58 protein-coding genes are annotated in these 55028 nt (G+C 71.8%); 28 read left to right on the top strand and 30 right to left on the bottom strand.

Annotated features, from left to right (window positions below; translation table 11 throughout):
- Window positions 1–38 precede the first annotated feature (38 nt).
- Window positions 39–923 carry an arylamine N-acetyltransferase family protein gene (locus tag NE234_RS31765; RefSeq protein ID WP_252784554.1) on the top strand — a complete coding sequence of 295 codons (885 nt, stop codon included), beginning with the start codon at window positions 39–41 and terminating at the stop codon, window positions 921–923.
- Between the two features lie 232 nt (window positions 924–1155).
- On the opposite strand, the gene NE234_RS31760 is transcribed toward NE234_RS31765, so the two are convergent.
- The gene (locus NE234_RS31760) at window positions 1156–1716 is read right to left on the bottom strand and encodes a carboxymuconolactone decarboxylase family protein (RefSeq protein ID WP_252784553.1); all 561 of its coding nucleotides are present in this window, start codon (window positions 1714–1716) and stop codon (window positions 1156–1158) included.
- 68 nt (window positions 1717–1784) lie between these two features.
- Here NE234_RS31760 and NE234_RS31755 point away from each other — a divergent pair, with 68 nt between their 5' ends.
- Entirely contained in the window at window positions 1785–2147 is a 363-nt protein-coding gene (locus NE234_RS31755) for a winged helix-turn-helix transcriptional regulator (protein WP_252784552.1), read from the top strand.
- Between the two features lie 50 nt (window positions 2148–2197).
- On the opposite strand, the gene NE234_RS44640 is transcribed toward NE234_RS31755, so the two are convergent.
- Window positions 2198–2323, bottom strand: coding sequence for a hypothetical protein (locus NE234_RS44640; RefSeq protein ID WP_256529733.1), 126 nt, complete (start codon window positions 2321–2323; stop codon window positions 2198–2200).
- Between the two features lie 6 nt (window positions 2324–2329).
- Here NE234_RS44640 and NE234_RS31750 point away from each other — a divergent pair, with 6 nt between their 5' ends.
- Window positions 2330–3220, top strand: a complete 891-nt coding sequence (locus tag NE234_RS31750) for a methyltransferase domain-containing protein (RefSeq protein ID WP_252784551.1) — start codon at window positions 2330–2332, stop codon at window positions 3218–3220.
- 402 nt (window positions 3221–3622) lie between these two features.
- On the opposite strand, the gene NE234_RS31745 is transcribed toward NE234_RS31750, so the two are convergent.
- Window positions 3623–4213 (bottom strand): TetR/AcrR family transcriptional regulator, encoded by a 591-nt coding sequence (locus NE234_RS31745; protein WP_252784550.1) that lies wholly within the window; start codon window positions 4211–4213, stop codon window positions 3623–3625.
- An 89-nt stretch (window positions 4214–4302) separates the two neighbouring features.
- Between NE234_RS31745 and NE234_RS31740 the strand changes: the two genes are divergently transcribed.
- From NE234_RS31740 to NE234_RS31730, 3 genes are read left to right on the top strand one after another with little or no spacing between them, the layout of a single operon-like run.
- A complete protein-coding gene (locus tag NE234_RS31740; protein WP_252784549.1) occupies window positions 4303–4728 on the top strand; it encodes a nuclear transport factor 2 family protein in 426 nt (141 codons plus the stop codon).
- Complete coding sequence (locus tag NE234_RS31735) at window positions 4725–5573, top strand: NmrA family NAD(P)-binding protein (protein WP_252784548.1); 849 nt, start codon at window positions 4725–4727, stop codon at window positions 5571–5573. The genes NE234_RS31740 and NE234_RS31735 overlap by 4 nt, the downstream gene beginning before the upstream one ends.
- The gene (locus NE234_RS31730; protein ID WP_252784547.1) at window positions 5561–6763 is read left to right on the top strand and encodes an alpha/beta hydrolase family protein; all 1203 of its coding nucleotides are present in this window, start codon (window positions 5561–5563) and stop codon (window positions 6761–6763) included. Before NE234_RS31735 ends, NE234_RS31730 begins: the two co-directional genes overlap by 13 nt.
- A gap of 18 nt (window positions 6764–6781) precedes the next feature.
- On the opposite strand, the gene NE234_RS31725 is transcribed toward NE234_RS31730, so the two are convergent.
- The 8 genes from NE234_RS31725 to NE234_RS31690 all read right to left on the bottom strand — a co-directional run bounded on the left by NE234_RS31725 (window position 6782) and on the right by NE234_RS31690 (window position 14326).
- On the bottom strand, window positions 6782–6973 hold the full coding sequence (locus NE234_RS31725) for a MarR family winged helix-turn-helix transcriptional regulator (protein ID WP_252784694.1): 192 nt from the start codon (window positions 6971–6973) through the stop codon (window positions 6782–6784).
- A 28-nt stretch (window positions 6974–7001) separates the two neighbouring features.
- Complete coding sequence (locus NE234_RS31720) at window positions 7002–8885, bottom strand: helix-turn-helix domain-containing protein (RefSeq protein ID WP_252784546.1); 1884 nt, start codon at window positions 8883–8885, stop codon at window positions 7002–7004.
- Window positions 8886–8896: 11 nt separating this feature from the next.
- Window positions 8897–9691, bottom strand: a complete 795-nt coding sequence (locus NE234_RS31715) for a 3-hydroxybutyrate dehydrogenase (protein WP_406567096.1) — start codon at window positions 9689–9691, stop codon at window positions 8897–8899.
- Window positions 9688–10662: a branched-chain amino acid ABC transporter permease gene (locus NE234_RS31710; RefSeq protein WP_252784544.1), complete on the bottom strand. Its 975-nt coding sequence runs from the start codon at window positions 10660–10662 to the stop codon at window positions 9688–9690. Before NE234_RS31710 ends, NE234_RS31715 begins: the two co-directional genes overlap by 4 nt.
- Complete coding sequence (locus NE234_RS31705; RefSeq protein ID WP_252784543.1) at window positions 10659–11522, bottom strand: branched-chain amino acid ABC transporter permease; 864 nt, start codon at window positions 11520–11522, stop codon at window positions 10659–10661. The genes NE234_RS31710 and NE234_RS31705 overlap by 4 nt, the downstream gene beginning before the upstream one ends.
- A 63-nt stretch (window positions 11523–11585) precedes the next feature.
- Window positions 11586–12827, bottom strand: coding sequence for an ABC transporter substrate-binding protein (locus NE234_RS31700; protein WP_252784542.1), 1242 nt, complete (start codon window positions 12825–12827; stop codon window positions 11586–11588).
- Window positions 12828–12861: 34 nt separating this feature from the next.
- The gene (locus NE234_RS31695) at window positions 12862–13566 is read right to left on the bottom strand and encodes an ABC transporter ATP-binding protein (protein ID WP_252784541.1); all 705 of its coding nucleotides are present in this window, start codon (window positions 13564–13566) and stop codon (window positions 12862–12864) included.
- Window positions 13553–14326 carry an ABC transporter ATP-binding protein gene (locus NE234_RS31690; RefSeq protein ID WP_252784540.1) on the bottom strand — a complete coding sequence of 258 codons (774 nt, stop codon included), beginning with the start codon at window positions 14324–14326 and terminating at the stop codon, window positions 13553–13555. Before NE234_RS31690 ends, NE234_RS31695 begins: the two co-directional genes overlap by 14 nt.
- Window positions 14327–14632: 306 nt before the next feature.
- On the opposite strand from NE234_RS31690, the gene NE234_RS31685 reads away from it, so the two are divergent.
- Window positions 14633–16027: a tannase/feruloyl esterase family alpha/beta hydrolase gene (locus NE234_RS31685; protein ID WP_252784539.1), complete on the top strand. Its 1395-nt coding sequence runs from the start codon at window positions 14633–14635 to the stop codon at window positions 16025–16027.
- A 57-nt stretch (window positions 16028–16084) separates the two neighbouring features.
- Here NE234_RS31685 and NE234_RS31680 read toward each other — a convergent pair whose 3' ends face one another.
- From NE234_RS31680 to NE234_RS31665, 4 genes are all read right to left on the bottom strand, one after another.
- A complete protein-coding gene (locus NE234_RS31680) occupies window positions 16085–17926 on the bottom strand; it encodes an alpha/beta fold hydrolase (RefSeq protein WP_252784538.1) in 1842 nt (613 codons plus the stop codon).
- Window positions 17923–18516, bottom strand: a complete 594-nt coding sequence (locus NE234_RS31675) for a TetR/AcrR family transcriptional regulator (RefSeq protein WP_252784537.1) — start codon at window positions 18514–18516, stop codon at window positions 17923–17925. Before NE234_RS31675 ends, NE234_RS31680 begins: the two co-directional genes overlap by 4 nt.
- Window positions 18517–18676: 160 nt before the next feature.
- A complete protein-coding gene (locus NE234_RS31670) occupies window positions 18677–19024 on the bottom strand; it encodes an STAS domain-containing protein (RefSeq protein ID WP_252784536.1) in 348 nt (115 codons plus the stop codon).
- Window positions 19021–19191 carry a hypothetical protein gene (locus tag NE234_RS31665; protein WP_252784535.1) on the bottom strand — a complete coding sequence of 57 codons (171 nt, stop codon included), beginning with the start codon at window positions 19189–19191 and terminating at the stop codon, window positions 19021–19023. Before NE234_RS31665 ends, NE234_RS31670 begins: the two co-directional genes overlap by 4 nt.
- A 164-nt stretch (window positions 19192–19355) precedes the next feature.
- On the opposite strand from NE234_RS31665, the gene NE234_RS31660 reads away from it, so the two are divergent.
- On the top strand, window positions 19356–23564 hold the full coding sequence (locus tag NE234_RS31660) for a SpoIIE family protein phosphatase (protein ID WP_252784534.1): 4209 nt from the start codon (window positions 19356–19358) through the stop codon (window positions 23562–23564).
- Window positions 23564–23881, top strand: coding sequence for an STAS domain-containing protein (locus tag NE234_RS31655; RefSeq protein WP_252784533.1), 318 nt, complete (start codon window positions 23564–23566; stop codon window positions 23879–23881). Before NE234_RS31660 ends, NE234_RS31655 begins: the two co-directional genes overlap by 1 nt.
- A 60-nt stretch (window positions 23882–23941) precedes the next feature.
- Here the strand turns inward: NE234_RS31655 and NE234_RS31650 are convergent, their stop codons facing one another.
- A complete protein-coding gene (locus NE234_RS31650) occupies window positions 23942–24970 on the bottom strand; it encodes a saccharopine dehydrogenase family protein (RefSeq protein ID WP_252784532.1) in 1029 nt (342 codons plus the stop codon).
- A 110-nt stretch (window positions 24971–25080) separates the two neighbouring features.
- On the opposite strand from NE234_RS31650, the gene NE234_RS31645 reads away from it, so the two are divergent.
- The 4 genes from NE234_RS31645 to NE234_RS31630 all read left to right on the top strand — a co-directional run bounded on the left by NE234_RS31645 (window position 25081) and on the right by NE234_RS31630 (window position 28662).
- Window positions 25081–26073, top strand: a complete 993-nt coding sequence (locus NE234_RS31645; RefSeq protein ID WP_252784531.1) for a helix-turn-helix domain-containing protein — start codon at window positions 25081–25083, stop codon at window positions 26071–26073.
- A gap of 115 nt (window positions 26074–26188) precedes the next feature.
- Window positions 26189–26788, top strand: a complete 600-nt coding sequence (locus tag NE234_RS31640) for a GNAT family N-acetyltransferase (RefSeq protein ID WP_252784530.1) — start codon at window positions 26189–26191, stop codon at window positions 26786–26788.
- A gap of 108 nt (window positions 26789–26896) precedes the next feature.
- Entirely contained in the window at window positions 26897–27802 is a 906-nt protein-coding gene (locus tag NE234_RS31635) for an aminoglycoside phosphotransferase family protein (protein ID WP_252784529.1), read from the top strand.
- Between the two features lie 41 nt (window positions 27803–27843).
- Window positions 27844–28662: an ATP-grasp domain-containing protein gene (locus NE234_RS31630; RefSeq protein ID WP_252784528.1), complete on the top strand. Its 819-nt coding sequence runs from the start codon at window positions 27844–27846 to the stop codon at window positions 28660–28662.
- Window positions 28663–28762: 100 nt separating this feature from the next.
- Here the strand turns inward: NE234_RS31630 and NE234_RS31625 are convergent, their stop codons facing one another.
- Window positions 28763–29362, bottom strand: a complete 600-nt coding sequence (locus NE234_RS31625) for a TetR/AcrR family transcriptional regulator (protein ID WP_252784527.1) — start codon at window positions 29360–29362, stop codon at window positions 28763–28765.
- Window positions 29363–29461: 99 nt separating this feature from the next.
- Here NE234_RS31625 and NE234_RS31620 point away from each other — a divergent pair, with 99 nt between their 5' ends.
- The gene (locus NE234_RS31620; RefSeq protein WP_252784526.1) at window positions 29462–30625 is read left to right on the top strand and encodes an epoxide hydrolase family protein; all 1164 of its coding nucleotides are present in this window, start codon (window positions 29462–29464) and stop codon (window positions 30623–30625) included.
- 95 nt (window positions 30626–30720) lie between these two features.
- Here NE234_RS31620 and NE234_RS31615 read toward each other — a convergent pair whose 3' ends face one another.
- Both NE234_RS31615 and NE234_RS31610 read right to left on the bottom strand, forming a co-directional pair.
- Entirely contained in the window at window positions 30721–31512 is a 792-nt protein-coding gene (locus NE234_RS31615) for a class I SAM-dependent methyltransferase (RefSeq protein ID WP_252784525.1), read from the bottom strand.
- Between the two features lie 108 nt (window positions 31513–31620).
- Window positions 31621–33066 (bottom strand): MFS transporter, encoded by a 1446-nt coding sequence (locus NE234_RS31610; protein WP_252784524.1) that lies wholly within the window; start codon window positions 33064–33066, stop codon window positions 31621–31623.
- A gap of 91 nt (window positions 33067–33157) precedes the next feature.
- Here NE234_RS31610 and NE234_RS31605 point away from each other — a divergent pair, with 91 nt between their 5' ends.
- Window positions 33158–33904 (top strand): TetR/AcrR family transcriptional regulator, encoded by a 747-nt coding sequence (locus tag NE234_RS31605; protein ID WP_252784523.1) that lies wholly within the window; start codon window positions 33158–33160, stop codon window positions 33902–33904.
- A gap of 31 nt (window positions 33905–33935) precedes the next feature.
- Here NE234_RS31605 and NE234_RS31600 read toward each other — a convergent pair whose 3' ends face one another.
- From NE234_RS31600 to NE234_RS31590, 3 genes are all read right to left on the bottom strand, one after another.
- Window positions 33936–34508, bottom strand: a complete 573-nt coding sequence (locus NE234_RS31600) for a TetR/AcrR family transcriptional regulator (RefSeq protein WP_252784522.1) — start codon at window positions 34506–34508, stop codon at window positions 33936–33938.
- A gap of 79 nt (window positions 34509–34587) precedes the next feature.
- Complete coding sequence (locus NE234_RS31595; protein ID WP_252784521.1) at window positions 34588–35967, bottom strand: amidase; 1380 nt, start codon at window positions 35965–35967, stop codon at window positions 34588–34590.
- The gene (locus NE234_RS31590) at window positions 35954–36163 is read right to left on the bottom strand and encodes a hypothetical protein (protein WP_252784520.1); all 210 of its coding nucleotides are present in this window, start codon (window positions 36161–36163) and stop codon (window positions 35954–35956) included. The genes NE234_RS31595 and NE234_RS31590 overlap by 14 nt, the downstream gene beginning before the upstream one ends.
- Window positions 36164–36295: 132 nt before the next feature.
- On the opposite strand from NE234_RS31590, the gene NE234_RS31585 reads away from it, so the two are divergent.
- On the top strand, window positions 36296–37543 hold the full coding sequence (locus NE234_RS31585; RefSeq protein WP_252784519.1) for an MFS transporter: 1248 nt from the start codon (window positions 36296–36298) through the stop codon (window positions 37541–37543).
- Between the two features lie 19 nt (window positions 37544–37562).
- Complete coding sequence (locus NE234_RS31580) at window positions 37563–38510, top strand: MBL fold metallo-hydrolase (RefSeq protein WP_252784518.1); 948 nt, start codon at window positions 37563–37565, stop codon at window positions 38508–38510.
- 12 nt (window positions 38511–38522) lie between these two features.
- Here NE234_RS31580 and NE234_RS31575 read toward each other — a convergent pair whose 3' ends face one another.
- From NE234_RS31575 to NE234_RS31570, 3 genes are all read right to left on the bottom strand, one after another.
- The gene (locus NE234_RS31575) at window positions 38523–39125 is read right to left on the bottom strand and encodes an AAA family ATPase (RefSeq protein ID WP_252784517.1); all 603 of its coding nucleotides are present in this window, start codon (window positions 39123–39125) and stop codon (window positions 38523–38525) included.
- A gap of 87 nt (window positions 39126–39212) precedes the next feature.
- Window positions 39213–39326: a DUF397 domain-containing protein gene (locus NE234_RS46130; protein ID WP_406567098.1), complete on the bottom strand. Its 114-nt coding sequence runs from the start codon at window positions 39324–39326 to the stop codon at window positions 39213–39215.
- Window positions 39326–40180 carry a helix-turn-helix domain-containing protein gene (locus NE234_RS31570; protein ID WP_252784516.1) on the bottom strand — a complete coding sequence of 285 codons (855 nt, stop codon included), beginning with the start codon at window positions 40178–40180 and terminating at the stop codon, window positions 39326–39328. Before NE234_RS31570 ends, NE234_RS46130 begins: the two co-directional genes overlap by 1 nt.
- Before the next feature lie 154 nt (window positions 40181–40334).
- On the opposite strand from NE234_RS31570, the gene NE234_RS31565 reads away from it, so the two are divergent.
- The 4 genes from NE234_RS31565 to NE234_RS31550 all read left to right on the top strand — a co-directional run bounded on the left by NE234_RS31565 (window position 40335) and on the right by NE234_RS31550 (window position 43520).
- Window positions 40335–40592, top strand: a complete 258-nt coding sequence (locus NE234_RS31565; protein ID WP_252784515.1) for a hypothetical protein — start codon at window positions 40335–40337, stop codon at window positions 40590–40592.
- A complete protein-coding gene (locus tag NE234_RS31560) occupies window positions 40589–41005 on the top strand; it encodes an ATP-binding protein (RefSeq protein ID WP_252784514.1) in 417 nt (138 codons plus the stop codon). Before NE234_RS31565 ends, NE234_RS31560 begins: the two co-directional genes overlap by 4 nt.
- A 125-nt stretch (window positions 41006–41130) precedes the next feature.
- Window positions 41131–42324: a YncE family protein gene (locus NE234_RS31555; protein ID WP_252784513.1), complete on the top strand. Its 1194-nt coding sequence runs from the start codon at window positions 41131–41133 to the stop codon at window positions 42322–42324.
- 68 nt (window positions 42325–42392) lie between these two features.
- A complete protein-coding gene (locus NE234_RS31550) occupies window positions 42393–43520 on the top strand; it encodes a helix-turn-helix domain-containing protein (RefSeq protein WP_252784512.1) in 1128 nt (375 codons plus the stop codon).
- Window positions 43521–43542: 22 nt separating this feature from the next.
- On the opposite strand, the gene NE234_RS31545 is transcribed toward NE234_RS31550, so the two are convergent.
- Window positions 43543–44391 carry a helix-turn-helix transcriptional regulator gene (locus tag NE234_RS31545; protein ID WP_252784511.1) on the bottom strand — a complete coding sequence of 283 codons (849 nt, stop codon included), beginning with the start codon at window positions 44389–44391 and terminating at the stop codon, window positions 43543–43545.
- Window positions 44392–44527: 136 nt separating this feature from the next.
- On the opposite strand from NE234_RS31545, the gene NE234_RS31540 reads away from it, so the two are divergent.
- Window positions 44528–45292 (top strand): SDR family oxidoreductase, encoded by a 765-nt coding sequence (locus NE234_RS31540; protein ID WP_252784510.1) that lies wholly within the window; start codon window positions 44528–44530, stop codon window positions 45290–45292.
- A gap of 106 nt (window positions 45293–45398) precedes the next feature.
- Window positions 45399–45968: an SMI1/KNR4 family protein gene (locus NE234_RS31535; RefSeq protein ID WP_252784509.1), complete on the top strand. Its 570-nt coding sequence runs from the start codon at window positions 45399–45401 to the stop codon at window positions 45966–45968.
- A 169-nt stretch (window positions 45969–46137) separates the two neighbouring features.
- On the opposite strand, the gene NE234_RS31530 is transcribed toward NE234_RS31535, so the two are convergent.
- The gene (locus NE234_RS31530; protein ID WP_252784508.1) at window positions 46138–47013 is read right to left on the bottom strand and encodes an SDR family NAD(P)-dependent oxidoreductase; all 876 of its coding nucleotides are present in this window, start codon (window positions 47011–47013) and stop codon (window positions 46138–46140) included.
- Between the two features lie 100 nt (window positions 47014–47113).
- Here NE234_RS31530 and NE234_RS31525 point away from each other — a divergent pair, with 100 nt between their 5' ends.
- Entirely contained in the window at window positions 47114–47677 is a 564-nt protein-coding gene (locus NE234_RS31525; RefSeq protein ID WP_252784507.1) for a TetR/AcrR family transcriptional regulator, read from the top strand.
- Window positions 47678–47711: 34 nt separating this feature from the next.
- Here NE234_RS31525 and NE234_RS31520 read toward each other — a convergent pair whose 3' ends face one another.
- A complete protein-coding gene (locus tag NE234_RS31520; protein ID WP_252784506.1) occupies window positions 47712–48485 on the bottom strand; it encodes an SDR family NAD(P)-dependent oxidoreductase in 774 nt (257 codons plus the stop codon).
- 46 nt (window positions 48486–48531) lie between these two features.
- Here NE234_RS31520 and NE234_RS31515 point away from each other — a divergent pair, with 46 nt between their 5' ends.
- Window positions 48532–49857, top strand: a complete 1326-nt coding sequence (locus NE234_RS31515; protein WP_252784505.1) for an SLC13 family permease — start codon at window positions 48532–48534, stop codon at window positions 49855–49857.
- A gap of 6 nt (window positions 49858–49863) precedes the next feature.
- Complete coding sequence (locus NE234_RS31510; RefSeq protein ID WP_252784504.1) at window positions 49864–50364, top strand: adenine nucleotide alpha hydrolase family protein; 501 nt, start codon at window positions 49864–49866, stop codon at window positions 50362–50364.
- Window positions 50365–50378: 14 nt separating this feature from the next.
- Here NE234_RS31510 and NE234_RS31505 read toward each other — a convergent pair whose 3' ends face one another.
- Both NE234_RS31505 and NE234_RS31500 read right to left on the bottom strand, forming a co-directional pair.
- Window positions 50379–51098 carry a DedA family protein gene (locus NE234_RS31505; protein WP_252784503.1) on the bottom strand — a complete coding sequence of 240 codons (720 nt, stop codon included), beginning with the start codon at window positions 51096–51098 and terminating at the stop codon, window positions 50379–50381.
- A 2-nt stretch (window positions 51099–51100) separates the two neighbouring features.
- Window positions 51101–51724, bottom strand: a complete 624-nt coding sequence (locus tag NE234_RS31500; protein WP_252784502.1) for a TetR/AcrR family transcriptional regulator — start codon at window positions 51722–51724, stop codon at window positions 51101–51103.
- A gap of 126 nt (window positions 51725–51850) precedes the next feature.
- On the opposite strand from NE234_RS31500, the gene NE234_RS31495 reads away from it, so the two are divergent.
- A complete protein-coding gene (locus tag NE234_RS31495; protein WP_252784501.1) occupies window positions 51851–53302 on the top strand; it encodes an amidase in 1452 nt (483 codons plus the stop codon).
- A 134-nt stretch (window positions 53303–53436) separates the two neighbouring features.
- The gene (locus NE234_RS31490; RefSeq protein WP_252784500.1) at window positions 53437–54906 is read left to right on the top strand and encodes a DNA-3-methyladenine glycosylase 2 family protein; all 1470 of its coding nucleotides are present in this window, start codon (window positions 53437–53439) and stop codon (window positions 54904–54906) included.
- Window positions 54907–55028 lie beyond the last annotated feature (122 nt).

Below are 55028 nucleotides of genomic sequence, written 5' to 3'. Positions count from 1 at the left end.
GGGGGCCATGAAGTTACCATCCACGACGGAGGTGCGACATGAGCCGTTTCGACGTATCCGCGTATCTCCGAAGGCTCGGCCTTGCCGCCCCGGGCCCGCCGAGTGTCACCGCCCTGCGCGTCCTGCACGCCGCCCAGGTCGAGCGTGTCGCCTATGAGGCACTCGACGTGCAACTCGGCCGGCTCACCTCGATCGACCCGTACGAGTCCGCGGCGCGGATCACGGCGGGCCGCGGCGGTTACTGCTACCACCTGAACGGTGCGTTCGCCCTCCTGCTCGGGGCTCTGGGCTACGAGGTGACCTGGCACCGGGCGGGGGTACAGGGTCGGCGGGCCCCTAAGCCGCCGGGTCCGGCCCTGGCCAACCACCTGGCGCTGACCGTCCGCGGGCTGGTGGCGGAGGACTGCCCGTCGGGCGTCTGGCTCGTGGACGCCGGTCTGGGCGATGGACTGCACGAGCCGTTGCCCCTGAGCGAGGGTGAGTACGTCCAGGGGCCGTTCCGCTTCCGGCTGCGGCGTTCAGTGGTCGCACCCGGAGGGTGGCGGCTCGACCACGATCCCCGTGGTGCCTTCACCGGCGTGGATTTCGGCATGGGGCCCGCCGTGGTGGGGGAGTTCCTCGACCGGCATCGGCACCTGTCCACGTCGCCGGAGTCGGGGTACGTCCGGACCTGCACGGTCATGCGCCGGGACGCCGGCGGCGCCGACGTGCTCACCGGGTGCGTGCTGCGACGCATCGGCACCGGCCCGGACCGGCGGGAGGTTCTGGAGTCCAAGAGCGCGTGGTACGCCGTTCTCGCCGACCTGTTCGGCCTGACGCTCACCGATCTCGACGCCGCCGACCGAGAGGTCCTGTGGGCACGTGTCCGCGGAGCTCACGAGGCGTGGTCCGCGGGCCTCGGCAACATGCCGGAGACCAGCTGACTGGATACGGACGACCTCGTTCAGGCTCAGATCCCGTGCCGTCCCGCCCCTTGGCCGTCGCCCCGTCACCGGAGCGTTCGCCATCACTCGCTCGGCCCAACGACACGGCGGCCCGGGAGCAACGGCGGCAGGCCGCCCTGATGGCTCGGCGAGGCTCGGCGTCGAGCCGAGTGAAGTCAGCCGACGACGGTGTGGATCGGCCCGGTCGCCACGCATGCCTACTCCCTGTGGGTCACCGGACCGGGAAGCGGGTGGCCCAGGGTTCCTCTTCCAGGAGGAGCCCGTTGGCCAGGTAGCTGATGGTGCGATACCAGCCGGCCAGCACGAGGAGTTCGAGCAGTTGACCGTCCTCGTAGTGCTCTCGCAGGCCGTCCCAGGCGGCCTGCGAGAGCCGCGCCGTGTCATGCAGTTCGTCGACCGCGCCGAGCAGCGCCGCGTGGTGGGGCGGCCATGAGACCTGTGCCGCGGGATCGGTGTCGGCCGTCGCCCGAAGCTGTTCGGAGCTGAGCCCGGCCTGCCGGGCGAGGCTCGCGGCGTGTACGCCCCACTCGTAGGAACAGCCGCTGCGCGCGGTGACGCGGGCGATTACGAGTTCCCGGTCGATGGCGGGGAGGCGGCCGTGTCCCAGGAGGCCGGCTCCCAGAGCGAACATGCGTGAGGCCAGTTCCGGGTTGCGGTGCAGGACACGGAACAACATGAGCGGCTCGTGCGGCACGCCCGGGGGCATCCACCGGCGCAGCGCGTGGTCGACGTGGGCCGTGTAGGGCGGGGTGAGCGGTTCGATGCGCGTCATGCGATACCCTCTGCTTCGATTTTCGAACCAGTATCATGCTTCGGTAAGCGAAGCGCAAGGAGTGGGGCATGGAGACCAGAGCACCGCGACCGGGCGCGCCGGTACGGGGGTCTGAGTCGGGCCGTCCGGTCATGGCCGCGCTCGATCTGCTCGGACGGCGCTGGACGATGCGCATCTTGTGGGAACTGAGCCAGGCACCGACAGAGACACCGACAGGCTTCCGCGAACTGCAGCGCCGCTGCGAGCGCATGTCCTCCAGCGTGCTCAGCACCCGCCTCGCCGAGCTGACCGACGCCCGCCTGCTCACCCCGCACGGCGACGGCTACCACCTCACACCGCTCGGCCGGGACCTCGTCGAGGCGCTGAGTCCGCTGGACGCCTGGAGCCGACGCTGGGCAAGGGAGATGGACACCGCCATACCCCAGGGGTGATGCGTTCGCGGCACGGCTGGTGCGACCATGCGTCGAAGTCGTGGCGGGGCTCACTCCGGGAGGGGCAGCCCCATGACCGCGCCGAGCCGCTCACCGCCTGCCGGGATCAGCGATTCGCGCCGGCCGCCGAGCCGATGCTTCTCGTCGTTGCGTTGGTGGTCTGGGGAGGTGACCATGTAGTGATGACCTCCTCGCCCCGCCCGCCGCACGTCGGTGGCCGACCGGATCCGATAGGCGGGACTACCGCGCTCGGTGGAGAGTCCGCTCCCACGCGCGGGTACCTGCTCGACAACGCGCGCGCCGAGGCGGGCGAGCGATTCGTTTGGCTGGCCGAGCTGTTCGACGGTGTGACGCGGGCGCACTTCGATCGACTGGGGGTCGGGGCGGGCTCGCGCTGCTGGGAGGTGGGGGCCGGTGGCCGCAGTATCCCGGAGGCGCTCGCGGCGGCCGTCGGTCCGACCGGGTACGTGCTGGCCACGGACATCGACCCGTCGTGGCTGAAGGCGGGTGGCGGGTACGAGGTGCGCCGGCACGACGTCGCCGCTGATCCGCCCCCGGAGCCGGGGATGTTCGATCTGGTGCACGCCCGGCTCGTGCTGGTCCATGTACCCGACCGGGCTCAGGCGTTGACCACGATGGCGGCGGCGCTGCGGCCCGGCGGCTGGCTGCTGGTCGAGGACGCCGATACCGCTCTGCAGCCACTGGCATGCCTGGACGACAGCGGTTCGGCGCGGCGGGCCAACCGACTGCGCGACGCGGTCCGGGAGCTGCTGACGCGCCGCGGCGCGGACCTGCGCTACGGCCGGACATTGCCGCGGGCATTGCGTGAGGCCGGCTTGGTGGATGTCGCCGCGGCGGGCTCTTTCCCCGTCGGCGGGCCGGCCTGTGACCGGCTGGAGGCGGCGACCATCCGGCACGTGCGCGGCGAGTTGCTCGCGGCCGGCCTGGCCGACGACGCCGAGATCGACGCGCACTTGGCCGCCATCCACGCGGGCGAACTCGACCTGACACTCGCGCCGCTGATCTCGGCCTGGGGACGTCGTCCAGCCGAGCACCCGCCGGCACTCGGTTAGGTGCGGATCCAGACGTTGTCCGACCTGCCCACAGCGCTGTTCGTCGAGGAGACTTTCGGGCCGTAGGAGTCGCCCCTACTGCTCAACGGGGTCGCCCCGCCCGATGGAGCGGATGCCGTCGCTGCCGCGCTGGCACCGGGGCCGGATGGTGCTGGTCGGTGACGCGGCGCACGCCCCGTCCTCCAGTCCGGGGCAGGGGCGTCCCCGGCCGTCGAGAGTGCCGTCGAACTCGCTCCTTGCCTGCGGCGTCCTGCCCGATCCCGCCACCGCGTTCAGCGCGTACGAGCGGCTGCGCCGCGCCCGCGGCCGGCTCAGGAAGCGACACGGGAGGTCACTAGGAACCTTACTATGTAAAGGACGCTGGTGGTTACAAAAATCAGTAGTCATAAACATCCAACAACCTCAACAGCCTGAGCGGGAGTCCAGGACTCTGGTGATGAAGCTCGCCAGTTGCGCCCGCATTCTTTCGCGCGGCACGCACTCGTGACCGGCCAGGTGTTCGACGAGGTCGGCTCGGGTGGCAGCGAGCAGTGCATGGGCGGTGAAGTCGCTGTCGGTCAGCCCGGGAATCTGCTCCAGCATGGCTTGGAGCAGGCTGTGCCATCGCTCGTAATGCTCCGCCTGGTAAGGGCTGACGCTCCCCGTTTCCTCCAGGGCCAGTGCGAGGCGGCGGTTGTCGAGTTTGAAGCACAGGAGGGCGTCGAGCAGGGCGGGTATGCGCTGAAGCGGTGGGGTGGGGGGTCCCAGTGGCGGCGGACCCGTTTCGACGGCGTCCATGATCGGTTCGAGCCGTACCTCGAACAGGGCGCGGATCAGCCCGGTGCGGTCACCGAAGGCACGGAAGAGCGTTCCTTTTCCGACGCCGGCCGCTGCCGCGACGTCGGCCATGGTGACGTCCTCGGGGCTCTCGCAGCGAGCGAAGAGGGTGTCGGCTGCCGCCAGGACGGCCATCCGGTTACGGACAGCGTCCTTGCGAGGTTTGCGCTCGGGCACGCGGATTCCTCCAGTTGCGATCCGGACCCTGGGTCCGTATCGTGAGATTCCGGACTCAGGGTCCGGATTTTACGAGATGGAGGATACCCATGTCCGCACACACCTCTCCAGCGGATCTGTACCGCCACAGCCTGCGACTGCTGCTGGACAAGAACATTCCCGGCTGGGTCGCTCTGTGGGCCGAGGACGGAATCATGGAGTTCCCCTTCGCCCCTCAGGGCTGGCCCGAGCGGTTGGAGGGCAAGGAGGCCATCGCCGCCTACATGCGCGACTACCCCGACCACATCGACCTGCATGACTTCCCTGACCTGCGGATCCACCAGACCACCGACCCGGAGACCATCGTGGTCGAGATGCGCGGTGTCGGCCGTTTGGTGGAGACCGGCAGCCCCTTCGACATGACCTACATCGCCGTCGTAACCGTCCAGGACGGGCTCATCACCGCCTACCGCGACTACTGGAACCCCCTCGCCGTCCTGGAACCCGGCACCGACTTCACTGGGAGCACCCGATGACCACCACCGGCACCACTTTGGTCATCGGCGCCACCGGCACGACCGGCAGGCGCACCGCCGCGCAGCTGACAGCCGCCGGCCACCGCGTCAAGGCGGCCAGCCGTCACGCCACCCCGGTCCCCGGCGCGGAGCCGGTCCGCTTCGACTGGTACGACCCCGCCACCCACGGCGCTGCCCTCGACGGAGTCGACCGCGTGTACCTCATACCGCCCCTGGGGGAGTCCGACCCCGCGGCGGTCATGCTGCCCTTCCTCCAGCGGGCCCGCACCGCGGGCGTACACCGCGCGGTGCTCCTCAGTTCCTCGGCCATACCCGAGGACGGCCCGGCGGTGGGGACGGTGCACCGGGCCCTGCCCGGCCTGTTCGAGCAGTGGGCGGTGCTGCGGCCCTCCTGGTTCATGCAGAACTTCACCGGCACGCACATCCATGCCCTCAGCATCCGTGAAGACGGCGCCATCTGGACCGCCACCGACAGCGGCCGTGTCGGCTTCGTCGACGCCGAGGACATCGCGGCCGTCGCCGTCCACGCCCTGACCGACGAACATGCCCCCAACACCGACCTCGTCCTCACCGGACCGGAGGCGCTGAGCTACGACGACATCGCAAGGATCATCACCGAGGTCACCGGTCGGCCCGTGGTCCACCGCCATCTGTCCTACGAGCAGATGCGCGACCGCCTCGCGAAGCTGATGCCGCCGGCGTTCGCCGCGATGTTGGCCGGCATGGACCGCGCCATCGCCGAGGGCTCCGAAGACCGCACCACCGACACCGTCCTGCGACTCACCGGTCGGCCTCCGCGAGCCTTCCGCGCCCTCCTTGAAGAGGAGATGCCATGGAGCAGTTGATGTTCCCAGGCGATCAGCAGTTCTGGTTCGAGACTCTGCGCAATCTCGGCCTGGCCGTCTACGGCGGTTCGGACGTCGGTGAAGTCATCTCCACCGCCGCCCGCGTCACCTCCGGCGACTACGACGGCTGGCACGCCGCCTGGCTGTCCACCGCCGAGCGCCTGGAGGCCGAGGCCCGCGCAAGCCATCCCATCAGCGCACGCGACGGACTCCTGCGTGCCTCCACCTACTACCGGGCGGCCGAGTTCTTCCTGCACGGCAACCCCGGCGACCCGCGCATCGACCACGCCTACGAGCGCGGCGTCGCCTGCTTCCGCGACGCCATCGCTCACATTCCCGGCATCACCCCCGTGGAGATCCCGTATGAGGACACCGTGCTGCACGGCTACTTCTACCGGGCGGCGGGCGAGGGCTCGAAGCCGACGCTGGTGATGCACAACGGATTCGACGGCGCCGCCGAGGAGTTGCACTTCTTCGGCGCTGTCGGCGGACAGGAACGCGGCTACCACGTCCTGACCTTCGACGGCCCCGGGCAGCCTGCCGCAATCCACCGGGACGGGCTGACCTTCCGGCCGGACTGGGAGAACGTGGTCGGTCCCGTCCTGGACTTTCTCGCCCAGGACCCGGGCGTCGATCCGGCCCGTATCGCGCTGCTCGGCGTCAGCCTCGGCGGCTACCTCGCACCCCGCGCCGCGGCCTATGAGCCGCGCCTGGCGGCCGTCGTCGCCGTCGACGGCGTCTTCGACGCCGTCTCCGCTCTGACCGCGCATCTCCCGCTGCCGCACGACGAGGCGGTCCAGCGCGCGGCAGCGGAGCACGACGAGGAACTGGACCGGATGATCGCCGATGCCCGTGAGGAGAGCCCGACCCTGCGCTGGGCCTGCGACCACGGGCGCTACGTCACGGGGACCTCGACCGACCGCGAGTTCCTGGCCGAGTACGCCCGCTACAACTTGGGCGACGGAAGCGCGGAGAAGATCACGTGCCCCGTGCTGGTGTGCGAGGCGACCGCCGACCTGTTCTACTCCGCCACCGAGGAATCCGACCCGCGCAGGCTGTACCGGCACCTCACAGCGCCGAAGAAACTTCTGAGCTTCACCGAGGAAGAAGGCGGCGACGCCCACTGCCACCCTGGTGCCCTTCGCCTGGCGGTGGCGCGCATCTTCGACTGGCTCGACGACACGATCTGACCTGCAGCCGGTCGAAGATCAGTGCGGAGCGGGTGAGTGCGCCGAGCCCGTGGGAGTCAGGCGGATGACCTTGCGCCGCGCGTCCGCCGGGTCTCCCGCGCGCTCGGCGTAGCCGAGTTCCTCGAGCCGGTCGACGGTCTTGCCCGCCGCCTGTTCGGAGACGCCGGGCCGGCGGCCGACCTCGCTGACCGAGGCGCGGTCGAGGCCGATGGCCTGCTTCGCGGCGCTGCGGGAGGTCTCACCGGCCGGTGGTGGCGGTGAGACGGTGGAGCCGGAGCGCGAGCTGGAGTTCCAGCGTGCGCTCCGGGTCCTGCCAGTGCTCGCCGAGGAGCTTGCCGACCCGGTCGAGGCGCTGGGTGACCGTGTTGACGTGGACGTGCAGGCGCTGGGCGGCCCGCGCCAGGCTGCCGCCGACCTCGAAGTAGGCCTCCAGGGTCCGTACGAGCTTGGTCTTGCGGCGTTCGTCGTAGTCCAGGACGGGGCCGAGCGTGGCGGTGAGGAAGCCGGTGACGTCCCTGCCGTCTCCGAGGAGGAGACCGACGAAGCCGAGTTCGCGGGTATCGGCGCCCTGGCCGGCGCGGCCCAGGGCGAGGAGCGCGTCGGCGCAGCGTCCCGCCTCCTGGTGTGCCGCCGTGACCTTGGTGGCGGAGTCGACCGGGCCGGCGGCCCCGGCGGTCGCGGTGGTGCCGAGCGCCGCGCCGCAGTCTTTGGCGGCGCGGCGGGCGACCGCGCCGGGGTCGAGGCCGGGGAGGAGCAGGACGATCTCTTCGCCGCGGGCGGCGAAGAGCCCGCGGGCGGCGGAGGCGTAGGAGGCGGCCCAGAAGGCGGCGCGGGGCCGGTCCGTGTCGTGCCGGACGACGACGAGGACGTAGGGGGCTCCGAGGTCGAAGCCGATCAGGCGGGCGCGGGCCCGTAGTGCGTCGAGGTCGGTGACTCGGCCGCTGAGCAGGTCGTCGAGCAGTTCGCCGCGGACCCGGCCTTCGGCCTCGGCGACGCTGCGGCGGAACAGCAGGAGCAGTGCGGTGACGAGTGCGCCGCGTTCGAGGATGCGCTGGTCGCTGCCGGACAGTTCGCCGGCTCCGGGGGTGCGGAGGATGAGGGTGCCGAGCACTTCGGCGCCGGCGGCGATCGAGGCGATCCAGAGCCGTCCGCGTTGTACGGCGCGGCCGAGGGAGCGGGAGGCGCGGGCGGCTTCGGTGACGGTGGTGTCGTCGGGTTCGCCGAGGTCGCCTACGGCGGCGAGGGGGCGGCCTTCGGGGTCCAGGACGAGGAGGGCGCCGCCGAGGACGTCGATGATGACTTCGGCGACGTCTTGGACGCCGCCGCCGCGTACGGCGAGGGTGGTCATGCGGTCGTGGGCGTGGGCGGCGCGTTCGACGGCGGCGCTGCGTGCCTTGATGAGTTCGTTGGCCGCGCTGAGTTCTTCGAGGGCGGCGCGGGTCTCGTCGAGGAGGCGGGCGTTGTCGATGGCGATGGCGGCGTGGGCGGCGAGGGAGCCGAGGAGGGCGATCTCTTCGGGGACGAAGGGGCGGGCGCTGCGGTTGGCGGCGAACAGGACGCCGATGACGCGGGGGCCCAGGCGCATCGGGACGCCGAGGATCGCGACCAGGTCTTCTTCCTGGACGGCGGCGTCGATGTAGGCCTGGTGGTCGAAGCGTGCGTCGGCGAAGTAGTCGGGGGTGCTGTAGGGGGTGCCGGTCTGGGCGACGAGGCCGGCCAGGCCGGCGCCGAAGGGGATGCGGAGGGCGCGGAAGGCAGCGGAGACCGATCCGTCGGTCACGCGCATGCAGGTGTCGCCGCGGTCGTCGTCGCTGAGGGTCATGTAGGAGATGTCGGCGCCGAGGAGGCGGCGGGCGCGGCGGACGATCGCTTCCAGGACGGCGTCGAGGCGGCGCAGGCCGGCGAGGTCGCTGGCGGTGTCGAAGAGGGCTGCGAGTTCGGCTTCGCGGCGGGCGCGGTGTTCGAGGAGGGAGCGGACGCGGAGGGCGGCGGCCTTGGTCGTCTCCAGTTCCGCGAGCACGCGTGGGTCCGCGCCGGCGACGCGTGCCTCGAGGAGGGGCGCGTCGAACTCGGCGGCGGAGGCCTCGCGGGCGAGCAGGTCGAAGAAGACGTCGCACTTCATAGCGGTCATTGTCAGTGGGCGGTCCAGGCGCCGTCGATGGTGACGGACGAGCCGGTGATCATGGCTGCGCTCGGTGAGCACAGGTAGGTGACGAGGTCGGCGACCTCGTCGGGTTCGATGAGGCGGCGGATCGCGGCTCTGGCGAGCATGATCTGGTCGATGACCTGGTCGGGGTGGAGGTCGTGGGCGGCGGCCTGGTCGGCGATCTGGGCTTCGACGAGGGCGGTGCGGACGTAGGCGGGGCTGACGCAGTTGGCGGTGACGCCGTGTGGGGCGGCTTCGATGGCGATCACCTTGGTGAGGCCTTCGAGGGCGTGTTTGGCGGTGACGTAGGCGGCCTTGTAGGGGGAGGCGCGGTGGCCGTGGACGGAGGAGATGTTCACGACGCGGCCCCAGCCGCGCGCGTACATGCCGGGCAGGGTGCGGCGGGCGAGCCGGAACGGCGCCTCGACCATGATCCGCTGGATGCGGGTGAAGGTCTCCGGGGGGAATTCGGTGATGGGTGCGACGTGTTGCAGGCCGGCGTTGTTGATGAGGATGTCGACGTCGTCGCAGTCGATGCGTTCGACCGCGTCGGGGTCGGACAGGTCGACGGCGAGGGCGTGGCCGCCGAGTTCGTCGGCGGCGGCCTGTGCGGCGTCGGCGCGCAGGTCGACGATGACGACGTCGGCGCCGGCGGCGGCGAGTCGCCGGGCGCAGGCGAGGCCGATGCCGCCGGCGGCGCCGGTGACCAGGGCGCGGTGCCCGGTCAGGTCGGTGCCGGTAGTCGGGGCGGGATCGGTGCGGGTGGTGGCGGCCACGGTCATGCTCCTTCGGATGCGGGTCGTCGTGGCGTGCGGTGCGGTGCGGAGGTGGGGAGGAGGTCGTGGACGGTGCCCCAGAGGCCGCGGCGGAACACCAGGACGATGATCACGAAGATGGTGCCGGTGACGAGTCCGATCTCCTGGAAGCCGGCGGTGGCGAGGTAGTCGTTGAGCTCGACGATGAGCGCGGCGCCGAGCGCTCCGCCCCAGAGGGTGCCGATGCCGCCGAGGACGACCATCATGACGACCTGGCCGGAGGTGGTCCAGTAGACGTCGTCGAGTGAGGCGAATCCGTGGCCGATGGCGAACAGGCCGCCGGCGAGTCCGGACAGTCCGGCGGACAGGACGAACGCGAGGAGTTTGTAGCGGGCGACGGGGTATCCGAGGGCCTGGGCGCGTGCGGGGTTGTCGCGGACGGCGGTGAGGACCCGGCCGAAGGGGGAGCGGGTGATGCGCCAGGCGGCGAAGAGGCCGGCGAGGACGAGCGGCAGGCCGGCGTAGTAGAAGAAGAACGGGTCGGACAGGTCGAGGCCGAAGAAGTGCCGGGGGATGCCCTGCAGGCCGTTCTCGCCGCCGGTGAGGCCGCGCCACTGGTTGACGGCGAAGTAGACGACCTGGGCGAACGCGAGGGTGACCATCGCGAAGTAGATGCCGCGCAGGCGGGCGGACAGGTATCCGATGGGGAGGGCGAGGAGCGCGGCGGTGGCGGCGCCGCCGAGGACGGCGACGGGGAAGGGCAGTCCGGCGTGCAGGGAGATGAGGCCGGTGACGTAGGCCGAGCCGCCCCAGAACGCCGCGTGTCCGAAGGGGAGCAGTCCGGTGTGGCCGAGGAGCAGGTCGACGGCGGCGGCGAAGAGCGCCCAGCAGGCGATGTCGAGGGCGACGGGCGGGTAGATCGCCCAGGGCAGGGCGAGGGCGATGAGGAGCCCGGTGATGAGGGGGATGGGCCGGGCGGTGAGGCGGGACAGGATCACAGGGCGGCCTCCTCGCGGCCGAACAGTCCGGCCGGTCGCCAGAGCAGGACGGCGGCCATGACGACGAAGACGAGGGTCTGGGAGAGGGCGGGCACGTAGAGGTTGCCGAGGGCGGTGATCAGTCCGATCGCGAAGCCGGCGGCGACCGAGCCGAAGATGGATCCGAGGCCGCCGATGACGACGACGGCGAACACGGTGATGATCAGGTCGGCGCCCATGAGGGGGTTGACGGCGCGCATGGGGGCGGCGAGTACTCCGGCGAGGCCGGCGAGGGCGACGCCGAAGCCGAAGACGGGCGCGACCCAGCGGCCGACGTCGATGCCGAGGGCGCGGGTGAGCTCGGGTCGTTCGGTGGCGGCGCGGACGATCGTTCCGACGCGGGTGCGGGTGAGGATGAGCCAGGTCGCCGCGCAGGTCAGCAGGGACAGGGCGAGGACGAAGACCTGGTAGGCGGGGTAGTCGAACAGGCCGAGGTCGAGCGAGCCGGACAGCGCGGACGGGCGGGGGTAGGGCTGGGACTGTACGCCGTACCGGTGTTTGACGGCGTCCTGGAGGATCAGGGCGAGCCCGAAGGTGAACAGGAAGCCGTACAGGGGGTCCAGGCGGGTGAGACGCCGGACGAACACGCGCTCGACGAGCACTCCGGCGGCGCCGAGGAGAAGGGGGACGGCGACGAGGGCGACCCAGAAGTTCAGGCCGAGGGAGTCGAGCAGGACGTACGCGCCGAAGGCGCCGAGCATGTAGAACGAGCCGTGGGCGAAGTTGACGACGCGGAGCATGCCGAAGATGACGGACAGGCCGAGGGCGAGCAGGGCGTAGAACGCGCCGCCCACCAGGCCGTTGAATGCCTGTTGCAACACGTTGACCTCCAGTGGGGGTCCCGTGGCCCGCCGGGGCTGGGGCGGGCCGGGGAGGTGGCCGGGTCAGTGGAGCCGGCAGGCGGGGGACGGCGGCTGGAAGGCCTGGGCGGCGGGGACGGTGGAGAGGATCTTCTCGTAGTCCCAGGGTTCGGTGACGTCCTTGGCGGGCTTGACCTGGGCCAGTGACACGTCGTGGGTCAGGAGGTGGTCGGCGGCGCGGATGGTGCCGTCGTGGGTGAAGACGTCGTTGATCTTGGCGCCTTCGAGTTGCTTGACGACGGTGTCGGATTTGTCGGTTCCGGCGCGTTGCACGGCTTCGAGGTACTGCAGGGCGGCGGAGTAGTTCGCGGCGTTGGCGAAGGTGGGGCGTTTGCCGGCGGCGGCCTGGAACCGGTCGGCCCACGCGCGGTTGGCGGCGTCGGCGTTCCAGTACCAGGGGTCGGTGAACTTCGTGCCGGCCAGGGCGTCGGAGCCGAGGGAGTGGATGTCGGTGAGGAACATCAGGCCGACGGCGAGGCCGATGCCTTTGTCGCGCAGCCGGTACTCGTTGTACTGCTTGACGAGGTTGACGAGGTCACCGCCGGCCTGCATGGCGCCCAGGACCTGCGGTCTGGGGTTGAGTGAGGGCGCCTTGAGCAGGAAGGAGGAGAAGTTGTCGTTGGGGAACGGCGCCGGGTCGCTCTTGACGACGGTGCCGCCCGCGCCGCGTACGGCCTGGGTGAAGCTCTTGTTCATGTCCTGGCCGAAGGCGTAGTCGGGGTAGACGATGTACCAGTTCTTCGCGCCGTCGTGGGTGACGGTGCCGCCGGTGCCGTTGGCGAGGGTGTAGCTGTTGAAGCCGTAATGGAAGGTGTAGGCGTTGCACTGCGCGCCTTCGAGTTCGGTGGTGGCGGCCGAGATGTCGAAGAACAGCTTCTTGCGGGCCTTGGCGACGTTGGCGACGGCGAGCGCGGCGGAGGAGGTCGGTACGTCGAGGATGACGTCGGCCTGGCGCCGGTCGTAGAGTTCCTGCGCCTTGCTGTTTGCGATGTCGGGTTTGTTCTGGTGGTCGGCGGTGATGACGTCGATCTTCTTGGCGACGGCCTTGTCGCCGTACTTGGCCTTGTAGTCGTCGACGGCGAGCCGTACGGCCTTGACGCTGCCCTGCCCGGACAGCTCGGAGTAGACGCCGGACTGGTCGTTGAGCACGGCCAGCACGACCTTGCCCCCGCTGATCTTCCCCCCGCCCCCGCCGGGTCCGCCCGCGCATCCGGCGAGCGTGATCGCTCCGATCGTCACCGCGGTCGCGGCGCGTAGAGCCTTCATCGGTTCCTCCTCCTCGGTGGTGGTCCGGGGTCCGTCAGATCCCGAGGTGTTCCAGCAGTTCGTGTTCGCGGGCGCGGACCTCGTCGTTGCCCAGGGAGCGGACGATCCGGCCTTCGGCCAGCAGGTGGTGCCGGTCGGCGACGGTGGCGGCGAAGTGGATGTTCTGCTCGACGAGCAGGACGGTGACGCCCTGGTCCTTGACGTCGCGGAGGATCGCGCCGATCTGCTGGACGATCAGCGGGGACAGTCCTTCGGTCGGTTCGTCGCACAGCAGCAGCCGCGCGCCCATGCGCAGGACCCGCGCCAGGGCGAGCATCTGCTGTTCGCCGCCGGACAGCTTCGTGCCGGGGGAGCGGCGGCGTTCGCGCAGCCGGGGGAACGTCTCATAGATCCGGCCGAGGGGCCAGGGGCGGGGGCCGACGGCGGGTGGGAGCGTGAGGTTCTCCTCGACGGTGAGCGTGGCGTAGATGCCGCGGTCGTCGGGGACGTAGCCGAGGCCGCGGCGGGTCCGCCGGTGGGCGGGCAGGCGGGTCAGGCCGGCGCCGAGGAACTCGATCGTGCCGGTGGCGCGGGCGCCGCCGGTGGCGTGCAGGCCCATGACGCAGCGCAGCAGGGTGGTCTTGCCGGCGCCGTTACGGCCGACGAGGGTGACGATCTCGCCTTCGGCGATCTCCAGTGACACGTCGTTCAGTACGCGGGCCTCGCCGTACCAGGCCGACAGGTCCTCAATGCGCAGCATGGGCGTCTCCCAGGTAGGCGCTGATGACGCGGGGGTCGCGGCGGACCTCGGCGTAGGGGCCTTCGACGAGGACCTGTCCGGCCTGCAGGACCGTGACCCGGTCGGCGAGGGCGGCGACGACGCTCATGTTGTGCTCGACCATGACGACGGTGCGTCCGGCGCGGATCCGCTGGATCAGCTCGATCGTGCGGGTGAGGTCCTCGGTGCCCATGCCGGCGGTGGGCTCGTCCAGCAGCAGGACCCGCGGGTCGAGGGCGAGGGCGAGCGCGAGTTCCAGTGCGCGTTTGCGCCCGTAGGCGAGGGCGCCGGCCGGTTCGTCGGCGTGCGCGGCGAGGCCGACCTGGTCGAGCAGGTCCAGGGCGCGGCCGGTGAAGCGCCGCAGGGCCCGGTCCGAGCGCCAGAAACGCCAGCCCAGTGCCGTGCCGGCCTGCAACGCCAGTTCCAGGTGCTCGCGGGGCGTCATCTGCGGGAACAGGCTGGTGGTCTGGAAGGACCGCGCGACGCCGTGCCGGGCGACCTGTTCGGGGCTCTTGCCGGTCAGGTCGCGCCCGCCGACGTGGATGCGGCCGGCGGTCGGCCGGTGGAAGCCGGTGAGCAGGTGGAACAGCGTCGTCTTGCCGGCGCCGTTCGGGCCGACGAGCGCGTGCACCGCGCCGTCGGCGACGTCCAGGTCCACGCCGTCCACCGCGCGGAAGCCCCGGAAGTCCTTGACCAGGCTCCGCGCGGTGAGCACGGGAGGCGGGGTGGCGGGAGCGCCCATTCGCCCTCCTTGGCACTGTGTCGTACGGAACGGTGTCGTACCGTTCACCGGCCGGTCGACGGCCGGTGAACGGTGCAGGTGCCGCCGAACACTAGGCAGCCCTCGGGGCCGGATCCATGTGTGCGGGCCCCACATTCGCCCGGGTTCCGATGGTCCGCGGCCACAGGACGCCCCGGTGCGCGGCGGGTATGGGGGCGGCCGCCATGGGGCGGCGGGGGATTGTGGGTCCGCGGAACGTCGACCCCAGGGGGCCGGGGTCTCACGATGGCGGGCACGGTGTTCCCCGACCCACGAACCGAGGCGTGCATGCGACCGACGCGTCAGCTCCTCGCCGTGACCGCCGCCGCGGCGATCGCCGCGGCCGCCGTGACGGCCGTGCCCCATCCCCGGCCCGCGAGTGCGGCCGCGTGTCCCGCGGTGAGCGTTCCGGGCGCGGAGCGGCAGGTCTCCGCGTGCCTGGCCGACCTGACGACGGCCGGTACGGTGGCCACCGGCCACACGGTGCCGGCCGACTGGGCCGGTCTGCAGCCCGCCGGCGCGCGCAACCCCAGCGGTGTGCCGGGCCTGCAGATCGACGGCTATTTCCCCGACACCTCGACGACGAACACGAACAACGGCTGGGACCACGACTCCCAGTTCGTGCTCCGGCTGCCGGAGCACTGGACGGGCGGGCTGGTCGTCGCGGGTTCGCCGGGCAACCGGCGGCAGTACGCGAACGACTTCGCCATCTCCGACTGGGTGCTGGCGCGTGGCTACGCGTACGCGGCGACCGACAAGGGCAACACCGGCGCGCAGTTCTATCGCGACGGGACGCGGCCCGGTGACGCCATGGCCGAGTGGAACCGGCGGTTGACGCAGCTGACGATCGCCGCGAAGGCGGCCGTGGCGCGCCGGTACGGCCGGCCTCCGGCGCGGACGTTCGCGGCGGGGATCTCCAACGGCGGCTACCTGGTGCGCTGGCAGCTGGAGAACCGGCCCGGCCTGTACGACGGCGGCCTGGACTGGGAGGGGACGCTGTGGCGGGCCGAGGGCCCGAACCTGCTCACGTCCCTGCCGACGGCGATACGGGAGTACCCGCGGTACGCCGCGACCGGTGACCCGGCGGCGCACGCGGCGCTGCTGGGCGCGGGGTTCGCGGCCGGCTCGGAGCCGTTGTGGGACTACCACGAGAAGGTGTACTGGGACCTGACCCAGCGGATCTACCGGCAGGAGTTCGACCCGGCGTTCAGCGCGCCGGTCGAGGCGGGCACGCCGTACTGCGCCTCCGGCACGCCCGGTTGTGACGCCGACTACGACTACGCGCGCCGGCCTCGTTCGGTGCATGAGGCGGTGCGGCGTGTCGCCCTGAGCGGGCGGATCGGGCGGCCGCTCATCACCCTGCAGGGCACGCTGGACACGCTGTTGCCGATCTCCCAGGACTCCGACGTGTACGACCGGCTGGTCCGCGCCCGCGGGCGCGGCGGGCTGCACCGCTACTACCGGATCGCGGGCGGCAACCACGTCGATGCGCTGTACGACGTGTTCCCTGGTCTGCTGCGCCCGATCCTGCCGTGTTTCCACGCCGCGCTCGCGGCCCTGGAGGACTGGGCCGGGCAGGGCACGCCTCCGCCGCCCGGCGGGACGGTCCCTCGTCCGACCGGCGGTGACCTGGCCAACACCTGCTCGCTCAGCGGTGCGTCGAGGACCTCCGGCCGCGCGTGAGCCACGGCACGCCGGAGGGACATGCCGGCCATGACGTCGGCGGGCCGGTCCGTCAGGTCACGCCGGTGAAGGTCCCTGGGCGTTCTCCGGGGCGCCGGGTGAGCCTGGGGAGGGGGCAGGGTCACGGACGGCGCGGGCCACGTCCTCGGGGTGGGTCAGCTGGGGATGATGGCCCGCGCCGGCGACGATCGTCACGGTGACCTGCGGGAGCGTGTCCAGCAGGGCCAGCCCTTCGGGAGTGAGCGGATCGCGGGAGCCCGCGATGACGTGGACGTGACCCGGGTAGCTTTGCAGCCCGGCCTGCAGCTGTTCGCGCCATCGTGGCTCGGCGGTGGCGGCGAGGAGCCGGGCGGTGGTGGCGGCCGCGCCGCGGCGCAGGTCCGCCACGCTCGAGTGGAGCGCGGACGCGTGCGCCGTGCTGCCGGTGAGCCGGCCGGCCAGCGTTTCGGGGGAGACACGGCTCAGGTATGCGCGGGTGAGCGGTGCCCAGCGGGCGGGGCGGGCGGGGCGCGCCTGCAGGAAGAACGGTGATACGAGGGTGAGCCGCTCCACCGTGTCGGGATGGGCGGCCGCGGCCTCGACGGCCGCCGCGGCGCCGATGGAGTGGCCGACGAGGTGACGGGCGCCGGTCTCGGTCACCAGTGCGGTGAGCCAGGCCGGCCAGTCGTCGCGGTGTCCCGCGCTCATCCCCAGCCCGGGCAGGTCGACGGCGCGGGCGCGGCCCACCGCCGCGATGACCGGCGCCCAGGTGTCGGCGTTGACCGGCAGGCCCGGGAGCACAACCGTGGGCGCGTCCGGCTCTCCGAGCTCGAAGGTCCGCACTCCGCCGGGCGTGGTGAAGCGCCTGTCACCGGCGGGGGCGTCCCCGAAACGGTGCGCCGCCAGGTGGTCGGCCCAGCGGCGGATCGTCGGAGCGGTGTCCGGCGTGCTCAGCCCGTGGCGGGCGGCGAAGGCGCGTGCCGACGCGGTGGGGTAGCGGTCGCTCGACAGGAACGTCAAGGTCTCCGGGTCCGCCTTGGTGAGCCATCGGGGCAGGCGCTTGACCAGGGACACCGGGATCCGAGCCCGTGGGACCTTGACCCGGTAGTGCTCCGCGACGAGTGCGAGCAGGGAGGGCAGTGTGGGCGTGTCGTCGTCCAGCAGCCAGTACGCGGCGTTCTCGGCGGCCTCGTCGACCGGAAGCAGGGTCATGAACCTGGCGAGGTGGTCGACCGCGGCGACGGGAACGAACGTCCGCGCGTTCCCCGGTACGGCGGCCAGAGAGCCCTGCCAGAGGTCCTTCACGCTCGAGGCGAGCCCCAGGTACTGGTCGGCCTCGCCGGTGACGCTGTCACCGATCACGCTGGAGGGGTTCACGATGGACCAGGGGACGCCCAGCCTCGCCGCCTCGGCCTGGAAGACTGCGTCCGCCTCGACCTTGGACGCCTCGTAGGCGCCCAGGGCCCGGTAGGTCTGCCGTCGGCGCTCCTCGCTCCAGGGGGCGGGATCCTGCCCGCCCACGCGGTACCCCGAGACGTGCACCAGGCGGCGAAGGCGCGGCAGCCGCGCCGCGAAGGCGACGATGGCGCGGACACTGCCGACGTTGGCACGGCGGGCCTCCTCCGCCGACATCCCGAACCGGTACGCTCCGGCGCAGTTGTAGATCTCGGTGACGTCCCGGTGCTCGCCGTCGATCAGCGACGGCCGGGTGAAATCGGCTCGAAGGTCCGCCGGGGCCGTGGCGTGGCCGTGCTCGGCCAGCCATCCGGCGAGCCGCCGGTAGGACTCGGGGCTTCGGGTGGCGGTGCTGACCCGGACGCCGGCCCGGCCGAGCGCGAGGATCAGGTGGCGGCCGATGAAGCCGGTCGCGCCGAAGACCAGGGCGTGCCGGTCCGGGGCGTGCCGGTCCGGGGCGTTCACGACGCGGCCTCCGTGTCCTCGTCCAGCAGTACGGCAAGCGTCGCGGCGGCGCAGCGCAGCGGCTCGGTCGACCGTTGGGCGCGCGACACGATCATCGCTCCCTCCACCATGCTGACCACGGCCGTGGCCGTTGAGCGGGCGGCAGGACGGGATCGGCCGTGCGCGACCAGGTAGTCGGTCACCGGCGTGATCCACGATTCGAAGGCGTCCGCGCAGGCGTGCCGCAGCCGCTGGTTCCGCGCGCCCATCTCCAGGGTCACGACCGAGACCGGGCAGCCCATCGCGTAGTCACTGTCGGTGAGCATCCCGGCGAGCACGTCGATCACGCGGCGTATCACCTCACCCGGCGTCGCCGATGTCAGGGCCGACTCGGCGATGAGAGAGCCGAACCGTGCGGCCGCGAGTGCGACGGCGTGCTCTCCCAGCGCCTCCTTGCCCTGGGGGAAGTGGAAGTACAGCGAGCCCTTGGGGGCGCCGGCGTGCTCCACCACCGCGTTGAGCCCTGTGCCGCTGTACCCGTGGCGCTGGATCAGCTCGAGCATCGACTCCACCAGCCGGGCGCTGGTCTCGGCTCCCTTGGTTCCGACCATGCACGAGACAATAGACCGGTCTACATATTTTGGCCAAGCGCAGCGCCCGCGCCAGCGATGGGACCGGCGGCCCGGACACCAGCACGTTCGCGTTCGGGCGACGCGCCCGCCCGATCCACCCGGGCCGGGCCCGCGTGCAGAGAATCCCCGGGCGGGGCGGCTACAGGGCGGCGACCGCCTCGTCGACCGTCGGGTAGGAGGCGAAGACGTCGTGGAGCCCGACGATGCCGAAGACGCGGTTCAGGTCGGGGTTGAGGCCGACCAGCGCGAGGGGCGCCTTGCTCGCCTGGGCGCGGTGGTACGCGGTGACCAGCACGGTGATGCCGGTGGAATCGCAGTAGGTCAGGTCGGTCAGGTCGATGATGACGCCCTCGGCGGTGAAGGCCGTCTCCTGGACGGCCTGCCGCAGGTGGGCGGCGGTGTAGTAGTCGAGCTCGCCCGCGACCGAGATCACGGCCGGGCCGGCGGGGTGGGCGTGGGTGGTGGCGGTCAGGACGCGGTCGGTCACCGGTTCTCCTGTACGGGGACGGTGGTGGTACGGGTGGGCACGGACAGGGCCGGCAGGGCGGTGCCGTCGGTGACGCCCCTACCCAGATCATCGAGAAGCCTGCGGACCGCCGCGAGGACGTCGCCGGCGTCGCGCGGCGCCGTGGCGGTGGCGGGTGCGGTGTCCATCGACGTCGTTCTCCAACCTGCGTGAAGATCCCGGGCGACGAGGTGCGAATGTAACGGCTCGGGGTGGTTGGCCTATCCTACGGAAGCCGCCGGGCCGTCCCCCATTGCAGGTCCCGGCGGGGCCGTGGCGAGGCAGGCGCGGGGTCGTGGCGAGGGAGAGGGCGATGAGCGGTGCTGGGCCCAGCGGGCCGGTGGAGGACGCCGGGTCCGGGCCGCCGGCGGCGGCCGGGGCAGGCGTGTTCTTCGTCGACGGAGAGGTCGGCCGGGACCTCGCCGCGGTGGATTGGGCGGCGACGCCGCTCGGGCCGCCGGACGGCTGGCCGCAGAGCCTGCAGACCGCGGTCAGCATCCTGCTGTCGTCGCGGTTCTCGATGTGGATGGCGTGGGGCCCGGAGTTGACGTTCTTCTGCAACGCGGCCTACCGGCGGGACACGCTGGGCCGTAAGTACCCCTGGGCGCTCGGCCGGCCGGCCGGCGAGGTCTGGGCGGAGATCTGGGACGACATCGGCCCGCGGATCGGCACCGTGCTGAACACCGGGAAGGCCACCTGGGACGAGGCGCTGCTGCTGTTCCTGGAGCGGTCGGGATACCCCGAGGAGAGCTACCACACCTTCTCCTACAGCCCGCTGCGCGACGACGCCGGCGCGGTCGTCGGCATGCTGTGCGTGGTCAGTGAGGAGACCGAGCGGGTCATCGGCGAGCGCCGCATGGCGACGCTGCGGGACCTGGGCTCCGACCCCAGCGTGGTCCGTACCGAGCAGGAGATGCTGGCCTTCGCCGGCCGCCAGCTCGGCGGCAACCTGCGGGATCTGCCGTTCACGCTGGTGTACCTGTTCGAGGACGACGGTCCGGCGCGGCTGGCGGCCTCGACCGGGATCCCGGCCGGCCATCCGGCCGCCCCGGTGACGGTCCCGGCCGACGGCACCGGCGGCGTGTGGCCGGCGGCGGCGCTGGCGCGGGGGGAGTCCGCGCTGGTGGCCCTGGAGGGCGCCCCGTTCACCGGGCTGCCGTCCGGGGACTGGCCGGAGCCGCCCACGCACGCGCTGGTGGTGCCGCTGCTGCAGCAGGGCAGCGCGCCGTACGGTTTCCTGGTCGCGGCGCTGAACCGGTACCGGCCGCTGGACGAGAGTTACCGGGGGTTCATCGAGCTGGCCGCCGGGCATGTCGCGGCGGGCATCTCCAGCGCCCGCAGCTACCAGGCCCAGCAGCGGCGGGCCGAGGAGCTCGCCGAGCTCGACCGCGCCAAGACCGCGTTCTTCTCCAACATCAGCCACGAGTTCCGTACCCCGCTCACCCTGATCATGGGCCCGGTCGAGGAGCTGCGGAACCGGCTGGGCGCCGCGGACCCGCGGGCCCGTGAGGAGCTCGACGTCATCCGGCGCAACGGGTTGCGGCTCGGCAAGCTGGTCAACACGCTGCTGGACTTCTCCCGCATCGAGGCGGGCCGGATGCAGGCCCGGTACGAGCCCGTCGACCTGGCGGCGGTGACCGCCGAGCTGGCCAGCGTGTTCCGCTCCGCGATCGAGAAGGCGGGGCTCGTCTTCGCCGTGGACTGCTCCCCGCTGCCCGAGCCGGTGTACCTGGACCGGGGCATGTGGGAGAAGGTGATCTTCAATCTGCTGAGCAACGCGCTGAAGTTCACCTTCGACGGCTCGGTCCGGGTGAGCGTGCGGGTGGAGGACGACCACGCGGTCGTCACCGTCGCCGACACCGGCATCGGCGTGCCCGAGGCGGAGATCCCGCGGCTGTTCGAGCGGTTCCACCGCATCGAGAAGGCCCGCTCGCGGTCGAACGAGGGCAGCGGCATCGGGCTGGCGCTGGTCAAGGAGCTGATCGGCCTGCACGGCGGCACCATCAGCGCCGTCTCCGCCGAGAACCAGGGCACCACCTTCACGGTACGGCTGCCGTTCGGGCACGCTCACCTGCCGCCGGACGCCCTCGTCGACGGGGACGCGGCGGCGACGGTCTCGGCGACCGCCGACCCGTTCATCCACGAGGCCCTGCGCTGGCTGCCCTCGGACCCGCGGGACGACGCCGAGGCACCGCCCACCTCCGAGGAGGTCGGGTCCGGCACCGGTGAGGAGGTCGCGGCCGTGCCGGGACGCGGCCTGCCGGCGCGCGTGCTGATCGCCGATGACAACGCCGACATGCGCGAGTACCTCACCCGCCTGCTGCACGGCGCGGGCCACCGGGTCAGCGCGGTCGACGACGGCCAGGCCGCGCTGGAGGCCGCGCGGGCCGACGCGCCCGACCTGGTCGTCAGCGACGTGATGATGCCGCGCATGGACGGTCTGCAGCTGGTGGCGGCGCTGCGCGAGGACACGCGCACCGCGAGCATCCCCGTGCTGCTGCTGTCGGCCCGCGCGGGTCAGGACGCCGCGATCGAGGGCCTGGAGGCGGGCGCGGACGACTACCTGGTCAAGCCGTTCTCCGCCGCCGAGCTGCTGGCGCGGGTGCAGGCCGTCGTCGAGCTGGCCCGCCTGCGCAGCCACCACGCCCGCTGGCGTACGGCCCTGGTCGACTCCCTGCAGGAGGCGTTCTTCGTCTGCGACGAGCAGGGCGCCGTCGTGGAGATCAACGCGGCGTTCACCGACATCCTGGGCTTCGGCCCCGACGGCCTGCCGTACGGGCCGATCCACCCGTGGTGGCCGGACGCCGACGGTGACCCCGAGGCGCACCGGCTCGTGGCGGAGGCGTTCGCGGGGGTGCTGTCGGAGGAGCGCGGCGTCTACACCGTGCCCGTGACGCACCGTGACGGGCACCGGGTGTGGATCAGTGTCGCGTTCAACCAGGTTCAGGATCTGGACACCGGGCGCCGGGTGACCGTGGGCACCTTCCGCGACGTGACGGCCGAGCACTACGCCATCCAGCGGGAGACGGCGGTGGCGGCCCTGAGCCTGCGGCTGTCCCAGGCCGCCAGCCTCGAACAGGCCCTGGCCGGCGCCCTGGAGGAGGTGCAGGCCCTGTGGCGCGCCGATCGGGTCCTGGCCGTCGTGTTCGCCGGCGGCGGCACGCCGGTGGTGACCGGCACCGGCGCGGACACCGCCTGGGAGGCACTGAGCGACCAGCACCGCGCCGCGCTGACCGGGCTCCGCGACGGCCCGTCCCTGGCGCCCGCCACCAACGCCGCGGGCACGGCCGCGGGCGTCGGCCTCGAACACCCCCGCGGCCCGATGGTGCTGTGGCTCGACCTGGACGGTCACCGGCCGTTCACCGACCAGGACCAGACCCTGCTGTCGCTGCTGGCCGGTCACCTCGCCCAGGGGCTGGTGCGCGCCCACCAGATCGACCAGCAGCGTGAGACCGCGATCGCGCTGCAGCGGGCCATCCTCGGGCCCTCGGACCTGCCGGAGGGCTTCGCCGTCCGGTACGAACCGGCCGCCCGCCCACTGGAGGTCGGCGGTGACTGGTACGACACGGTGCCGCTGCTCGACGGGCGCATCGGCATCGTCGTCGGTGACTGCGTCGGCCGTGGTCTGCAGGCCGCGACGGTCATGGGGCAGTTGCGCAGCGCCTGCCGGGCGCTGCTGCTGCAGGACCCGAGGCCCGGCCAGGCCCTCACCGCGCTGGACCACTTCGCCGCCGGGATCCCCGGCGCGATGTGCACGACCGTCTTCTGCGGGATCCTCGACCCGCAGACCGGGCACCTGGCCTACTCCAGCGCCGGGCACCCGCCCGGCATCGTCGTCCATCCCGACGGCACCCGGCACCTGCTCGAGGGCGGCCGTGCGGCCCCGCTCGCCGTGCGGCCCGGCACGCCGCGTCCGTACGCCGAGCACACCCTGCCGGCCCGCGCCACGCTGCTGCTCTACACCGACGGCCTGGTCGAACGCCGCCGCCGGCCCCTGACCGAGGGCATCGACCTGGCCGGCGATGCCGTGCAGGAGGGCCGGGAGACCGGCATCGACGTGCTGGCCAGCCAGGTCATGACCCGCCTGGCGCCCGCCGGGGGATACGACGACGACGTCGCCCTGCTGCTCTACCGGCACCCGGCCCCGCTGGAGATGACCTTCCCCGCCGAGGCCACCCAGCTCGCGCCCGTCCGCAGGGCCCTGCGCAGCTGGCTCGCCAAGTGCGACCTGCCGCCCCAGATGGTGCAGAACGTGCTCGTCGCCGCCGGTGAGGCGTGCGCCAACGCCATCGAGCACGGCCACCGCGACGCGCCCGGCGACATCGTCCGCATGCGCGCCGAAGCGCTGGTGGACCGGATGCGCCTGACCATCACCGACACCGGCCGCTGGAAGACCCCCGAACCCGAGGCCAACGCCCACCGTGGCCGTGGGCTCACCCTGATGCGCGCCATGATGCAGCACGTCACCGTCACCCCCGGCCCCGACGGCACCACCGTCGACATGCAGACCAGGATCGCCTGATGACAACCCCCCTGACCCTGACCCCCGACCGCCGGCCGGACGGCACTCCCGTCCTGACCGCCGCCGGTGAGATCGACATGAGCAACAGCGCCGATCTGGCCACCGCCGTGACGACCGCCCTGGGGGACGACAGCGGTCCCCTCGTCGTCGACCTCACCGACGTGGAGTACCTCGACAGCGCGGGGCTGAGCATCCTGCTGTCCTACGCCGACCGCATCGAGGTGATCGCCACGCCGCTGCTCGGCCCGGTCCTGACGATCTGCGGCCTCACCGATCTGACCACCGTCCGCGGCCTGGACCCCACCGACCCCGCCTGACGGTTCCGGGCGGGTGGCAGCGGTTCCGGTGACGGTGACGCGGCGCGGGGAAGCGGCCCGTCAGGGACGCGGGTCCAGGGTGATGTGGGGGGACAGCGCGCGGAGGAAGTCGGGCGCGTCGAAGATCTCACCGGCGGAGGCGACCCCGGCCGTCCTGGTCCGTCCGGTCAGGACACGGTCGACCGCCTCGACGGCGAGCGGTGCGGTGACGGCGTAGATGTCCCGGCCGCTCGCCGCGGCGCGCCGTTCCCGGCCGCCGGAGCGCACGACGACGTCGACGAGGAAGGTCTGCGCGGACCGCCCCCGCGCGTCGACCGGGGCCGGCGCGGGCGTGTCCGGGTCCGACAGGTCCCTGGCCGCCTCGACCGTCATGTAAGTGCGCACGTCGGGGATGGACAGGTGGTGGGGAACGGTGACGGCGTCGGCCATCGTGAACTCCCCGATGACGGCCCGGGGGCCCATCGGGCCGGGGAAGGGCCACTCCAGGATCGGCGGGTCGTCACTGCGGTACTCCAGCCGCCCGTTCGCGTAACGGACGCGCCGGCCGTCCCGCCGCTGCCGGGAGACCGCGCCCGAGGCGCGCGTCCCGGCGGTGGGATGCCAACCGTTCAGCCCGTAGGCGATGTGCGCCTCGTCGGCCGCCGTCCAGTCGCCCATCGCGGCGGTGGCCAGCAGGTCGCCGAGGCCACCGTAGAAGGCCATCGCCGGGACGACCACCGCTCCCGCCGCGCGGGCGCGGTCGGTGAAGCGCGTGAACGTGTCGACGATGGCCTCGATCTCGGCCGCCACGTCCACGTAGGGGATCCCGGCGCGCAGGGCCGCCTCGATCACGGGGGCGGCCGTCGTGGCGAAGGGCCCGGCGCAGTTGATCACAGCCGCCGCGCCGGCCAGGGCGCGGTCGAGGGCGGCCGGGTCGTCCGCCGACGCCGGACGGGCCTCCAGCCCGGACTCGGACGCCAGCGCGTTCAGCTTCTGCGCGTCACGCCCGGACACGACCGGGACGTACCCGCGCTCCCGCAGGTGCGCCACCACGAAACGCCCGGTGTGCCCGTACGCGCCGAACACCGCCACCGTGAGTCCTGATCCCATGGGTTCTCCTCGCACTCGATCGACCTGCTGCGGTCCGTCACGCAGATCCTGGCGGGGACGGGCACCCCACCACGAGTGTCCGGAACGCCAACACCCGTACAATTCCGGACATGCACACGGTGGCGCTGGCGGTCGTCGACGGGATGCTGCACTTCGAGCTGTCGCTGGCGTACGAGGCCTTCGCGGCCGCCCCGACCGGCGTGGCCGATCCCTGGTACGGCCTCGCCGTCTGCGGGCCGGGCGCCGTGCGGGCCGGCCGGTTCCGGCTGGAGCCCGACCACGGCCTGGACCGGCTCCCGTACGCCGACACCGTGATCGTCCCGGGCTGGGCGGACGTCGAGGAGGCCCCGCCGGCGGACCTGGTCGACGCGGTGCGCGCGGCCCACGACGCCGGAGCGCGCGTTGCCTCGCTCTGCACGGGCGCGTTCGTGCTGGCCGCCGCCGGTCTGCTGGACGGGCGGCGCGCGACGACGCACTGGGCGCACACCCAGGTCCTCGCCGCGCGCTACCCGCGGGTGGAGGTGGACCCGGACGTCCTGTACGTGGACAACGGCAGCGTGCTCACCTCCGCCGGCAAGGCCGCCGCCATGGACCTGTGCCTGCACCTGATCCGCCTCGACCACGGCTCGTCGGTCGCCAACGCGGTCGCCCGCCGCCTGGTCGTGCCGCCGCACCGGGACGGCGGCCAGGCGCAGTTCGTCACCACCCCGGTGCCCGCCCCGGGCAATCACCCGCTCGCCGGGCTGTTCCCCTGGGTGATGGAACGGCTGGACCGGCCGCTGACCGTGGAGGACCTGGCCCGCCAGGCGCGGATGAGCTCGCGGAACCTGGGCCGCCATTTCCGGGCGGTGACCGGCACCACTCCCTTGCAGTGGCTGCTGACCCAGCGGATCCGCCGCGCCCAGGAACTGCTGGAGAACACCGACGACGGCGTCGACGCCATCGCGGCGGCCACCGGCATGGGCACCGCGACGACGCTGCGCCGGCACTTCAACCGCACGGTCGGCGTCCCCCCGGACACCTATCGCCGTACCTTCCGCGCGCGGACCGGCCCGGCCCCGGCCGGTGACACCGCCACCCATGGTCCGCCGGAACCGCGCTGAGGCCGCCGGGCACGACGCGCGGAACGGTCTTCGCAGGTGAGCCGCGAGTGGTCGCCGCGAATCCGCGTGGACTGGCCCTTTCCGGGTGGTCTGAAACGGCCCTACGGTGCCAGCCATGAATGGGAGCGCATGGCTGGAACGTCCCTCGCTGACCGGGCGGCACGTCCGTCTCGAGCCGCTCCGGCCCGAGCACGCGGAGGGACTGTACGAGGCGGGCAAGGACCCCGAGGTCTGGCGGTGGCTGAACGTCCGGCAGCCGTCCGACGTCGCGGAGATGCGCCGCATGGTCGAGGAGGACCTGCGCGCGGTCGGCGCCGCGCGGCTGCCGTGGGTGCAGATCGACGCCGTCACCGGCGAGGTCGCCGGCACCACGTCGTACTACGACGTCGAACCGGCGCACCGCGGCCTGTGGATCGGGCACACCTGGATCGGCGTCCGCTGGCAGCGGACCGCCCTGAACACCGAGGCGAAGCTCCTGCTGCTGGAGCGGGCGTTCGACGTGCTGGGCGCCCTCCGGGTGGGCTGGCACACCCACCACCGCAACGAACGCTCCCAGCGCGCCATCGAACGCCTCGGCGCACGCCGCGAGGGAGTGCTGCGCAGCCACCGCGTCCGGCCCGACGGGTCCGTCCGCGACACCGTCTGCTACTCGATGCTCGCCTCGGAGTGGCCCGCCGCCCGTGACCGTCTGCGGGCCCGCCTCACCGCCGCCTGACCCGCTCCCCGCGCGGGTTGCCCGTCCGCTCCGCCGTCGTCCCGGCCCATCGGCGGGGGAGAGTGAGTACCCGCGCCGCCCGCCTTGTCTCGCGTACTGTGGCTTCGCATGGCCGACTCCGAGAACGAGATCACCGCAGAGCTGGTCCACGATCTCCTCAGGGACCAGCATCCGGACCTTGCGGGGCTGGCCATCCGCGAGGTGGCGGGCGGCTGGGACAACCGGATGTGGCGCCTTGGGGATGAGCTGGCCGTGCGCATGCCGCGCACGGAACGTGCCCCGGCTCTCCAGCGCAAGGAGCGCCGGTGGCTGCCCGTCCTGGCCCCGCGTCTTCCGCTCCCGGTGCCGACTCCTGTGCGGATCGGCGAGCCGTCCGCGCGTTTCCCGAGGCCCTGGAGCGTCATGACGTGGGTTCGCGGCGAGCCACTCGACTGCGCCTCGATCAGCCGCGACGACCACGCGGCCGACACGCTGGCGGGCTTCCTCCGGGCCCTCCACGTGGAGGCGCCCGCCGAGGCGCCGGCCGGTTCGGACCGCGGCGCTCACCCCAAGAAGTGCACGGACGGCTTCGAAGCGTTCTTGCGGGCCGCTGTCCCCGGCGGCGTCGCCGCCGACGCCCGGGCCATCCGGGACGTCTGGGACGATGCCGTCGCGGCCCCCGAATGGGAGGGCCCGCCGGTATGGCTGCACGGTGACCTCCATCCCGCGAATGTCGTCGTCTCGGAGGGGACGCTCTCGGGCGTGATCGATTTCGGCGACATGTTCGCCGGCGATCCGGCGTGGGACCTCGCGGCCGCGTGGCTGCTCCTTCCCGCGGGCGCGGGTTCACGGTTCTTCGAGGCGTACGCGCAGGCGGACGAGGCGACGATCCGGCGCGCCCGCGGGTTGGCCGCTCTGAAGAGCCTCTTCCTGATGCTCATGGGCCAGAAGGGGGAGCGGGGCCTTCCCGGCGGGAAGCCGGCATGGGGACCGGCGGGCCGGGCGGCGCTCGCTCGTGTTCTGGCATTCGGCTGAGCCGGCCCTCTCCCGCATCGGCCCGTTCCAAGGATCCCCGGATGAGCGCACCCCGATCGTTCCTGCTGCCGCCCGTCGCGACCACCACGGGCCGGCTCCTGGCGGAGGCGGCCGTGTGGCGGGGAATGGACGTGCGCACGCTGGCCGGGCCTCCGATCCCGGCCGGCCTGAGCGGCCGCGCCCACCTGTACGGCGGCGAGCGCTTCGCCGGCGCGGTGACGGCCGCGCTGGACATGGCCCTGTTGGACCCGCCTCTGGATCTGCTCGCGGCCCTGCCCGCGCACTTCACCGGCAGGCACGTCGAGCTGATCACCCTGGGGCAGGCCCGGCGGCACCGTACTCCCCGCTTCGTCAAGCCGGCCGCCGGGAAGGCGTTCCCGGCCGGGGTGCGCCCGGACGGCGCCGCTCTGCCGGCGCACCTTCCCGCCGAACTCCCCGTGCTGTCCGCCGAACCGGTCATCTTCACCGAGGAGTACCGCCTCCACGTCCTGGACGGCCAGGTGCACGCAGCGAGCCGCTACGCGGTCTCCGGAATCCTCGACAGCGCACCGCTGCCGCCGGGCCACCGCGCGATCGGCTTCGGCGCCGAACTGCTGAACCACCTGGGGAGCGGGCTCCCGAGCGCCGTCGTCGTCGATGTCGGGATCCTTGACGGCGGCCGGCTCGCCGTCGTCGAGGCCAATGAGGCATGGTTCAGCAACTCCTACGCGGCCGACGCCGAGCGTGTCCTGGACGTCGTCCTGCGAGCGGCCGGACCCGCACGCGATCTACGGGACACCGACCGGCCCTTCGTACGGCGAAGGGCCGCGGGCGTACGTGCCGACGCAGCCGCCCGTGATCTGGGAGACCTCCCCCAGTAGGAGGGGCGGCCGCCACGCAGGCCGGATCTCCCGGCCCCGTCGAGGTGGTCGTGTGCTGCGCCGGCGCGCGTCAGGCCACGGGCCTGAGGAGTGCTGCGGGTCAGGGTTGGTCGCCCGCGAGAGCGATTGCGCGCGTCTCGGGAACTCCCAGCATCAGCAGGCTCGTGATCGTCGCTGCTCGGGTGCCGAGGGTCCCGTTCGACAGGTCGCTGTCCGCGATGGCGAACACGGCGCCGTAGGCGACCTGGCTCAGGGTGCCTGCGGGCAGGTGCTGTGCGAACACGTCGGTGTCCTGGCCCCGTTTCACGAGGTCGGCGAGGAGTTCGTCGACCGGCCCGAGCAGGTCGTGGATCGCCTCGCCGTACTCGCCACGGCGCAGTGCCAGCAGCACTCGGTACCGGTGCGCCACCGGCCAGAGGCGGGCGATGAATTCGGCCCACGCCGCGTCCGCTTCTGCGTCGGAGGCGTTGACTTCGGTGAGCACGGCCGTCATCTCGGTGACGGCCCGTTCCGTGAGTGTCCGAACCAGGTCGAGGCGCGAGGGGAAATGGCCGTAGACCGTGCGACGGACGACGCCGGCAGCGGAGGCGATGTCGCCCATGCCGGCGTCGGGGTTCTCCCCCAGCACATCGAGGGCGACGTCGAGGATGCGATCGCGTGTCTCGTTCGTCGAGCGCACACGGGTGGACTCGGTGGGCACGACACCATTGTTGCACACCAGTGTGCAGTGAGATAGGTTGCACACCAGTGTGCAACGAAGGGTTGCGCCGTGCTTCGAAGCTCAGGAGAAGAGAAGGCAATGACCGCACCGACGCCGCCGACCTCGACCCTCGTCCGCCCGTTCACCGCCTCGATCTCGGATTCGGAGATCGACGACGCGAAGCAGCGGCTGGCCAGAACTCGATGGCCGGATCCGGAAACGGTGGACGACTGGTCGCAAGGGGTTCGCGTAGAGAACGCCAGATCTCTGGTCGACTACTGGGAGCGCGGCTACGACTGGCGGCGCCTCGAGTCCGAGCTCAATCGCTTCCCGCAATTCCTGACCGAGATCGATGGGCTGGACATCCACTTCATCCACGTCAGGTCCAAGAATCCCAACGCGATGCCGCTGATACTCACGCACGGATGGCCGGGCTCGATCGTCGAGTTCCTGAAGCTGATCGGCCCGCTGACCGATCCGGTCTCGTTCGGAGGAGACGCCGCCGATTCATTCGACGTCGTCATCCCCTCGCTCCCCGGGTTCGGGTTCTCCCAGAAGCCCACGGAGACCGGGTGGACCGTATCGCGCATCGCAAGCGCGTGGGTGGAGCTGATGAAGCGTCTCGGCTACACGAGATGGGCCGCGCAAGGCGGCGATTGGGGTGCCGTCGTCACCACCGCCCTCGGGGCCATGCGACCTGAGGGGCTTCTCGGAATCCATCTGAACACCCAGTACGCCTTTCCCGCACAGATACCCGACACCTTGTCGCCCGAACAGCGCCACGCCGTGGAGGGCCTCGCCCACTACACCGGCGATCTCGGCGGGTCGAACCACCTTCAGGGCACGAAGCCGGAGACCGTCGGATTCGCCCTGGCGGACTCTCCCGCCGGTCAGGCAACCTGGATCTACGAAAAGTTCCAGTCCAAGACCGACAACCACGGGCTCGCCGAGGACGCCCTCAGCATGGACGACATGCTCGACGCGATATCCCTCTACTGGTTCACCAACAGCGCAGCGTCGTCCGGCCGCATCTACTGGGAGAACAAATCGGCCACTTTCGCCGGCCCGAAGCTGACGCTTCCGGTCGCGGTGACCGTCTTCCCGAGGGACATCCCCCGCCTGCCACGAAGCTGGATCGAAGACACCTACAGCAATCTGATCCACTACGGCGAGGCCGACAAGGGCGGACACTTCGCGGCCTTGGAACAGCCCGAAATCCTGGTCAGCGAAATCCGCACCGGCCTGCGCGCCCTTCGTTCCTGACGTCAACGCGCGAGCTCAGAAGCGCACGCGTATCACTCGGGCTTCGCTGAATCGACCAAAGGCGCTGGGGCAGCATGCGTTGCGCTTCAGTGCCGTCACCCGGCGAGGACGGACCGGATCGCCACGGTGGCGATCGGGAGGTCGAACTCCCCGGACGCGGTCTCCGGCGTCGTGTGCAGGTAGTCGAGGATCCTGGCCATCAGCGCCGCCCGCTCGTCCTCCGGCAGGATCAGCACGTGCGAGTGCGTGCCGATGGTCGCCGCCATCGACTCGGCGGTCCGCCGCTGCACGTGGGCGAACTCGGCGTACTCGACCGCCGGGAACTCCGGTGTCGGGGTGAACGCCCGCTCGGCCTGCCAGTCCCTGAGGCTGAGGCTGCTCCGGGAGACCTGTTTCAGGCCCCTGACCCAGGGGACCCGATGGTCGTCGACGTTCCACAGGCAGGCCAGCACGCCGCCGGGGGACAGCACCCGCGCCATCTCCGGCAGCGCGCGGTCGAGGTCGAACCAGTGCAGCGCCTGCCCGACCAGGACCGCGTCGACCGATCCGTCCGCCAGGGGGATCCGCTCGGCCGTTCCCGTGACCGCCCGCACGTCCGGCAGGCGGGTGCGCAGCTCCGCGAGCATTCCGGGGTCGGGCTCCACGGCGACCAGCGTGGTGGCGTACGGCACCAGCGCCTCGGTGAGCTTGCCGGTTCCGGCCGCCAGGTCGAGGACGCGCAGTGAGCCGCGGCCCACGACGGGCTCCAGCGCCCAGCGCACCGCCTCATCGGGATAGCCCGGGCGTTCCGCGGCGTAGGCGGCGGCATGACCGCCGAACGACGATGCCCGGCGGGCGACGATCTCGGGATCGCGATCGGAGGGGGAAGGGGGAGAGGCGGTGCTCATCTGCCCGACCCTAGACCCGGCACGCGAGCGTGTTCGGGACTCGGCGAACACCGACCTTCTCATGCCGTCCGCAAAAGGTCACACCGGTGCTGTCGAGCGTCGTCGAGCTCAACCGTGCACCTGCTGGGCGTGCCTGGGCAGGAGGCCCACCAGCAGGAGCGTGAGGAGGTTCAGGCCCGCGGCGATGCCGAAGACCAGCTCCGCGGCGGCGAGGTGGGAGTGCACGGACGGGTGCCCGACCCGTGCGAAGAACACCGTGCCGAGGGCGGCGACGCCGAGGGCGCCGGCGAACTGCTGGACGGCGTTGAGCATGCCCGCGCCGGTGCCGACCTCTTCGGTGGTGGCGTCGCCGAGGATGAAGTCGACCAGCGGGACGAACACCAGCCCGGAGCCGAAGCCGGTGAGCAGCAGCGCGGGCGTCAGCCTCCAGGCGGTGATGCCGGTGCCCCAGTGGGCGACCGACCACCACAGGGCCAGCAGGCCGATGACGGCGATGGCCAGCCCCAGGTGCAGGCAGGCGCGCCCCAGCTTCTCGGCGAGTACGGCGCCTGCGAGCAGGACGGCGACGGCGGTGCCGAGAGCCCAGGGGATCAGCGTGAAGCCCGTGTGCAGCGGCGTCCAGCGCATGCCCAGCTGCAGCAGCAGGTTGACGATGAGGACGAACGCGCTCAGGGACGCGTGGAATCCGGCCACGATCGCCAGGCCGACGACGAAGCTGCGCTTGCGGAACAGCGACGGGGTGATGACCGGGTGCTCGCTGCGCCGTTCGGAGACGACGAACAGGGCGAGCAGGACGACCGCGGCGGCCATCATGACGTAGGTCCAGGCGGGCCAGCCGAGGTCACGTCCCTGGATGAGCGGGATGATGAGCAGGGCCGAGGCCGCGGTGAGCAGGCCGACGCCGGGGAGGTCGAGGCGGGCGGCCGGGTCTTCACCGCCGTTGCGGGGCAGGACACGCCAGGCGAGCGCGGCGGCGATGACGCCGAACGGGACGTTGATCAGGAAGATGGAGCGCCACCCGCTGCCGAGCAGGTCCAGGTGGAGCAGCCAGCCGGCCAGGATGGGCCCGGCCACGGTGGCCAGGCCCATCAGCGGGCCGATCGGCATCAGTGCCCTGCGCAGGTGCCGGGGCGGGAACACGATCTTCACCAGGGCCAGACCCTGCGGGATCATGACCGACCCGCACAGGCCCTGCAGTGTGCGGGCGACGATCAGGAAGACCACGTCGGGGGCGAGACCGCAGGCCAGTGAGGTCAGGGTGAAGCCGGTCATGCCGAGCAGGAACAGCCGCCGGCGCCCGAGCAGGTCCCCGAGCCGTCCTGAGGTGATCAGGCCGAGCGCGAAGGCCGCGGTGTAGGCGCTCAGCACCCATTGCACCGTCACCTGGCCGCCGCCGAGGTCGGCGCGGATGGAGGGGCCGGCGAGGTTGGCGACGCTGGAGTCGATCAGATCCATGAGGTCGGCCAGGAACACGACGGCCAGGACGAGCCAGGCGGTGCGCAACGGCAGTGTGCTGGTGGTGGGCGCTTGCGATGAGCGCTGGTCAATGGACACGAACACCGTTCTACAACAGAACACTGTTCCTAACAAGACGAACGATGTTCCTCATGCAGAACAGTGTTCGTCCGTTCGCTAGACTGCCCGCATGTCACCGACTCCGCAGGAACGGCGAGCAGCGCGGCACCGGCTCGGCACCGGCTCGAGCGCACCCGCGGCCCGGCGCGGACCGTCCGGCGGGCGCAAGAAACCGATCACGGTCGACGCCATCATCGGCACCGCGTTCGGCATCGTGGAAAGAGAGGGATACGAAGCCCTCACGATGCGGCGCCTGGCCACCGCGCTGGAGACCGGGCCGTCGTCGCTCTACGCCCACGTGGTCAACAAAGAGGACCTGGACGAGCTGCTCATCGGCCGGCTGTGCACCGAGATCGACCTGCCCAAGCCGGACCCCGGCAGCTGGCGGCAGCAGATCATCAGCGTCTGCACCCAGCTGCGCGACCAGTACCTGCGTTACCCGGGCATCTCCCAGGCGGCCTTCGCCGCCGCTCCGTCCAACCTGGACACGCTGCGCGTCAGCGAGGGAATGCTCGCCATCCTGCTCGCCGGGGGCGTCGACCCGCAGACCGCCGCCTGGGCGATCGACTCACTGATGCTCTACGTCAACGCCTACAGCCTCGAGGTCTCCCTGGTGAACAGGCGGCTCAGCCGCAGTGACGACACCTGGGTCGTCAGCCGCGAGGAGCTGCTGGACCGATTCGCCGCACTGCCCGACACCTTCCCCCACACCAAGCGCCACGCCGAAGAGCTCACCGCCGGAACCGCCCACGACCGCTTCGACTTCACCCTCGGCCTGATGATCGACGGACTCCCGCGTCAGCCGCGGAATCCGTGACACGCAGGCGGTGCGTGCGGGAGTCGCCGGGTCACCCGCCGGCGCGGCCGGCCGCGGCGAGGAGGCCCGCCACGAGCCGCCGCGCGTACGAGGCGTCCAGGCGACCGGGGCGGAACAGGATGCGGTACATCATGGGTGCGACGACGCCGTCGATGACCGACTCGATGTCCGGGGTGTTCTCCCCGCGTTCGGCCGCGCGGGCGAGGATCACGCCGATCTGCTCGGCGGCGTATGCCGAGCACTGGCCGGCATTGCTGCCGTCCGGGTCTCCGAGCAGGGCGTCGCGGATGTAGGCGCGGCCCGGGGGAGAGGCCATCTCGTCGAGGAACTGCTCGGCCCAGGCCTCCAGATCCGACGCCAGATCTCCCCGGTCATCCGGCGCCGTGTCAGGCCGCAGGCGCTCGACCGCCACGTCCGACAGCAACTGCTGCAGGTCACGCCAGCGCCGATAGATCGTCGACGGAGTGACACCGGCGCGTGCCGCGACCAGCGGCACCGTCAGCGCGTCGCGGCCTACTTCGGCCTCGAGTTCCCGTACGGCGGTGTGCACCGCATGCTGGACCCTGGCGCTGCGCCCGCCGGGACGCACCATCGCGCGACTCATGCTCTTCACTCTAAAGCAAAGTCATAGCTTCTAGGGGAGTGCGCCGGCCGCGGAGACCGGCCGGCGCACACGGTCGGTCTCAGGCCGCCGGCGCGAGCTCGCGGGCGGGCTCGGTCCGTTCGTACGCGTGGCCCACGCGCAAGAGCGCGGCTTCCCCGAAGGGCCGTCCGAGCAACTGCATGCCGATCGGCATCCCCTGCCGGTCGCGGCCGACCGGCAGGGAGAGTGAGGGCACCCCGGTGATGTTGGCCGGCGCCGAGAGGCGCACGTAGGCGTCGGAGACACTCTCGACCGTGCCATCGGGCCAGGTGAGGGACTCTTCGCCGGCACGCACCGCGGTCGCCGGGACCGCGGGCGCGGCGATCACGTCGACCTCCTGCAGCATCCGCGTCCACGCCCGCCGCATGAGCGTCCGGGCCCGCTGGGCGCGCAGGTAGTCCCCGGCGGTCATCAACGCGCCCGCTTCGAGGAGGATGCGGACGTCCGCCGTATACAGTCCGGCGGCCTCTCGCAGGGTCTTCTCGTGGTAGGCGGTGGCCTCAGGGACCATCAGTCCCCACTGGATCGCCTGGATGTAGCGGGTCATCGGAATCTCGACCTCGACGAGCCGCGCGCCGAGGGTCTCCAGCCGGTCGATGGCCCGCCGTACCGCGGCCTCGACGTCGGGGCCGACGCGGTCGAAGTAGTAGTTGCGCGGCACGCCGACGCGCAGTCCCGACAGATCGCCCTCGGAGGGCGGCCGACGGTCCGACAGGCCTGCGGGGTCGCGGGGATCATGCCCGGTCAGGATCGGCAGTACCAGGGCCGCGTCCTCGACGGTGCGCGTGATGGGGCCGACGTGATCCAGTGACCAGGACAAGGACGTCACGCCGTGCCGGGGAACGAGGCCGTACGTCGGCTTGAGACCGACCACTCCGTTCAGCGCGGCGGGTACCCGGATCGAACCACCGGTGTCGGTCCCCAGGGCGAAGGTCGCGGCACCCGCCGCCACGGCGACGGCCGATCCGCCGCTGGAGCCGCCGGCGATCCGCTCCCGATCCCAGGCGTTGTGCGTCTGTGGCGTGGTGAGTCCGTAGGCGAACTCGTGGGTGTGGGTCTTGCCGACCAGGACGGCGCCGGCCGCCGTGAGGCGCGCGGCGACCGCGCTGTCGGTCTTCGCGCGGTGACCGGCCCGTACGCGGGAACTCGCCGTGGTCGCCGTGTCGGCGACGTCGATCAGGTCCTTCAGCCCCACCGGGATCCCGTGGAGCGGGCTACGGAGGCGGCCGGCCACGGCTTCGCGTTCGGCCTCGCGCGCGGATCGGCGTGCCCGTTCCGCCGTCACCGTGACGTACGCCCGCAGGCCCGGCTCCACCCGCTCGATGCGGTCGAGCACCGAGTCCACCAGCTCGACAGGGGACACTCGCCGAGTTCGTATCGCGTCCGCGGCGGCGGCGAGGGACAGCTCATATGGCTGCATCGTGGTTCTCCTCTTCCGTCCGGTACGCGGTGGCGGGCGGGGTGTCTCCGAAGTCCAGTTCCCGCAGTACCGAGACGACCGAGTGGATGTGGTCGGCGATGGCCGCGACCTGGCCGGGGCGGTCGTCCGCCAGTGGGAGTCCGGCGCGGGCGGCCCATCGGGCCGCCTCTGGCGGCGTCAGTTCGGGGACGGGCACGGGCGTTCCTCCTGTTCGAGCCGGAGCGGTGGTGTGACGCTCCACCAAAAGCTAAACGTTTGCGTTAGGCCACGATAGGAAATACCGTGACCTAACGCAAACGCTTAGCTTTTGTGTCTCAGGAGGAGTCCCATGTCCAGTGCCTCACCAGGCACGCTCGTACGGTGCGGCCGCTCGCCGGTCCGCACCCGATGGGCGAACCGCGCATCCTTCGTCCTGGACACCTCGATCCTGGTCGCCGCCCTGGCCGCGTCCAGCGCGCCGACGCCGCTCTACCCCCTCTACCAGCATCACTGGGGCCTGTCCGCACTGACCATCACGCTGGTGTTCAGCGCCTACTCCCTGACGTTGCTGCTGGCCCTGCTGATCACCGGAGCGCTCTCCGACCATCTGGGGCGCCGCCCCGTCCTGGGGGGTGCGCTGGTGCTGGAGGCCGTGGCCATGGCGCTGCTCGCCACAGCGGACGGTTCCAAGGCGCTGATCGCCGCCCGGATCCTGCAAGGAGCGGCCACGGCCGCGGCCACCAGCGCGGCGGGCGCCGCCCTGCTCGACCTCGAAGATCCGACGCGCCCGGGCAGATCCGCCCTGACCAACGGCATCGCCCCCGTCGCGGGCATGGCCGTCGGCGTGCTCGCCTCGACGCTTCTGATCCGCTTCGCGCCGGCCCCCACGGTCACCGTGTACGTGCTGCTGGCGGCGCTGTTCGCCGCCCAGGCCGCCGCGGTCGCGTTCACCACCGAGACGGCCCACCGGCACGCCGGCGCATGGCGCTCTCTGCGCCCGCGCCTGTCCGTCCCGTCCTCGGCCCGCCACGCCCTGCGGCTCACGGGCGCCGGGATCGCCGCGGTCTGGGCGCTGGGCGGTTTCTACTCGTCCCTCGGGCCGGCGCTCGTCCACCTGGTGTCCCCCGACGGCCCCGGGACGGCCGGCGGCCTGGTCTTCTTCACGGTCACCGCCACGGCGACGCTCACCGTGTGGACGGCGCGGCGTACGGCGCCGGCCGTCGCGGCCACGGCCGGATGCGCGGCCGTCGTACCCGCTGCGGCGCTGACTCTCGGGAGTCTGCACGGTGGCGGCCTGCCCGCCCTGTTCGGCGGGGCGGCCTTGGCCGGCGTCGCCTTCGGCGCGGTGTCCCAAGGGGCGCTGCGCATCACGCTCACCGCGCTCTCCGAACGCGACCGCGCCGCGACCCTGGCCGCCTACTACGTGCTCAGCTACCTGTCGATGAGCATTCCCGCCATCGCCGCCGGTGCCGCCACCGGACGGTACGGGCTGGGGACGGCGTCCCACACTTACGCCGCGGCGGCCGCCCTCCTCGCCATCGTGGCGGTGGCGGCGCTCACAGCCTCACGACGAAGCCCGATCGATGAACCCCGATGAAGGAAGGAACCGACAGAACATGCGGACACCACCGCTCAAGGAATCCAACGACGCCGCCACCGTCTCGTGGGCCGTGGGCGACATCACCGTCCACCGCATCGACGAGATCCCGCTGCCGCCCGCGACCGGCCCTTGGCTGCTGCCCGACGCCACCCCGGACGTGGTCACACGCCAGAACTGGCTGCGTCCCCACTTCGCCGACGACCGAGGCGTCCTGCGCATCGACAGCCATGGCTTCGCCTTCTCGGTGGGCGGGCTCCGTGTCCTCGTGGACACCGGCATCGGCAACGGCAAGACGCGGGCGAACCCCGCATGGCACGACCTGAGGACCGACTACCTCGCGCGCCTCAGCGGCGCGGGCTTCTCACCGGAGTCCGTGGACCTGGTCGTCCTCACCCATCTGCACACCGACCACGTCGGCTGGAACACCCGCGAAGAGCAAGGCGCATGGGTGCCCACCTTCCCCCGCGCCCGCTATGTCGCCTCCCGGGTCGAGCGGGAGTTCTGGGCCGGTTACGACATGGACGAGCCGCGCCGACAGATGTTCCGCGACTCGGTGCACCCGGTCGAGGACGCGGGGCTGCTCGATCTCGTCGACGTACCCGCGGAGGGCGCCGAGGTCGCTCCCGGCCTGCGCCTGCTGCCCACGCCTGGGCACACTCCCGGCCACATCGCGGTCCAGCTGAGCAGCCACGGCGAAACGGCCCTGATCACGGGCGACTGCGTCCACCACCCCGTTCAGTTCGCCCACCCCGCCATCGGCAGCTGCGTCGACATCGACCCGGAACAGGCCGAGGCCACCCGCCGCTCTCTGTTCGACGCGCTCGCGGGCACGGACACCCTGGTCCTCGGCACCCACTTCCCACCGCCTACCGCCGGTCGTGTCGTCGGCCACGAGGACGGCCACCGCCTGATACCGGTCCCCCCGGTCCATGGCCTTCCCCGCGCCGGCCAGGGCGTTCGCTGAAACAGGCATCGCTCACGCGGGCTGCGCCCCTGGCGCAGAGCCGGGAGTCCGTGGCCGTCCCGGGCTCCCGGCTCCGGCGAAGGCGGCGATCTCCGGGATGCCCGGCCGATAGCCGTCACCGGTGTCCACGGTCAAGGTGGGAACGTCCAGGGAGATCGGGACGAAGGAGTCGATGGAGTACCGCCCGTCGGCGATCGACGCGAGGAGCTTCCGGTCTCCGTGCGCGGACCGGTGGGGATCACCGGCGACACGCCGGGCCACCCGATCGTGAGCGGTGGCCGCCGGGGTGACGCAGCGGATGACACGAATGTCGGCGACCCCGGCGAGGGGCTCGAGATTCGGGCGCCAGACCCGGTCCTGGAAGGCCGCCTCGGCGACCACGGTCACCCCGCCCTTCACCAGCGTGGCCAGGACGTCGAAGAAGACCCTGAGGGTCGGCAGGTTGAGAGGGTCGTCCCCGCTCGGGTCGAACCCCGGCGTGGCCAGCACCATGCCCTGCTTGATCTCATCGCGGACGACCGCAGGGCAGCCGAGCTCCTGCGCGAGCCGGCGAGCCAGCGTGGTCTTGCCCGTCCCGGGCGCCCCGCTCACCACGTTCAAGATCGGCTTGGCCATAGCGCATTGTCGCATTCCAGCCTGACACGGCACGTGACCGTTCGAAACGCTTGGGCAGGTCGGGAGGCTTCGGCCGGACCGCGCCTCCTACGCACCTGGTCCCATCATCAGACCGACGACGGCCACCTCGACGCAGCTTCCCTCGTTCCCGCCGCTGTGAGTGCTCTTACGCCATGAAGCGTCGGTCAATACAGGAGTCATCATGGCGTTGACGCTACCTTCACGATGAGTTCTCGCGACAGATCCTCATCCAGCGAAACCGTGAGCAACTTCGTGAAAATCTCAGCATGTTCGGCGACCTCTGCCTCATCCTCTACGAAGAGACTCCTAGTGAAGTGCTCGACCACCGTGACGCTGAGACGCCCTGGTGGACGAAGGGTGAATAGGTCGAACGGCCCCGCCAGCCAAAGATAGGCCCCCGCTGACTCGGGCAGCACCCGTAGCTCTATGGCCTTCTCCCTGGCAGCCTCGGCTAGGCATTGCAGTTGGGCGTTCATCACCGAGGGGTCGCCCACCTGGTTCCGCAGCGCCGCCTCGCCGATGATCGCTACATAGCGTGGGGAATTCGGCTGCCCCAGAATTCGTTGTCGACGTCTTCGGAACTCAACGAGGGCGTCGGCGTTTCGTTTGTTCCTTCGACTCCCCGCCATGACGAGTGCACGCGTGTACTCAGGGAGCTGTAGTAAGCCCGGAATCAGACACGGCTGAAAGGTACGGATCAGGTCGGCGTCCTCTTCAAGACTCGCCAGGTCGAGGGCCGCGGCGGAGATGCGGCCCTCGTAGGCGCGCTCCCAGTTCTTGCCGGGTTTGTGGGTGGCGAGGTGGAGGAGGGACTCGCGGAGGGGGCCGGCGGGGACCTCGTAGAAGTCCAGCAGGTCGGCGAGCTCCTGAGGGTCGATGGAGTGCAGGCCGTTCTCCAGGGTGCTGAGCCAGCTCTTGGAGCGGCCGTAGCGGCGGCAGGCGGTGTCGATGGTCAGCCCGCCGTCCTCGCGGGCCCTGCGCAGCGCCGAGCCGATGCGGCGCAGGCGTACGGACGGGATGTTCCGGGAGGGCATCTACCCACACTGTCACCGTCTGTATCGAGTCGTACGCGGAACGCGCTGAGGAGAATGTTCGCCCGGCGAAAATTCTGCCCAGGTCAGCGGGTGTTGCGGCCTGCCGCGGTCGGTGGTGACCGTAAGTCTCCGACACGGAGAAGGGAGCCGTCGAGTGCAGATGTCGAAGACGCGGTACGGGCTGCTGGTCCGGCTGGCGTGGGAGTTGCGGGCCGCGCCCGTGACCTCGCTGCTCGTCGTGCCCGGTCACGGCGAGGCGGTGCTGTGGGTGCTGGGTCGGGGCGGCCGCAAGGAGGCGGTGCTGGCGGTGCCACGGCCGGACCGGTGGCGGCTGCTGTGGCGCGGCACCGAGCTGGACGCGGCGTCGGTGCCGGAGGCGGCCCGGCGGATCGCCGCGGCGGTCGCGGCGTGACCGAGGTGGGGAGGGCGACCGAGGGGCCGGTCGTGCTCGGGGAGATCACGCTGCCGGGGCTGCGGCGCTCCGTCGCATACGCCCGCGCGTTCCTGCGGGACCTGCTGCCCAGCGGCCATCCGGTGCTGGACGACCTGGTCACGGTGGGCAGCGAGACGGTCTGCAACGCCGTCGCGCACACCGCCTCAGGGCACCCCGGAGGGCGGGTGACGGTCGTGCTGCTCGCCGACCGGGGCGCGTACCGGCTGGAGGTCACCGACGACGGCGCCGGCGGCGCGCGTCCGCGCCTGGAAACGGAGGGCGGCGGGGAGATCGGGCGCGGGATGCGGATCGTCGACGCGCTGGCCCGGCGGTGGGGCCATCGGGAGGAGGGGGACCGTACGGTCGTGTGGGCCGAGTTCCCGGCCACGTAGCCGGTTGTCGGTGGGCGACATCGGGACCTCGCGACGTTGGCTGCGGCGATCTGTGCGGCGGCGCGTCCCGTACTCAGACTTAGGCGCACTCCCGTTTCGACGACGGCGGTTCGTGAGGAGACGAGATGTCCGGCAGGAGACTCAAAGCCCTGGTTGTCTGCGCGGCGACGGCCGCGGCGCTGTCCGTTCCGGTGGGGTCGGCCGGTGCGGCCGGGCTGCGGGACGTGTTGTTGGTCGGCAACAGTCAGTCCGGCAGCGTCAGCTTCATCGACGGGCACACGTACCAGAATCTCGGGTCGTTCAACGTGATCGGGGATCTGCAGCAGCGGCTGAACGAGATGGACCCGATCCAGCGGGCCGGGTACGAGACGGTCAAGGGGATCGAGGGCGGTGACCGGTTCGTCGACGACGTTCAGCTGTCACCGGACGGCAGGACGCTGTACGTCTCGCGCGGCAACCTCGACGACGCGGCGGCGTTCGACCTGGTGTCGGGGCGGCAGCTGTGGCACACCCGGCTGGACGGCTTCCACGCCGACCACGCGGCGCTGTCCCCGGACGGCACGCGGTACGTCATCTCCGCGACGACGGCGCAGGTCGCCGAGGTGCTGGACACCGCGACCGGATCGGTGGTCGGCAGGTTCGGCACCGGGACGTACCCGCATCAGAACGACTACACGGCCGATGGGAAGTACATCTACAACTCCAGCATCGGGATCACGTCGCTGCCGCAGTCGCTGGAGCTGCTCAAGGGCAGTTTCCAGCTGACGAAGGTCGACGCGTCGACGCTCAAGGTCGTCAAGACCTGGAACCTCCCGCACGGGATCCGGCCGAACCTCATCGCGCCGGACGGCAACACCTTCTACACCCAGCAGTCCTACCTGAACGGCTTCATCAAGTACGACCTGGCGAAATCGAAGATCGTCGCGACCGTCACGATGCCCTACAGCGCGCACGGCCAGGCGCTGAAGCCGGACGACTACCCGCAGAACTCCGCACACCACGGCCTGGCGCTGTCCGGGGACGGCTCGAAGCTGTGCGACGTCGGGACGATCGACGACTACACCGCGATCGTCAACACCGCGGACCTGTCGACGAAGGGGTTCGTGAACTACCCGACGGACAGCCTGCCGTACTGGGGGACCAGCAGCGTCGACGGCAAGCGCTGCTTCGTCTCACTCAGCAAGGCGAACGCCGTGTCGGTGGTCGACTACGCGACGGCGACGGAGGTCGCCCGCGTGCCGGTCGGGACGTTCCCGCAGCGGGAGCGGATCGGGCAGGCGGCCCCGGAGGCGATCGCGGCCCTGACGCCGGCGAGCTGATCGGTCCACACTGGGCGGCACGGGAGGCTTTTCTCCCGTGCCGCCCAGCGCCGTACCGGGAGACGACGATGGCCGAACGCGCCGTGCTCCGCCGCCTGATGGAGCGGATGCGCGCCGACCCGCGGACGCTGGAGGCGGTCGTGGAGGCGGCCCGTACGGAGTCCCCGCCGATCGCGGCGCTTCCGGTGCAGGAGGTCCGGCGGCACATCGCGGCGCTGCTGGCGGTGGTGTCGGCGGCGTTCATCGACGAGTCGGGGCTGAACGAGAACGACGCGCGGGTCGCGGATCGGCTGGCCACGGACCGGGCGCTGCAGGGGGTGCCGCTGGCGGCGTTGCTGGAGGGGTTCCAGGCGGCGCGCTCGCACGTGATGACGCGGCTGCTGGACGAGGCCCGGTCGGCGGGGGTGTCCCTGGACGCGCTGATCGAGGAGCTCCTGGAGCTCGACGCGTACGCGAACGGGCTGCAGAACCGGCTGATCCACGCGTTCCGGGAGACGGAGCTGAGCCTGGCGCACTCCGCGCACGCGGCGCGCGTGCAGGCGCTGCGGGACCTGCTGGGCGGCGGTCCGGTGTCGTGCGCCGCCGACGCGGGCCTGGACGTGCGGCGGCGTTATCACTGCCTGGTGACCGACGTCGGTGACCCGCGGGAGGCGCGGCGGGTCGAGGCCGGTCTGGGCCTGGCCGATGGGGTGTCGGGGCTGGTGGACGGGCGGCTGTGCGCGGTGACGACCCGGCTGCCCGCCGCCGCGGCGACGCTCGTGGTGGCCGGGCCGGCGGTACGGCCGGGGGAGCTGGCCGAGGTGTACCGGCTGGGCCGGACGGCGCTGGCCTCGGCGCGGCGGCGGGGGATGGAGGGGCTGTGGGAGCTGACGGCGCTGGCGGTCCCGGTGGCGCTGGACGCCCACCCGGCGCTGGGCGAGTTGCTGGCGCGTGAGCTGCTGGCCGGCCTGGACGCGGGAGAGGAGTTCCACCGGCTGCTGGCCGAGACGGCCGTGGTGTACCTGGACCACGGAGGTCGCGCCGACCAGACCGCCGCCGCGCTGCATGTGCATCCGAACACGGTCAAGCACCGGCTGCGGCGCCTGACGACGTTGACGGGCTTCGCGGATCCGGGCCCGCCGGGGGAGTCCCTGGCGGGCGCGCTGCGGTGGCGGTGGGCGCTGCAGGCCTGGCTCGGCCGGGTTCCGGAGGCGTGAGGCCAGAGGGTCGGCGGCCGGGTCACCGTGGGATTCGAGGTGGTTCTTCGGTGAGGTGCGTGGTCTCGGCCATGGACGCGAGGAGGCGGAGTTTCTCGTCGCTCTCGCTGCCCTGATCGGCGTAGTAGAGGACCAGGAGCAGATCGTCCACCGGCAGCTTGTCCCGGTGCAGGTGCAGCTCACCGACGACGGGATGGTTCACGATGGCGGTGCCGCCCTCGAGGGTGCGGACGTCGTGGCGCGCCCAGAGCGTACGGAACCGCTCGCTCGACAGGGCGAGCTCGCCCACCAGCTCCACGAAGCGCGGGTCGTCGATGTCGTCGCCGATGGACTTCCTGAACGCGGCGATGAACCCTTCCGTGGAGCGTGTCCAGTCCTGCTGGAACGCCTGCTCCTCAGGATCGAGGAGCAGCGACCGCAGACGGTTGTACCCGGGCTGAAGGCGCGGCGAGAGCGCGACCGCGAGCCGGTTGGAGGCGAGCACGTCGAACGCGCGTCCTTCCACGAACGCGGGGACCTGCACGCTCGCCAGCAGCTGATGCAACCGTGCGGGTACGCGTTCGGGCCTCCGCCGCCGCTGTGGCCTGGGGCGCGAGGCGGCCAGGCCGAGGAGGTATTCCTGTTCGATCTCGTCGAGGTGGAGGACCCGTGCGAGGGAGGCGAGGACCTGTGGTGAGGGGTTCTTGTCACGGCCGCGCTCCAGCCGCAGGTAGTAGTCGGCGCTGATGCCCGCGAGCATGGCGACCTCTTCGCGGCGCAATCCGGGAACGCGGCGGTTCGTACCCGCGGGCAGCCCGGCCTGCTCCGGAGTGACCAGTGCCCGCCGGGCGCGGAGGTAGTCGCCGAGCGGGTTCGCGCGGTCGTCGCTCATGTTCGGCAGCGTAGTTCAGGGCTCTCTCGGCTGAGGGGGCCCTGGCAGGACCAGGGAAGACGGGGGTACTGCCTGCGGCCGGAGATCGGGCCGACACTGAGGGCGTTGGCCGCACAGGACACATCAGGAGTTTTCAGTGGACATCACCAATCGCACCGTCTTCATCGCCGGCGCCACCTCGGGAATCGGCCTGGAGCTGGCTCGCCGGTTCGCCGCGGCCGGCAGCGCCGTCATCATCGGCGGAAGGCGGACCGACCTGCTGGACGAGCTCGCGGCCGAGGGGTTCGCCACCGTTCCCATCGACGTGACCGACCAGAACAGCGTCGACCGGGCCCGCGACACGATCCTCCAGAGCCACCCGGACCTCGACACGATCGTGACGATGTCCGGGATCGGAATACCCGAGGACCTGCGCGACCCCGCGCACTTCAGTGCCACGGAAAAGACGATCGACACGAACGTCCTCGGCACCATCCGCGTCATCGACGCGTTCACCCCGCACCTGATCGGGCGCGGCGCCGGCACCATCATCACGGTGACCTCGGGCATCGGATTCCTGCCGTTCCCGCTCATGGCGACCTACGGCGCCTCGAAGGCCGCCGTGCACGCCTACTCCGAGGCGCTGCGCGCGCAACTGGACGGCACCGGCGTGGAGGTCGCCGAACTCGTTCCCCCGGCTGTCGCCACCACGCCGGAGCAGGCAAAGCTCAACCCCCGTGCCCTCGACCTGGGCGAGTTCGCCACCGAGGTGATGGATCTGCTCAAGGCCGACCCCACTCCGCGCGAGATCCTCGTCAAGGAGGTGCTGATGCACCGGTGGGCCGAGCGCGACGGCACCTACGACGAGCTGGTCGCCCAGCGGTCGCAGGCGCTGGCGATGCTCCCGGGCCGTCAGGCATGACCGGCCACGTCTAGGGCCTGTCTCGAAGTGAGTGCAGCGTTTTACGGCGCCGGGCCGTGACGTGGCGTATATCTTGCTCGAGCATGCTCGCCGAAGGAGTTCACACGTGGACCTTCGTCCCTTCAGCGTCACCGAGTGGCGCGCGTTCCTGCGTGACTACAGTGCGAAGTTCCTGGACAACTCGCGTTCGTTGCGTGAGCTCGAGGAGAACGGTGCCGGAAGGTTCGTCAGGAGTCACGTCGAACGTGAGGGATGGATCGGCTACGCGCCGGCCAGTGCGGATGCGGTCGTGGCCGCTGAGGAGCGGCTCGGCACTCGACTTCCGCCGACGTACCGGAACTTCCTGATGGCCAGCAACGGCTTCGGCTATGTCGACTATGTCGATCTGCTCAACGTGGACGAGATCGGGTGGCTTCCCGAACGCGACCCAGATCTCGTGGAAGCCTGGAGCTTCGGCGTTGCAGCGGACGAGATCCTCGAGCGGAGCCTGTTGATCGCACGCGACGATGGCGGTCCTGGCGTCTGCTGGCTGCTATATCCCGGCGACGCAGCGGAGGACGGTGAGTGGGCCGCGTACGAGTGGTTCACCGGCGACGGCAGCCTTCCTGAGGATTTCCGTTACGACGACTTCGGTGCGCTGCTGTTGGATGCGGCTCGGCGGTTGGACGCCGATTGACATGAGGAGGCGCCCGAACGCCTTGGCCGGCACACGGGCACCGTGGCGTCCAGCCGCACATGGGCGGATCACTGCTGATCCGTCGGCGCCGTCGGCGCTGGTGCGGCTGGTCGCCGGGTGGCCGGCCGAGTACCGGTCACCGGAGACGGTGCGGGCTTACCGGCGTGGGCTAGTGACGGCCGAGGGGGTCCAGGTGCTGCGCCGTGGCGTCGTCGGCCGTCGTCGACTCGCTCAGGTGACGCCAGCGCTCGTCCTCGGCCAGCAGGTCCCGGCCGGCCTGGGTGGCGTAGGTGTAGGCGTCGGTGCCGACGAGCAGCCGCAGCGGCGGCTCCTCCAGCGCGGCGACCTCGAGCACCAGCTCGGCGACCTTGGCGGGGTCGCTGGCCATGGTGACCTGCCCGTCTCCGTGCATGGCGGCCATGCGGCCGACGGTCTCGGCGTACTCGGGGCGGATCGGGTCGATCCGCATCGATGAGCCGGCCCAGTCGGTGCGCATGCCGCCGGGCTCCAGGACCGTCACCTTGATGCCGAGGGGCGCGACCTCTGCGGCGAGCACCGACGAGAAGCCGCCGACGGCCCACTTGGCTGTCTGGTAGGCGCCCAGGCCCGGGGTTGCGAGCCGGCCGCCGACCGAGGACACCTGGATGATGTGCCCGGCCCGCTGTTCGCGCATGACGGGCAGGGCCGCGCGGGTCAGCCGGACGACGCCGAACAGGTTGGTGTCGACCTGCGCGCGGAAGTCGTCGAAGTCGGCGTCCTCGATCGAGGCCACGTTGGCGTAGCCGGCGTTGTTGACCAGGACGTCCAGCCGGCCGTAGCGGTCGACCGCGGTGGCCACCGCCGCCTCGGCGGCCTGGTCGTCGGTGACGTCGAGGGTCACCACGGTGAGCCGCTCGCCGTGCTCGGCGGCGAGGTCGTCCAGCGCGGACGCCTGCCGGGCCCCGGCGACGACGCGGTGCCCGGCGGTGAGGGCGGTACGGACGATCTCGCGGCCGAGGCCGCGCGAGGCCCCGCTGACAAGGAAGACCAGAGAGGAGGAGGACATGAGGACTCCAGACGGTGAGCTAACTAACCGGTTGATTAGTTACAGCTAAGCCTGCTTTCGTTCTCCTGTCAACTAAACGGTCGGTTAGAATGTGCCCGTGATGAGCAGAGACGCGGAGGCCACCCGGAGACGGCTGCTGGAGGCGGCGCGGGACGAGTTCGCCGCCTACGGCATCGCGGGCGCCCGGGTGGAGCGGATCGCGGCCGCCGCCCGGAGCAACAAGGCGCAGATCTACCACTACTTCGGCAGCAAGGACGGGCTGTTCGACGCCGTCTTCGACGACATGTGCCGGGAGACGGTCGGCGCGGTGCCGATCGACGCGGAGAACCTCCCGGAGTACGCCGGCCGGCTGTTCGACTCCTACGAGCAGCGGCCGTGGGTGCAGCGGATCGCCACCTGGTACCGGCTGGAGCGCGCCGGCACCGGCGACCTGCTCTCCGTCGTGATGGCGAGTAACGAGGCCAAGGTCAAGGCCGTCGCCGACGCGCAGGCCAGGGGAGTGCTGCCGGCGCGTTTCCCGGCGGACGTGCTGCTCGGCCTGGTCATCCACCTCTCGAGCTTCTGGAGCTCCAACGTGCCCGAGTTCGACGCGGTCGTCGCCGGCCATTCGACGGCGGCCCGGCGGCAGACGGTCGTCGACGCGGTCGCCGCGCTCCTGTCCTGACCCCGCCCCTCGGCGCGGAGACGCGCCCCACCCGTCAGTGGGCGGAGAAGCCGCCGTCGACGAAGATCGACTGGCCGGTGACGTAGGCCGACGCGGCGCTCGCGAGGAACACCGCGGCACCGGCGAAGTCGCCGGGCACGCCGTTGCGCCCGATGAGGGTCCGCTCGGCCATCGCATCCCGGCGGTCGGCGGGGATGTGGGTGACCAGGGGCGTGACGACGAAGCCGGGCACCAGCGCGTTGACGCACACGCCGTGGGAGGACCACGCCTCGGCCTGGGACCGGGTCAGCGCCACCAGCCCGCCCTTGGACGCCCCGTACGCGCCGCTGTTGGCGAAGGCGCGGAAGGACTGCTGGGAGGCGATGTTGATGATGCGGCCGTGGCCGCGGCGGGCCATGCCCGGTCCGAACCTCCGGCCGAGCAGGTACGGCGCGTCGAGGTTGACGGCGATCGTACGGTCCCAGGTCCGCTCGTCGAGCTCGTCCATCGGGGGCCGCAGGTTGATCCCGGCGCAGTTGACCAGGATGTCGGGCTCGCCGAACGGCACGACCGCCTCCTCCGCCGCCCGGTGCACCTGGGCGCGGTCGGCGAGGTCGCCCGTGACGTACGCGGCGGGACGGCCGTGGGACTCCAGTTCGGCGGCGGTGTCGCGGAGTCCGGGCTCGTGGCGGGCGACGAGGACGACCCGCGCGCCCGCGCGGCCCAAGGCGATGGCGATGGCGATGGCCCGCCCGATGCCGGAACTGCCGCCGGTGACCAGCACGACACGGCCGTCGAGGGAGAACAGCTCCTCCAGGTAGGTCCTCACGAGGTGAAACGGTACCGGGGGCGGGCCCATCCTGGTGATCACAGGGGTGAGATGCTGGTGGTCCGCGGGGACGGCACCGGGACGGGCCGTACCGTTCGCCACCCGGGAGGCCGCGCTGCACACCGTCGTCGCCGAGACCCTCGCGGTCATCCTGCTGCTGGCGGTGCTGGTGTTCGCCGTCGCCCGGCCGCGCGGGCTGCCGGAGGCCGTGGCGGCGGTGCCCGCAGCCGGGACGCTCATCGCCGTCGGCGCGGTGTCCCCCGCGCAGGCGTGGGCGCAGACGCGCACGTTGCTGCCGGTGGTCGGGTTCCTGGCGGCGGTGCTGGCGCTGGCGCAGCTGTGCGACGACGAGGGACTGTTCACGGCGACCGGGGACCTGGTGGCGCGTGCCTGCCATGGGCGGCCGGTGCGGCTGCTGGCGGGGGTGTTCGCGACCGCCTCCCTGATCACGGCGGTGCTGAGCCTGGACGCCACGGTCGTGCTGCTGACGCCGGTGGTGTTCGCGACCGCCGCGCGGGTCGGGGTGCGGCCCCGCCCGTACGTGTACGCCTGCACCCACCTGGCCAATTCCGCGTCCTTGCTGTTGCCGGTCTCGAACCTGACGAACCTGCTGGCGTTCGCGGCCAGCGGGCTGTCGTTCGCGCGGTTCGCCGGGCTGATGGCGGTGCCGTGGCTGGTGGTCATCGCCGTGGAGTACGCGGTGTTCCGCTGGTTCTTCCGCGGTGATCTGGCCGTCGTGCCGGCCCGGGAACGGCCGGTCGAGCGGCCACGGGTGCCGGTGTTCACGGTCGTGGTGCTGGGCCTGACGCTGGCGGGGTTCGCGGTGACCTCCTTCGCGGAGGTGAACCCGGCATGGGCGGCGCTGGCCGGCGCGCTCGTGCTGGCGGGCCGTGCGCTCCGGCGGCGGCGGACCACGGTCCGCGGCGTGGTGGTGTCGGCCGGTCCGCTGTTCTGCCTGTTCGTGCTGGCGCTGGGCGTGGTCGTCAAGGCGGTGGTCGTCAACGGCCTGGACCGGGCGGCCGACCGTGTCCTGCCGCACGGACCGGGCCTGCTCGCGCTGCTGGCGGTGGCCGCCCTGGCGGCGCTGCTGGCCAACCTGATCAACAACCTGCCCGCCGTGCTGGCGATGCTGCCACTGGTGGCGCCCCAGGGGCCGGGGCCGGTGCTCGCGGTGCTGATCGGCGTGAACCTGGGACCGAACCTGACCTACGTGGGCTCCCTCGCAACGTTGCTGTGGCGGCGGATCCTGCGTGAGCACGACGCCGAGCCGGGGCTGGGGGAGTTCACCCGGCTGGGCCTGGTGACCGTTCCGGCCACGCTGGTGGCCGCGACCGTGGCACTGTGGGGAGTGCTGACGACGATCGGAGGCTGATCGGGCGTGAAGGTGATCATCTGGGTCGCGGAGGGCACCTGGGAGGCCGCCGTCGACGCCGCCCGCGACCTGGTGCCCGCCGAGGCCGACCTGACGCTGCTGCACGTGACGGACGACAAGGTCGCCGCGGCCGCCCACCACGCCTACACCGGCCTGCTCGGGCGGGGCCGCCGCGAACGCGACCCCGGCGTCCGGCTCGAGGCGCTGTCGCAGGCCGCCGCGGCCGAACTACTGGAGGCGGCCGCCGAACGGCTCGGCCGGGACGCGGCCGGCCAGGCCCGGCACGGCCGCGTCGAACACGAGGTCGTCCGGGCCGCCGAAGGCGCCGACCTGCTCATCTGCGCCCGCGACGGCGCAAGCGACCGGCTGGGGCCGCGCAGCCTGGCCCCGCCGACGCGGTTCGTCGTCGACCACGCGCCCTGCCGCGTCCTGCTGGTCTGGCCCGAGCCGGCGCCGGGCCTGGACTCCCTGCCGCCCTCGCCGCCCTCGCCGCCTCCGCCGCACTGAGCCGGGCTGAGCCCTCAGCGGTCCGCGGTGACGTCCGCCGGTTCGGCGGCCGGCGCGGGAGCGGCGGCGCGGCGGCCGCGTACGCCCCGCACGACCATGACGCCGACGACCAGGGCGATCGAGGCCCAGGTGCCGTAGTGGGAGATGGTCTTGGCGACGTCGACCGCGTCCTGGCCCAGGAAGTAGCCCAGGCCGATGAGCATGCCGATCCACAGCAGCGCGGCGGCCGCGTCGAGCAGCACGAACGTCACCAGGCGCATCCCCGTCCAGCCCGCGATGACGAACAGCAGCGCCGCCGGGACGGGCAGGTAGTAGGAGATGAGGACGCCGACCCAGCCGAGCCGGCGACCGAGGCGCTCGGCGCGGGCGATCATCCGGTCGCCTCGGCCGCCGCGCCCGGCCACGAACGTGAGCATGCCGCGCCCCCACAGCCGGCCCGCCCACCAGAAGAACGGGTCGAACACGATCATCCCGGGGACGGCGGCGGCCACCGCCAGGACCAGGGACGCCTGGCCGACGCGGGCGAACGCCCCGGCGGTGACGATCGAGGTCATGCTGCCGGTGAGCAGCTCCAGCAGCACCGGGTTTCGGCCGATGAGCACCGGGCGCAGCGGGATGAGCGCCAGGGCGTACAGGCCGCTCAGCGCGATCCCGGCCCAGCAGATGAGGTCGGCCCGCCCGGGCCGCCCAGTCCAGGGCAGGTCGGGACGTGGGCGTTCCCCCGTGGTCGGCATCCTCAGATGGTAGTTCCCGCTCTCTGAGCTTCGGGACGGTGCTGCTCCATGATGCCCTCGACCATTCTCATCAGTCGGTCCGCCGTCTGATCGATGCTTCCGTTCTGCGTGCTGACCTGCGCGCCTTCGAGTACGAAGGTGATCGTGGCCGCTGCCTGCTCGGGGTCGGTCAGCCCGGCCTCGGCGCACATGCCGACCAGCCTGCGGGTCTGGTGGGCCTTGTGCTTCTCGATCACTTGCCGTGCGGGATGGGAGCGGTCGGGCAGTTCGGCGATGGAGTTGATGAACGGACAGCCCCGGTGCGAGATTTCCGGCAGTCCCTCGGCGATGAAGCGGGCCACGGCCAGGATCTGCTCCCTGGGCCGGCCGGGGTGTTCGGCCTCGGCCCGGTCGAAGGCGGCCTGGTAGTCGGCGGCGAGGATCCGCAGCCATTCCGCGACCAGCGCGTCCTTGGTCGCGAAGTGCCGGTAGATCGCCATTTTGGTGGTCTCGGCCCGCTCGGCGATCGCCTGGACACTGACCCGTTGGATCCCCTCGCTCTGAAAGAGCTCCTCCGCCGCGTCGAGGATGCGCTCACGAGGCGGCAGTTTCGCGACCCTGCTCGGCCTGCTGGCGGTCGATGCCATGACTACTCCGTGACGTCCGGTCCGTTGCGTTCCCCTCACCCCTCGCTATGGTACCGGTCAGTTCCCTGCGATACCGTACGGTCTCACATGAGACCGAGCGGTATCGTTCTGCCCTGAGGAGTGACGTTGAGAGTTACCGAGTACGTGAGCTTCGACGCGGTGGAGCTCGCGGAGCTGGTCGCCAAAGGCGAGGTGACCCCCGCCGAACTGCAAGCAGCCGCACGCGAGGCGGCGCAGACGATCAATCCGCAGATCAACGCCATCGTGGAGACGTGGCCGGCCGACGACGAGCCCGACACCGGCGGCACACCGCTGGCCGGGGTCCCTTTTCTGATCAAGGACATCGGAGTCTCCATGGCCGGGAGGCGGATGGAGCTGGGCAGCCGTCTCGCCGTTGGCAACGTCGCCGGCGCCGATTCCTTCCTGATGCGGCGCTTCCGTCGCGCCGGCCTCGTGACATTCGGGCGTACCGCGACACCGGAGATGGCCTACGGCATCACGACGGAACCCGTGCTGTACGGCGCCACCCGCAACCCGTGGGACCTGGGGCGGAGCGCGGGCGGATCCAGCGGGGGCGCGGGCGCGGCCGTCGCCGCCGGGGTGGTCCCGATCGCACACGCCACCGACGCCGCCGGCTCGCTCCGCATCCCCGCGGCCTACAACGGCCTCTTCGGGTTGAAGCCCACCCGTGGCCGGGTGTCCATGGGCCCCGACGTCGACGAGGTCTTCAACGGTCTGGCCGTGCAGGGCAGCGTCAGCCGCACGGTACGCGACAGTGCGGTGCTGCTCGACCAGATCCGCGGCCCGGAACCGGGTGACCCCTACTTCGCCCAGGAGCCGCCCCGGCCGTACGCGGAGGAAGTCACCCGCCACCCCGGCTCGCTGCGGATCGGTGTCCTCACCCGGGCATGGGGTGGCCGCCGCACCGCCGCACCAGTGGCCGACGCTCTCTCTCGCACCATGAGTCTGCTCGAATCCCTCGGCCACCAGGTGGAGGAGGTCAAGGTCGACCTCGGGGCCCACTGGGAGGAGTTCGTCCTGGCCAATGCCCGTCTGTGGACGGCGAATCTCACGGCCTCGATCGACGAACTGGCCGCCGCCTTCGGCCGACCCATCGACTCCTCGACCCTCGAGCCGCCGACCCTTGCCGGCTACCACTACGGGCAGCGCGTCAGTGGCGCCGAGTTCGTCACCGCTCTCGCGATCCGGAACCGCGTCGCCCGGAGCCTGGCACGGTGCTTCGACGCTCACGACATGCTGCTCACCCCGACTCTGCCGGAGCTTCCCGTCCCCTTGGGCACCTATGCCGACGGCGCAGAGGAGCCGGACGGCCTCGGCTGGCTCGGCCGCGTCTTCGACCGCTCACCGTTCACCGTGGCGTTCAATGTGGCAGGCACGCCGGCCATGTCCGTGCCGGTGACGGCCGACGCCGAGACAGGGCTCCCGATCGGTATGCAGTTCGCCGCCGGTCACGGCCGCGAAGGCCGCCTCTTCCGCCTCGCCGGCCAACTCGAACAGGCCAGCCCGTGGTCGGGCCGAACCCCCACGGTGTGGGCGGGGAACCACACGGGCCGCTGAGGAGAGCGCCTGAACCTCCTCGGCTCCCCGTCCCCGCATGCGGGCATCCGAGGTCATTGATCGCCCTCGGCGTGCGCAGCATGATGTCGGATTTTCGCGAGCGCGGCACGCCGTCCACCGGGGATGCTTGTCACATGCATGAGGACGTGGAGCGCTGCGTACGGGCCGTGCAGTCCAAGGACGCCCGATTCGACGGATGGTTCTACACCGCGGTGCTGACCACGGGGATCTACTGCCGGCCCAGCTGCCCGGTGGTACCGCCCAAGCCGGAGAACATGCGGTTCTTCCCCAGCGCCGCGGCCGCCCAGCAGGCCGGATTCCGGGCGTGCAAGCGGTGCCGCCCGGACGCCAGCCCCGGCTCGCCGCAGTGGAACGAGCGCGCGGACCTGGTCGCCCGCGCGATGCGGCTCATCGCGGACGGCGTCATCGACCGGGAGGGCGTGCCGGGCCTGGCCGCCCGGCTCGGCTACAGCACCCGCCAGGTCGAACGCCAGCTGCGCGCCGAGCTCGGCGCCGGCCCGCTCGCGCTCGCCCGCGCGCAGCGCGCCCAGACCGCCCGCCTGCTGATCGAGACGAGTTCCCTGCCGATGAGCGACGTGGCGTTCGCCTCGGGGTTCGCCAGCGTCCGGGCGTTCAACGACACCGTGCGCCAGGTGTTCGCGATGTCCCCGACCGAACTGCGCGACCGCGTCTCCCGCGGGCATCCCGCCGCCACGTCCGGGGCCCTGTCGGTCCGACTGCCGTTCCGCGCGCCGCTGTGCCCGGACAACCTGTTCGGCCACCTGGCGGCGACCGGCGTGCCCGGCGTCGAGGAGTGGCGCGACGGCGCGTACCGGCGCACCCTGCGGCTGCCCCACGGCCACGGCGTCGTCGCGCTGCGGCCCACCCCCGATCACATCGCCTGCCGGCTGCACCTGGCCGACCTGCGGGACCTGGCCATCGCGATCAGCCGCTGCCGGTGGCTGCTGGACCTGGACGCCGACCCGGTCGCCGTCGACGACCTGCTGCGCGCCGACCCAATGCTGGCCCCGCACGTGGACAAGGACCCCGGCCGCCGCGTGCCGCGCACCGTCGACCCCGTCGAGTTCGCGGTACGGGCCGTGCTGGGCCAGCAGGTGTCGACGGCGGCGGCCCGTACGCACGCGGCCCGCCTGGTCACCGCCCACGGTGAGCCCGTCGACGACCCCGAGGGCGGCCTGACGCACCTGTTCCCCGGCGTGGACGCGCTCGCGGACCTGGACCCGGAGACGCTGGCGTTCCCCCGCGCCCGCCGTACGACGCTGACCACGCTGATCGGGGCGCTGGCGGACGGGGAGATCGACCTGGGCGCCGGCAGTGACTGGGGGCGGGCGCGCGAGCGGCTGGCGGAGCTGCCGGGGCTGGGCCCCTGGACCGTCGAGATCATCGCGATGCGCGCGCTCGGCGACCCGGACGCGTTCACCCCGACCGACCTGGGGGTGCGGGCGGCGGCGCGCACGCTCGGCCTGCCGGTCACCCCGGCCGCCCTCACCCGGCACGCCGCCGCCTGGCGTCCGTGGCGGGCGTACGCGGTGCAGTACCTGTGGGCGACCGGCGACCACGCCGTCAACCGGATGCCCGCCTAATGGGAGCTACCGGGTTGGCTGTTCGGGCAGACTCGGTGCCTGGTAGCCGCCGGTGAGTGAGCACTGCGCTCGCCTGGACCTTGAGTCCTAGGGTCAGATCGTGCCCTCGCCGGTGGTCAGGG

Source organism: Actinoallomurus rhizosphaericola, assembly GCF_024055675.1.
Lineage (GTDB): Bacteria > Actinomycetota > Actinomycetes > Streptosporangiales > Streptosporangiaceae > Actinoallomurus > Actinoallomurus soli.
This window is presented reverse-complemented; position numbering and strand designations above follow the sequence as displayed.

Bases quoted from the DNA above. Each gene is read 5' to 3' on its own strand.
- NE234_RS31750 (WP_252784551.1), top strand. From the start codon at position 2,330: ATGACCTCCTCGCCCCGCCCGCCGCACGTCGGTGGCCGACCGGATCCG.
- NE234_RS31490 (WP_252784500.1), top strand. From the start codon at position 53,437: ATGCATGAGGACGTGGAGCGCTGCGTACGGGCCGTGCAGTCCAAGGAC.
- NE234_RS31765 (WP_252784554.1), top strand. From the start codon at position 39: ATGAGCCGTTTCGACGTATCCGCGTATCTCCGAAGGCTCGGCCTTGCC.
- NE234_RS31530 (WP_252784508.1), bottom strand. From the start codon at position 47,013: ATGTCCTCCTCCTCTCTGGTCTTCCTTGTCAGCGGGGCCTCGCGCGGC.
- NE234_RS31550 (WP_252784512.1), top strand. From the start codon at position 42,393: ATGGCCGAACGCGCCGTGCTCCGCCGCCTGATGGAGCGGATGCGCGCC.
- NE234_RS31525 (WP_252784507.1), top strand. From the start codon at position 47,114: ATGAGCAGAGACGCGGAGGCCACCCGGAGACGGCTGCTGGAGGCGGCG.
- NE234_RS31685 (WP_252784539.1), top strand. From the start codon at position 14,633: ATGCGACCGACGCGTCAGCTCCTCGCCGTGACCGCCGCCGCGGCGATC.
- NE234_RS31620 (WP_252784526.1), top strand. From the start codon at position 29,462: ATGACCGCACCGACGCCGCCGACCTCGACCCTCGTCCGCCCGTTCACC.
- NE234_RS31715 (WP_406567096.1), bottom strand. From the start codon at position 9,691: ATGACCGTGGCCGCCACCACCCGCACCGATCCCGCCCCGACTACCGGC.
- NE234_RS31675 (WP_252784537.1), bottom strand. From the start codon at position 18,516: ATGGTCGGAACCAAGGGAGCCGAGACCAGCGCCCGGCTGGTGGAGTCG.
- NE234_RS31645 (WP_252784531.1), top strand. From the start codon at position 25,081: ATGCACACGGTGGCGCTGGCGGTCGTCGACGGGATGCTGCACTTCGAG.
- NE234_RS31695 (WP_252784541.1), bottom strand. From the start codon at position 13,566: ATGCTGCGCATTGAGGACCTGTCGGCCTGGTACGGCGAGGCCCGCGTA.
- NE234_RS31600 (WP_252784522.1), bottom strand. From the start codon at position 34,508: ATGAGTCGCGCGATGGTGCGTCCCGGCGGGCGCAGCGCCAGGGTCCAG.
- NE234_RS31660 (WP_252784534.1), top strand. From the start codon at position 19,356: ATGAGCGGTGCTGGGCCCAGCGGGCCGGTGGAGGACGCCGGGTCCGGG.
- NE234_RS31655 (WP_252784533.1), top strand. From the start codon at position 23,564: ATGACAACCCCCCTGACCCTGACCCCCGACCGCCGGCCGGACGGCACT.
- NE234_RS31650 (WP_252784532.1), bottom strand. From the start codon at position 24,970: ATGGGATCAGGACTCACGGTGGCGGTGTTCGGCGCGTACGGGCACACC.
- NE234_RS31595 (WP_252784521.1), bottom strand. From the start codon at position 35,967: ATGCAGCCATATGAGCTGTCCCTCGCCGCCGCCGCGGACGCGATACGA.
- NE234_RS31585 (WP_252784519.1), top strand. From the start codon at position 36,296: ATGTCCAGTGCCTCACCAGGCACGCTCGTACGGTGCGGCCGCTCGCCG.
- NE234_RS31500 (WP_252784502.1), bottom strand. From the start codon at position 51,724: ATGGCATCGACCGCCAGCAGGCCGAGCAGGGTCGCGAAACTGCCGCCT.
- NE234_RS31580 (WP_252784518.1), top strand. From the start codon at position 37,563: ATGCGGACACCACCGCTCAAGGAATCCAACGACGCCGCCACCGTCTCG.
- NE234_RS31575 (WP_252784517.1), bottom strand. From the start codon at position 39,125: ATGGCCAAGCCGATCTTGAACGTGGTGAGCGGGGCGCCCGGGACGGGC.
- NE234_RS31635 (WP_252784529.1), top strand. From the start codon at position 26,897: ATGGCCGACTCCGAGAACGAGATCACCGCAGAGCTGGTCCACGATCTC.
- NE234_RS31505 (WP_252784503.1), bottom strand. From the start codon at position 51,098: ATGCCGACCACGGGGGAACGCCCACGTCCCGACCTGCCCTGGACTGGG.
- NE234_RS31755 (WP_252784552.1), top strand. From the start codon at position 1,785: ATGGAGACCAGAGCACCGCGACCGGGCGCGCCGGTACGGGGGTCTGAG.
- NE234_RS31570 (WP_252784516.1), bottom strand. From the start codon at position 40,180: ATGCCCTCCCGGAACATCCCGTCCGTACGCCTGCGCCGCATCGGCTCG.
- NE234_RS31690 (WP_252784540.1), bottom strand. From the start codon at position 14,326: ATGGGCGCTCCCGCCACCCCGCCTCCCGTGCTCACCGCGCGGAGCCTG.
- NE234_RS31740 (WP_252784549.1), top strand. From the start codon at position 4,303: ATGTCCGCACACACCTCTCCAGCGGATCTGTACCGCCACAGCCTGCGA.
- NE234_RS31760 (WP_252784553.1), bottom strand. From the start codon at position 1,716: ATGACGCGCATCGAACCGCTCACCCCGCCCTACACGGCCCACGTCGAC.
- NE234_RS44640 (WP_256529733.1), bottom strand. From the start codon at position 2,323: ATGGTCACCTCCCCAGACCACCAACGCAACGACGAGAAGCATCGGCTC.
- NE234_RS31630 (WP_252784528.1), top strand. From the start codon at position 27,844: ATGAGCGCACCCCGATCGTTCCTGCTGCCGCCCGTCGCGACCACCACG.
- NE234_RS31730 (WP_252784547.1), top strand. From the start codon at position 5,561: ATGGAGCAGTTGATGTTCCCAGGCGATCAGCAGTTCTGGTTCGAGACT.
- NE234_RS31735 (WP_252784548.1), top strand. From the start codon at position 4,725: ATGACCACCACCGGCACCACTTTGGTCATCGGCGCCACCGGCACGACC.
- NE234_RS31555 (WP_252784513.1), top strand. From the start codon at position 41,131: ATGTCCGGCAGGAGACTCAAAGCCCTGGTTGTCTGCGCGGCGACGGCC.
- NE234_RS46130 (WP_406567098.1), bottom strand. From the start codon at position 39,326: ATGACTCCTGTATTGACCGACGCTTCATGGCGTAAGAGCACTCACAGC.
- NE234_RS31605 (WP_252784523.1), top strand. From the start codon at position 33,158: ATGTCACCGACTCCGCAGGAACGGCGAGCAGCGCGGCACCGGCTCGGC.
- NE234_RS31700 (WP_252784542.1), bottom strand. From the start codon at position 12,827: ATGAAGGCTCTACGCGCCGCGACCGCGGTGACGATCGGAGCGATCACG.
- NE234_RS31640 (WP_252784530.1), top strand. From the start codon at position 26,189: ATGAATGGGAGCGCATGGCTGGAACGTCCCTCGCTGACCGGGCGGCAC.
- NE234_RS31665 (WP_252784535.1), bottom strand. From the start codon at position 19,191: ATGGACACCGCACCCGCCACCGCCACGGCGCCGCGCGACGCCGGCGAC.
- NE234_RS31615 (WP_252784525.1), bottom strand. From the start codon at position 31,512: ATGAGCACCGCCTCTCCCCCTTCCCCCTCCGATCGCGATCCCGAGATC.
- NE234_RS31545 (WP_252784511.1), bottom strand. From the start codon at position 44,391: ATGAGCGACGACCGCGCGAACCCGCTCGGCGACTACCTCCGCGCCCGG.
- NE234_RS31720 (WP_252784546.1), bottom strand. From the start codon at position 8,885: ATGAAGTGCGACGTCTTCTTCGACCTGCTCGCCCGCGAGGCCTCCGCC.